This window comes from Paenibacillus xanthanilyticus, assembly GCF_042682185.1.
Lineage (GTDB): Bacteria > Bacillota > Bacilli > Paenibacillales > Paenibacillaceae > Paenibacillus_Z > Paenibacillus_Z xanthanilyticus.
The window spans coordinates 1849044-1906714 of record NZ_JBHUHA010000001.1; the positions used below are offsets into that span (position 1 = coordinate 1849044).

Sequence of the window (57671 nt, forward strand, 5' to 3'; positions counted from 1 at the left end):
GTTCAGAATCGTCATTTTCGGAATGGAGCGGATGAATTCGTCATAAGGCAGCTGTTCGACCTGGACTACGCTAATCTGGACGAACGTCCGCAACTGCGCCGAGAAATAGGTTGTCAGGAACCTGGCGAAGTTCTCGTGAATCCGCGTCAAGCTGCGAATATGGTCTTTCGAAAAGCGTACAGCGCGCTTGAATTCATATGAGCGGATTTTGCGTTGGGTTTCTTCCTTCTTTAGCTCTTCCGCGTCCATTTCACCGGATGATAACGCTGCAAGCAGCGCGTCTATCTCGCTTTGCGATAATACATCAACCAATGTTCTCCCCCCTTTCAAGGATGCGTCAAAAGCCTGACTAGATCTGTGCCACCAATATATTCGTAATCGTAACGTTGACCAACTTGCCTTCGGACGATTCGGCTAACTTTTCGTTAATCAGGTTAAGCAATTTTGATTGTAACGCATCCTTACCTTGCGAACCACTGACTTCTTCTGGATTGCTATCGCCGAGCGTGCTGATAATGATCGGCTTAATCGCGAATTCCTTGATTAACTCGAACTCCGCCTTCGTGTCTGCCGTGTCCAGCTGGAATGCAAAGTCGATTTGCACAATATATGTGGGATCGGATAGGTTCGTCTTGATCCCTTTCAACTCGCTTGTCACCGCAACTAGCTCGTCGGCGGTTATCTTCTCCGCCTCTACGTTCTGAACGCTGTGTTCCGCTTCTTTGGCCGGGTCATTCGAGCCGCCGCCCAGTATGTTGTTGAACAGAACGATCGCCACCACCGCAATCAAGGTAATGGCAAGCAAAATTGTGATAAGCCAAGGCAGCATTTTTTTCATCTTTATGGCCCCTCCGATTGTATGCTCTTGATTGTCGCGGCGTTCACGCCAATCGCTTGCAAATAGGTCTGCATGGAGGAAATGACGTCCGTCGCTCTCTCCTGCACCATGAATTTCTTCCCGGTCGTCAAGGTGAGAAGCGTATCCGGCGTCTCTTCGATTACTTCAATCAGTAGCGCGTTCACGAATATCGTCGTGCCGTTCAAACGCGTTACAGCAATCATGTAAATCCCCCTCAAGGATAAGGGGAGGACTTGACCTCCCCTATCTTACTTCAGAACTGTTAGGAAAAAATTAACGATTTATTAGCGCTTCAGGTTAACGACTTCTTGCAGAATTTCATCGGAAGTCGTAATAATGCGGGAATTCGCTTGGAAACCGCGCTGCGCGACGATCATCTCCGTAAATTCCGCCGTCAGCTCGACGTTGGACATTTCGAGCTGGCCTGCCACGATCGAGCCGGTGCCGGCTTCGGCGTTGGCCGCTTCAGACAACTCGGCTGCTCCGTCAGGGTTGGCGTTAGCCGTAATTTGATACAGGTTGCCGCCGATTTTCTCAAGACCGCTCGGGTTGTTGACTTTCACGACGCCGATTTTGAAATCGGTCGCGGCCGTCGTGCCGTCGGCGTTAACGCCGATGATCGTGCCGTCACTGGAGATGGAGAACGATTTGATTTCGGCATCCAGTATGATCGGCGCGCCGTCGGAGCTCAGTACAAACATACCGTCCGCGTTGACAAGCTGGTTGTTCGCATCAAGCGTAAAGTTACCGGCGCGGGTCAAGAACGGCGTTTCTTGCGCGCCGTCGCCCGATGCGGTGACGGCGAAGAATCCATCGCCGTCGATCCGGACGTCCGTCGGAACGTTCGTCGTGACCGCACTGCCCGGCGTATGAACGGTATCGATCGAAGCTGCAGCCACGCCCAAGCCGATCTGCTTGGCGTTCACGCCGCCCGTCACGCCTTCTGTCGGAGCTGTCACGCCGGATACCGTTTGGCTCAGGATATCCTTGAACATAACGCGTCCTGCTTTGAAGCCGACCGTGTTTACGTTCGCGATGTTGTTACCGATGACGTCGAGCTTTGTTTGGAAACCGCGCATGCCTGAAACACCGGAGTACATAGATCTTAGCATTCGTAGAATACCTCCTGAATATTGGGTTTATGATGGACTTTTTTAATCATGATGGGCGCTTCAGTCGGTCAGCAGCCCTCGGCTTCCTTCAACAGAGGTCCAGCCGAATTGTTCAATCATGCCGATTACGAGATTACTACCGCGCTATCGATCTGCGTAAATACGTTGTTTTTCAAACTTTTTCCGTCCATCGCGGTTACGACGGTTCGACTAGGCACATTCACGATCATCGCCACGTCTTTGCAAATGACGAGCGAATCCTTTGCCCCTTTGGCAGCTGCTTGGTCGATCGCCCCTTCAATCTTGCTCAAGATGTCCACCCCGAGAGTAATCCCACGTTGGCGCATCCTCGTCTCCGCATGCTGGCTAAACTTGAGCACTTGGCTTTCCAGCATGTCTTTAAAAGCGGTGTTAGGCATCGGACTAGCCGACGGTTTGCCGAGCGGTCTTGCCCCTTGCGTGCCAATCTGCAGCTGACCAATCGTTAGACGGTTATTCACCTTCTCCTTCACCGCCCTGTCCGATCGAAACAATCTTATCCAGCGGGATCGATAAGCCGTCTACAACCGCATATTGCACCCTGTCCCGGACTACGATCGATTCCACCACGCCGGACTCCACCGATGTACCGTTCTCGTCGCTTTGGTACCACTCTACGCTTTTACCGATCATGCTCGAAGCCAGCCCTAAATTCTGGCTTAACTTCCCCATATTTTCGGACATGTTCATCAACTGTTCGACCGATGAGAATTGAGCCATCTGCGCTATGAAATCCGTGTCCTGCAAAGGCTGCATGGGGTCTTGGTTTTTCAACTGCGTCACGAGAATTTTGAGAAACTCGTCTTTCCCGAGCGTATTCGTTTTGTTCGTCACGCCCGATGTTTGCGCGCTGCCTGCCGAAGATGTTCCGGAAATCGTATTTGCCATCGCTCTTTCACCTCCGTTCCGACCAAGGGCTTATTCGTTATACTGTCGTGTTGATCTCTCTGCCAAAGCCCAAAGTTCGGGTAACTGCTTGTTCTACGGCCGCTTGCTCCGCTTCGGGGTTGAAGCCGTTTATTTCATTGATCGCATCCCGGTTAGAACTACCCTGTTTGGTGGAATGCTGATTACGAGCACCTTTACCTTGTCCGCTATGGAACATGTTCGACTCGAAGGCGTTCGAGCTTTGCGTCACTTCCAGACGTTCGACTTGCAGTCCTTGCGTCTGCAGCTGGCTGCGCAGCTGGGCTATTTGATTCTCCAGCATATCTTTCGCGGCTGCCGATTCGGCTACGAACACCGCCGTTAACTGTCCGTTTTGCACCGCGATCCGAATATCTACCTGACCCAAATGGGCTGGAGCCAAGGAAATGGTCGCTTCGGATAGGCCATCTTTCGTCTTTACGTTAAACTGATTTACCAACATGTCTTTCATTGTCTCCGCAAACTTCTCAGCTGGAACCGGCTGTGGCATGATGAGCTTACCTGTCGGGTCTAGTCGCGGCTGATTGTCCTGCGGCGTTACCGCGATTGGCACGATCGTACCCTCTGCGCTTGTCGTCTCCTGCGTTTGAGCGGTAACAGCCGTTTCGGTCGACGCCGCCTCTTCTGTCGGCACGACCGTCGTCAATACGCTAGCATGAAGAAGCTGCGCTCCCATGCGATTCAAGTGGGAAGACGGTGCCGAAGCACTCGCGTACGTTGCCGCGTCTGCGTTTCCGCTCTGGATGGCTGGCGCTGCATTGCTGCCGTTTACCGCTTGATCTACTGCTTTAACTTGCTTTGTGATCGCCGCCATTTGCTCTTTGCTAATGATGCCTGTCTTGTCTTGTTGAATAACGGCCTGAAGCTCCTTCAACATGCCTTGCAGCGTACCGATTGCCGTCTCTTCGCCGGTCGCTCCGACCGCCACGTCAACAGCCTGAGTCTGCTGTGATTGGATGATCGCTTGCTGAAGTTGTGGAATCGATTCGAGCATGGCCAGCAAGTTGTCCATGTCACCGAGTATACGGGTCATATCTTCGGGTGTCACTGGTTCATCTTGGTCAGCAGCATTCCTTTCGCCAAGCTGTGCCAGCAAGCTTTCGACGAATGCGGCAAGCTCTTCGGCGGTCGGATTTTCGCTTAACGTCTGTGTTCCCTTTGTTTCCGACGTGCTATCCGCGTTTTCTGCCCCTTGTGTTTTGGCCGCAGCTTCCGATTCGCTGGCTTGCGTTTCGGTATTATTTAACGGGTCGGCCTTGTTTTGATCGACGTCCGGTTTACCGTTTGCGTTCTTCATGGTTTGGTCGAGTTTCTTGCTAAAGTCGCCTGAGGCGCCTTTGTCCGACATGGAAGACTTATTGGTAGAAGAAGGCTGCGTATTGGCCGTAGGTGCTGGCTGCACCGCCGCCATCGGCATCATAGTTGTCATAGGCATTTTTGTTGTTCACCTCCTTTCAAATGAATTATTTACCGGTCATCAGCTTAGAAACAAGCTGCGCTGTAATTCCTTCATTTAACGAAGACATTTCCGACAAAATCGACGAACGTGCTGAGCTGTCAACCGCATTTAGGATCCGTAACACTTTGCTTGGGCTCACCTCCGACATTTTGATCAGAAGCTCGGCGGCGCTGGCCGCGGGCATATTCGTAAACGTATCTTTCAACTGCGTCGTGCTGAGCGAGGAAGACGGTTCTTCCGTCGTCGTCGTTTTCTTATTAATGCGGGCTTGAAGCGCCGCGATTTGCTGGTCTTTCGCGCTCTTGATGTCCTTCAGCTTCACGGTCGCTTCCGCGGCCGTCTTCGGCGTCATCTTCTCGAGCACCTTCGCTTGGTCGTCCGTCCGCATCGAGTTCAAGACGAGCACCGCTTCGTCAAGCTCCATCGCTTCCATAATAGGAGCCGCTTTACTAGGCGACATCTTGGCGTACGTATCGGCCAGCGCTTTGATTTTCGCCGCATATTCTTCGTCGCTCAGTTTCGACGTATCGTTCTCTTCCTTCTGCGCGCTGAGCTGCTGCACTTGACTCTGAAGGTCACTGATTTGCTTGTCCTTGGCGGTCTGCTGGCCCGTCGCCTCTTGCAGCGCCTTCTCCTTGGCTGACAACTGCTGCTTGAGCTGAGTGATCACCGCGTTTTGTTCCTCAACCGCTTTAGCTGCCGCAGCCGCATCCCCGTTCTCGCCATCCCCCGCCGAAACTACGTTTTCCGTAACCGGATCTGGCAGCACTTCATTCAGAAACGGGATGGAGTCGCCAACGGTCAGCACCTTGTTCCTCAGGTCGAAGTTAAACAACGTGAGCAGCACGCCGAGCAGTACGATGGTAAACAGGATCGGGGTAACGAAAAACATGAACCGCTCGAACCCGCTGTATCCCTTCTCCGCTTCCAATTCTGGCACGAAATACCCCTCCTCCGGTCTTTAAGCGCTCTGTTGTTATCTGGGTTAAGCCGGCGCAACGTAGCGAACCGTTGCGATCTCGTCCAGCTCGTTCTGTTCCTGCAGCATCATGACCGCGCGATATTGATGCAGGGCTTTATCCTTGGCCTTAAGCCATACTTTCTCGTCTTGCATCTTCTCCGTCAGCTTCGAACGGCTCAGCTCGACTTCGCGCTGCGCTTTGCGAATGTCGGCTTGCTTGTGCATGATGCGGGAATCAATATACTCGACGTACCGTTGCATGTCGAGCAGCTCGGAGAGCGACGTGCCTCCGCTTGCGGCCTCCTGCAGCCTGTCCATCCAAGAGCTACGCTCTGCAATCAATTCGCTTAGCGAGGCTTCTTCGGCCTGCAGCTTGCCGATTGCGGCGGACAATACCGACTCGGCTTGCGATTTCTCGCTCGCCTTCAAGTCGACGATTTTTTGATAGGCATACTTAAACTTGGCCATCCCTTACGATCAGCTCCGTTCGAATTCACTTAACAGCGCATGCACGGCTTCTTCGTAGCTTACTTTCTCCGTCGTTTTTTGACGGGTGAAAGCGTTGATTGTGGCGATCCGATCGATCGCGCGATCAATTTCTGTATTTGAACCTCGTTGGTACGCCCCGATATTAATGAGGTCTTCCGAATCTTTATAAGTAGCGAGTAGTCGCTTCAGCTCATTAGCCGCATCCTGCTGCTCTTCCGGCACGATTTCTTTCATGACACGGCTGATGGATTGGAGCACGTCAATCGCCGGGTAATGCCCCTTATGGGCGATTGCCCGGCTTAGTACGATGTGACCGTCCAAAATGCCCCGCACCGCGTCGGCAATCGGTTCGTTCATATCGTCACCGTCTACAAGCACAGTGTAGAACGCCGTAATCGAACCTCTCGGACCTGTCCCGGCGCGCTCGAGCAGCTTCGGCAAATTCGCGAATACGGATGGCGTGTAACCGCGCGTCGCCGGCGGCTCGCCGATCGCAAGACCAACTTCTCGAAGCGCTTGGGCATAACGGGTAACCGAGTCCATCATAAGCATCACGTTCAAACCGCGATCTCGGAAATATTCTGCGATGCTTGTCGCAATCAAGGCGCCTTTCATCCGAATCAGCGCCGGCTGATCCGATGTCGCGACGATCACGACCGAGCGAGCCAGACCTTCAGGGCCTAAATCCTTCTCGACGAACTCGAGTACCTCGCGTCCGCGTTCGCCTACAAGAGCTATAACGTTCACATCGGCTGAAGTGTTTCTAGCAATCATGCCCAAGAGCGTACTCTTGCCGACGCCAGAACCTGCGAAGATACCGATACGCTGTCCTTGGCCGACGGTAAGCAGGCCGTCGATGGCTCTCACGCCGACCGTTAACGGCGTTTTGACTCGTGGGCGAGCCAACGGGTTGCTTGGCTCGTTATGTGTCGAATAATGCGGCATTCTGCCCGGGAGCATCGAACCATCCAGCGGCTGTCCCAAGCCGTCAAGCACTTTGCCCAACAGTTCGGAGCCGACCTGCACGGTAAGCGGTTTGCCGGTGCCGACGACGTCGCACCCCGGTCCGATGGAGGCCAGCTCGCCGAGCGGCATTAGAATCAATTTATTATCACGGAAGCCGACGACTTCCGCTTTAAGCGGCTTGGATGTTTTCGTCGGGTAGATATAGCACACATCGCCAATGCTTGCATCCGGACCTTCCGACTCAACCGTCAAACCGATAACCTGCGTAACTTTGCCGTTCACCCGTACGGGATCAATCGGACGCATGTGTTCGATATATTTCATCGGATCCAGCTTTAGCGTGGCCATGTTATGCCCCCTCTTCGCCTGGCTGAAGCGCTAGCTGCATCAGCTCGCGTTTGATCTCGGACAACTGTGTATCTATCCGGGCATCAATACTACCAAAGGCGGAGCGAATCACGCAACCACCGTCTTTTACCGTTACGTCCGGCACAATTTGGAGCTCGGCTTGCGAATCGATCGCCAAGTGAAGCTCTTCGCGGGCGGCTTGGATAAAATTAAGCTGCGTAGGCGATACGCATAACGTGATGACGCCTTGTTCACGTCTTCTGGCAAGAGCCTTCGTGACTTGCTCGATCGTCCATTCCGGCGACATGGCCAACTGCTTGCCGATGATTTTCTCGGCAATGGAGGTGCTAAGTTCCACTAGAAACGGCTCTGCTTCTTGGATGATTTCTTCCTTCATCCGGTAGGCGCCTTCAAGGATCGTCTTCGCTTCGGCGAGGGACGCTTCCCACTGCTGACGAATCTCTTGTTCGGCTTCCGCACGTCCCTCGTTATAGCCGGTCTGGTACCCTTCGCTGCGCATTTGTTCGAAGTGCTGCAGATCGAGTTCTCGGCGCTCCTGCCACCATTGTTCGATGGCGGCATTCGCTTCGTCCATCATCGCCTGAATTTCGGCTGTCGTTTCTTCCATTCGCTGCTTTGCAAAGTTCTCGGCATCCTGGATAATCTGGTCACGCAGCGAAATAGTTTCCGGATCCGGTCCAGCCGGGGTGTTTCGATCTTCCCCGGACTGGGTATTAGCATAATAGTTGCGGAAAACTTCCAGTCGTTTCAGATCGTCTATAGATACGACATGGGTAGATTTATGAAGGCTAGACAATGATATCATCTCCTCCGCCACGTGCGATAATGATCTCACCCGACTCTTCAAGTCGACGGATTGTCGCTACGATGCGAGTTTGAGCTTCTTCAACGTCACGCAGCCGCACTGGACCCATGAACTCCATTTCTTCCTTGAATGTTTCGGCCATCCGTTTGGACATGTTACGGAAGATGGCCTCGCGCACTTCTTCGCTCGCCACTTTAAGCGCAAGCTGAAGGTCGGCGTTCTCGATATCCCGAATGATGCGCTGAATCGCACGGTTGTCGATGTTGACGATATCCTCGAACACGAACATGCGCTTCTTGATCTCCTCGGCCAGTTCTGGATCTTGAATCTCGAGCGCGTCGAGAATCGTGCGCTCCGTACCGCGGTCGACGCCGTTGAGGATCTGAACGATCGACTCGATACCGCCGGCGCTCGTGTAGTCCTGCGTCACCGTCGAAGACAGCTTCTGCTCCAGGATGCGTTCAACGTGCGCAATTACTTCAGGCGACGTGCTGTCCATCAGCGCGATACGCCTTGCGACTTCCGCCTGCTTCTCCTGCGGCAAGGAAGATAAGATCGCGGCCGATTGGTCGGCGCCCAAATACGAGAGCACCAAAGCGATCGTCTGCGCGTTCTCGTTCTGAATAAAGTTGAGGATTTGGCTCGCGTCGGCTTTGCGCGCAAAGTCGAACGGGCGCACTTGCAGCGTTGCCGTCAAACGATTGATCACTTCGAGCGCCTTCGACTCGCCGAGCGCTTTCTCGAGAATTTCTTTCGCATACGTGATACCGCCTTGCGAAATATATTCTTGCGCCATGCAGATCTGATGGAACTCGCTCAAGATCGTGTCTTTATCTTCGCTATCGACTTTGCGTACATTCGCAATTTCCAGCGTAAGCTGTTCGATCTCTTCTTCGCGCAGATGTTTGAACACCTGTGCGGACACTTCCGGGCCTAATGAGATAAGAAGGATGGCCGCCTTCTGGCGACCACTGTAACCTTGCGCGACTTTAGCCATTTGCATTCCTCCTATTCGTCAGCAAGCCATGTACGGAGAAGGTTAACAAACTCTTCAGGTTTGTTTTTAGCCAAGGTCTCAAGCTGCTTGCGCATCTGATTGTCGTTGCCCGCCAACTCCAAATCCATCGTAGCATAGTCGATTTTGTGCGGCGTAAGGACTTCTTCCGCGAGCATTTGCTGCTCCGCTGCCTGCTTGCGACGGCGTTTCACGAGCATGAGTCCGAGCGCGCCAATAATCACAAGCGCTGCTGCGCCGATGCCGATTGCCATCGTCATCGAGATCCCGGATGTCTCGGAAGCATCGTCCGATGCCAGGAACGTTAGACCGCTGATCGAAATTTTCTTCGCGATAATCGCGTCGTCGTCTACATTCTGCCCCGATTCGCGCAATTGAGCACGAACAAGGGAGGATAAGAAGTCATTCACGTACGTTTTTGCGTCTTCGCCAAGCTTAGACTTGTCCACCGCTACGCTGATGGAGAGGTCTTTAATCACATATGGAGCAGATTCGATCTGGTTATTGATCCGGTTGAACTCATAGTTCGTCGTACGGCTGTTCTCTTCCGAACTGCTGGAGTCGCCGCCCGTCGTCGCTTGATACCCCGGGACATCTGTCGAGCCTGTGCCGGCTACGCCGCCGGATCCGCTCGTGCCCGTCGAAGACGACGAGTTCGTTGCTTCGCTTACGATAATGCCGTTGTTATTATTATTCTCAAGCGGCTGAACCAGCTGCTCGTCCGTTTTCTTTTTGTCGAAGTTAAAGGAGCTCGAAACGTTCACGACCATATTATCCAGCCCGACGATCGGGCCAAGCGTTTGCTGAATGCTGCGTTTAACTTCGCCTTCGTACTTTTTCTGGATTTGGAAGTGGCTCTCGACCGTTGTCGAGCTATCTGCGCCGCTAGTATTAGAAGCGGTCAACTCGCCTTCCGCGCTGGAAATCGTAATGTTCTCAATCGCAAGCTTTGGGACCGAAGTTTTAACGAGATTATAATAGCCGTCTACTTCTTTTTGCGTCGGGCGGTAACCCGGTTTGAACGTAATCATGATCGAAGCGGATGCGGGTTCCGCATCTTCCGTCGAAAGAAACGCGCTCTCTTCCGGCAGCGTGATCAGCACGTTGGACTTTTGTACGCCGTTCATGCCGTTTAGGAGACGCTGAATTTCGCCGTTAAGTGCGCTGCGGTATTTGACATCGAACTCTCGGTCTGTCGAACCAAATGGCGTCGATCCTGAGGCGAAGGACTCAAAGCCGATCGAACCATTCTGAACAAGACCTTGCGAACCCGCTTCAACCTTTACCTTCTCGGCGTTCGCCGCAGGAACGAGGATGTTCTGACCGCTGTTGGCCAGTTCGTATGGAATGCTATTCGAATCCAAATAGCTCATGACCGCCGCAGCGTCCGTCGAATCCAAATCCTGAAATGCGAGCTCGTATTCGGTCTTGGAGAACACCATCGTAAGAAGCACGACGGTGATGATCATAACACCTGCAGTCGCGCCGAGCATCACCTTTTGTTTTTTGCCCATCCCCGTCCACAACTGCGCGACTTTAGACCTATACTGGTTGATAGTTTCGTTCACGACTTCACCTCACTTATTCGTAGTTGTCGAAACGTCGTAAGACGATCTATTACAACTGCATCCGCATGATCTCTTGGTAAGCTTCAACAACCTTATTACGGACTTGTGAAGTTAGCTGCAAACTCAGTTCCGCTTGGGACGATGCAATCATAACTTGCGAGATATCCGCTTGTCCAACCATATATTTATCCGTTAATACCTGAACGTTCTTCTCTTGGCTCTGAACGCTATTTAAGGCGTTTTGCAGGAAATCGCCGAACGACTGCGTCATTTCTGCCGGCGTTTTGTCCTTCATGGCCGTATTCTGTGCGGATTGGATCGTCGTCAAAGGATTAAACGTCGTTTTCTGAATCAATGTGATCCCTCCATTTGATAGTCGATTGTTCCTTTATCGATTAAGCCCGGCCGATTTCCAGCGCTTTCGAAAACATCGCTTTCGTCGTGTTGAGCGCGGTAACGTTCGCCTCATAAGAACGGGAAGCCGTGATCATGTCGACCATTTCCTTGGCGATGTCGACGTTCGGCATTTGCACGTAGCCGTTAGGGTCGGCATCCGGGTTCGTTGGATCGTAGACTTGCTTGAATGGCGTTTGGTCTTCGATAATCTTCGTGACTTTAACGCCCGCCGATTTCGAAGATGCCGTTCCGTTCATCTTGCCGCTTAGCACATCCGCGAACGATGGCGTCGTGGGCTCGAGTACAACCATCTTACGTGCATACGGAACATACTGTCCATTCACAAATTTAGCGCGCGTTGTCTCAGCATTGGCAATATTGGATGAAATAACATCCATCCGCAGCCGCTGCGCGGTCAAGGCGGAAGCACTTACATCGAAGCCATTCGTGATTCTCATCTATTAAGCCCTCCCATCGATGCCGGTCCGCATCATTTTCACGTCATGGTTCAATTGCTGAATATAAAAGTTGTAGTTCAACTGATTCTTGGCAAGCAATGTCATCTCGCGATCGATATCGACGTTGTTCTCGTTGTTGTTCATAATCGTCGATTCGTCGGTCATGACTTTCGCTTGAGGTTTCGCTCCGCCGCTGCCGATCGGAATATGCTTCTTATTCGTAAGGCGCCCTGCCAGTTCGGCCGAAGCTCCCATGGATTGTTGTAGTGTCTCTTCAAAAAGGACATCCGAACGCTTGAATTTCGGCGTATCCGCATTGGCCACGTTGTTCGAAATGACGCGTTGACGCAATTCCGAGGCGCTAATGGCGCCTTCCAGCCGGTTGAAGTGCGCTCCATTTAAGAGGCTCATTCTGATATACCCCCTCGTTTTCATCCTGTTTTCACGATGTCTTCTGTAGATATTCAACAGATTGTCCGACATTCCTTCTTTGTTCGACAAAAGAATGTATGGATATCCTGCTTGTCGTGTCGATTAAGATCGACAAACTAATATTCTATTTTTCGGACCTAGAATACAATAAGAAAAAAGCCCTATCTTTTAGTCAGATAGGACTTTAGGTGTTTGAAAATGCTGTTAGTATTCTGTTAAGAAACTGTTATTCCTTATTCTTCTTGAGTTCGAGTATGAGCTGCGGGTTAAGGATTTTGATATAGGTTCCTTTCATCCCAAGGGAGCGCGTCTCAATTACGCCGGCACTTTCCAGCTTGCGAAGCGCGTTCACGATAACCGACCGGGTAATGCCGACGCGGTCGGCGATTTTGGAAGCGACGAGCAGACCTTCCTTCCCGTCCAATTCGTCGAAAATATGTTCGACCGCTTCCTGCTCGCTGAATGACAACGAACCGACCGCAACCGCCACGACGGCACGACTTCTGGCTTCTTGCTCGATTTCTTCCGCGCGCTCGCGCAAAATTTCCATCCCGACGATGGTTGATCCGTATTCCGCCAAAATGAGATCATCATCCCCGAAAGGCTCGGCATTGCGGAGCAGGACGAGCGTGCCTAAACGGTCGCGTCCGCCAACGATCGGCACGACGGTCATTTTCTCCGCTCCTGCCATTGCCGGGAACGAGTCGCGAATTCCTTCATCCGGCGTAACATTCGTCACCGTCTCCTGCATGAGCATAAACCGATCGTTGCTCTCGACTGGGAAACGAAGCTCATCGGCCGGGATGGCTCTCAGCTGTTCGTGCTGAAACGGACCTACAGCCGCGCAGCCCAGCACCTTTCCTCTCCGGCTGACCACAAAGACGTCTGCTTGTATCGTTGTGCACAGCACCTCCGCCATCTCCCGGAAATTGAGCGCTCCTCCGGCCGCCCGCTGCAGCAGCCGGTTTAGCGTTCTTGTTTTTGCAAGTAAAATCATTTGTAAGCCTCCTACGATCCTGTCCGTACCTCTTATAAAATATATTGACTCAAATCGCGATTTTTCGCAATATTCCCTAACTTTTCCCTCACATATTCCGGTGTAATTGTTAGGCGTTCAAGCGATAGTTCCGGTGCTTCGAACGATAAATCTTCGAGCAGTTTCTCCAAAATGGTATGCAGCCTACGCGCGCCGATATTCTCGGTATTCGTGTTCACGTCGGAAGCAATCGTCGCCAATTCCTTGATCGCGTCTTCCGAAAAGTCGATCTCGATCCCCTCGGTCTCGAGAAGCGCCGTATATTGCTTCGTCAGCGCGTTCTTCGGTTCCGTTAAAATCCGGATAAAATCCTCCATGCTAAGACTCGTCAGTTCCACCCGGATCGGGAATCGTCCCTGCAGTTCCGGTATCAAATCCGACGGTTTCGCAACATGGAACGCTCCTGCCGCAATGAATAAAATATAATCCGTTTTGACCGAACCGTATTTCGTCACGACAGTTGAGCCTTCCACGATCGGCAAAATGTCACGCTGCACGCCTTCGCGCGAAACGTCAGGACCGGAGCCCCGGGAGGGACTTGCGATTTTGTCGATTTCGTCTATAAAAATAATGCCGCTTTGCTCGGCCCGAACGATCGATTCCGAAATCACGTCGTCCATATTGATTAGTTTGTTCGCTTCGTCTTGCGTCAATACTTTGCGCGCTTCCTTAATTGGCAGCTTGCGCTTCTTGGTCCGCTTGGGCATTAGCTGGCCGAACAGTTCCTGCATGTTCATGCCGCCCATGCCACCGGCATCGCCCATGCCGCCTTGACCGGACAGCATGTCAAGCATCGACGGCGTCGTATCTTCGACGTCGATCTCGATGGTCTGATTCTCGAGTTTGCCCGCCTCGAGCTGTTCCTTGACCGATCTGCGCCGATCCAGAATGGAAGGATCGTTCTCCTGCGAATTGAAATCGTCCGCTTCCTCTTTGCCGGATTGTCCGCCAAACAGCATTTCGAGCGGGTTTTTCCCGCTCTTCGGCTTCACGGCCGATGGCACGAGCAGGTTGACGATCCGCTCATTGGCTTGTTTCTCGGCACGGTCGCGTACCTGTTCGGTTTTCTCGGCTTTCACCATGCGAATTGCCGTTTCCACCAAGTCGCGAACCATTGACTCCACGTCGCGGCCCACATAACCGACCTCGGTAAACTTCGTCGCCTCCACTTTGACGAACGGCGCATTCACGAGCTTAGCGAGTCTGCGCGCGATTTCAGTTTTCCCTACGCCGGTCGGTCCGATCATCAAAATATTTTTCGGCACGATCTCGTCCCGCAAAGCCTCATCTAGTCGGCTGCGGCGATAGCGGTTGCGCAGCGCGACCGCCACCGAACGTTTGGCCGATTTTTGACCAATGATATATTTATCCAACTCTGCGACGATTTGACGCGGCGTTAATGCTTCATTTCCCATTCGATTATCCCTCCGCCCGAGTAGTGTCCGACCGATTACTCCAGCTCTTCCACGACGATGTTCCGGTTGGTAAATACGCAAATGTCCGCCGCGATCTCCAGTGCGGCCCGTGCCATATCCTTCGCTTCCATATTCGTCGCATGACCCTTGAGCGCGCGCGCCGCGGCCAATGCAAAGCTGCCGCCAGATCCGATCGCAAGCACGCCGTCATCCGGCTCGATAATTTCGCCGCCACCGGAGATCAGAAGCATGCCGCTCTTATCCATGACGATCATCATTGCTTCCAATTTGCGGAGAATCCGATCCGAGCGCCAATCTTTCGCAAGCTCGACAGCGGCTCGCTGCAAGTTGCCGTGATGCTCCTCCAGCTTGCCTTCGAATTTCTCGAACAACGAAATGGCATCCGCAACCGAGCCCGCAAAGCCTGCGACAACTTGGCCGCGATACAAACGGCGCACCTTTTTGGCTTGATGTTTCATGACCATGCTGTTGCCGAACGTAACCTGACCGTCCCCGGCGATCGCGCCTTGCCCATTGTGCCTTATCGCGCAGATCGTCGTTGCATGAAACTGCATTTCCATTGGCTTTGCCCCCATCCCGGCTTATAGAATCCATTCATCTATGAAGACGATGTCAATATGACATGCTAATGTTCGATTGTCAAAAAAGGAAACAGCGGCCGGCATACCGGTTCCCGCTGCGATTAATCGTATAAACTACCGCTGCCCACGCCTAGATCGAATCATTCGGATAATCCAATGTCTAACGACTATCTTGTAACTTCGGCTTTATACCCGATTGCCTTCCAATTCCGCTGCCTGGAAATGCGCCAGCCGGTCTAATGCACGTCCTGCAATGGCTTCGTTCTTTTCTTTCTTTCCTTTAATGCGCTTCTCCAGCGGCGGGAACAAACCAAAATTCGCGTTCATCGGCTGGAAGTGTTTAAAATCTGCCGTTGTTATATAGTGGGCCATGCTGCCGAGTGTCGTGTCTTCCGGCAGGACGATCGGATCAAGCCCACGCGCCAGACGTCCCGCATTCAATCCGGCAATCAGGCCGGATGCCGCGGATTCGACATAGCCTTCCACGCCCGTCATTTGACCGGCAAAGAACAAGTTTTCCCGGCGAGCGAATTGATACGTCGGCTTGAGCAATTTTGGCGAATTGATGAACGTATTGCGGTGCATAACGCCGAAACGGACAAATTCGGCCTGCTCTAATCCCGGTATCAGCGAGAAGACGCGTTTTTGCTCGCCCCACTTTAGATGAGTTTGGAACCCGACGAGATTATAGAGCGTGCCGGCTGCGTTATCTTGGCGAAGTTGAACGACCGCGTAAGGCAATTTGCCGGTGTGCGGATTAATCAGGCCAACCGGTTTCATCGGACCGAACAGCGCAGTTTGTTTGCCCCGGCGCATCATGACCTCGATCGGCATGCAGCCCTCGAAATACTGCTCCTTCTCAAACTCCTTGAGCGCGGCTGTCTCGGCCGTAATGATCGCATCGTAAAAGACGTTGAATTCCTCTTCCGTCATCGGGCAATTCAAGTATGCCGCCTCGCCCTTGTCGTATCTGGATGCCAGATACACCTTGGACATATCGATCGAATCCTTCTCGACGATTGGCGCGGCTGCATCATAGAAATAGAAGTATTCCTCGCCTAGCAAAGCTTGAATTTCCTTCGAGAGGCTATCCGCCGTGAGCGGCCCCGTCGCGATGACGACGATTCCGTCTTCCGGAATCCGCTTCACTTCTTCGGTGCGCACGTCGACAAGCGGATGTTCCTTCAACAATCGCGTGACATCTCCGGAGAAACCATCCCGATCCACGGCCAGCGCACCGCCCGCCGGCACCGCGTTACGGTCCGCGCAATCCATGATAAGCGACTGCATGCGGCGCATTTCTTCTTTCAGTACGCCTACCGCGTTCTGCAGCCCGTTCGCACGAAGACTGTTGCTGCATACCAATTCGGCGAAATTATTCGTATGATGCGCAGGAGTTTTGGTCTCCGGGCGCATTTCATATAACGTCACGGGAACGCCTTGGGAAGCAATTTGCCATGCCGCTTCGCTTCCCGCCAAACCCGCGCCAATTACGGTTACTCGTTGCTGCTGTTCTGACAAAACATGTACCTACCTTTCTTCTAGGCAAAACCAGGCATCCGTCATCCTTCTGCCTGATCTGCCTCTTCCATCAATTCCTCGGAGAAATCACATTGCGTACATACGTGTTTAGCACCGCTGCGATTGCGCTTCTCCACCATCGGTCCTCCGCAGGATGGGCACGGTTTGCTAACCGGTTTATCCCAGGAGACGTAATCGCAGCCCGGATATTGATCGCATCCGTAGAAAATGCGCCCCTTCTTGCTGCGACGCTCGATGATCTTGCCCTCGTGGCACTTCGGACATTCGACGCCGATATCCTTTACGATCGGCTTCGTGTTCCGGCAGTCCGGAAATCCCGAACAGGCAAGGAACTTCCCAAATCGACCCATCTTGTACACCATATGTTTGCCGCACTTCTCGCATGTCTCGTCGGAAATTTCGTCTTGGATCTCAATTTCTTTCATCTCGTCCTCGGCCACTTCCAGGCGCTTCTCGAACGATTCGTAAAATTGGCCGAGCACGCGAACCCAATTCTCGGTTCCCTCCTCGACATGGTCGAGATCGCCTTCCATATGAGCCGTAAATTCGGCGTCCAGAATCTCGGGGAAAAACTCCTCCATCAGCTGGATGACCAGCTCGCCGAGCTCCGTCGGCACGAATTTCTTCTCCTCGATCGCGACGTAGCCGCGTTTCTGAATCGTCTCCAGCGTTGGGGCGTATGTACTCGGACGTCCGATACCCACCTCTTCCATCGTGCGAACCAACCTGGCTTCCGTGTAACGCGGAGGTGGTTGGGTAAAATGCTGCTTCGGATCGATCGCCTCTGAGGTCGCTTCATTACCGACGGCGAGCGGCGGCAGGAATTTCTCCTCCTCGGTCGTGCCGTCATCGTTGCCTTCCACGTAGATCTTCATGAAGCCGTGGAATTTGACTTTCGACCCTGCGGCGCGGAACGTAGCGGAGCCTACCGCTAGATCGACCGTCATCGTATCCAGAACGGCCGAAGCCATCTGGCTGGCGACGAACCGTTCCCACACCAATTTGTATAACCGGAACTGATCACGGCTCAAAAATTCCTTCACCGATTCCGGATCGCGAAGCACCGACGTCGGACGAATGGCTTCGTGCGCATCCTGCGCATTGCTGTTCTTCTTCGTGTAGACTCTAGGCTGCTCGGGAACGAACGAAGCGCCGTATTTCTCTTCGATGTACCCCTTTGCTTCCTCCTGCGCGACCGGCGAGATTCGGGTCGAGTCTGTACGCATATACGTGATCAGACCGACCGTGCCTTCCTTGCCGAGATCCACGCCCTCATAAAGCTGCTGCGCGACCGACATCGTCTTGGATGCCCGGAAGCCCAGCTTCCTAGCTGCCTCTTGCTGCAATGAGCTTGTAATGAACGGCGGAGCCGGATTACGAAGGCGTTCCTTCTCCCGTACGTCGGTGACTTGGAATGTGCCTGTCCCCATCGCGGCGAGCACTTCCTGCACATCTTGTTCGCTGCCGAGCTCCCGCTTCTCGCCATTCATGCCATAAAATTTCGCTTCGAACGAGGAGTTACCGTGCTTGAGCTGCGCCGTAATGGTCCAATACTCCTCGGGGACGAACGCGTCGATCTCGTTCTCTCGATCAATAATCAACTTGACCGCAACCGACTGCACGCGGCCGGCAGACAGGCCCTTCTTCACTTTCTTCCACAAAAGCGGGCTGATCTTATAACCGACAAGGCGGTCAAGAATGCGCCGCGCCTGCTGCGCGTTCACCAAATCCATATTGATCGGACGCGGGGTCTTGAAAGCGTCTTTGACGGCCTGCTTCGTAATTTCGTTGAATACGACGCGGCATTGATCTTTCTCGTTCAGCTCCAAATAGTGGGCTAAGTGCCATGCGATCGCCTCGCCTTCGCGATCGGGGTCAGCTGCGAGATAGACTTTTTTCACTTTCTTGCTTGCATCCTTCAATTCCTTGAGAACGCTGCCTTTACCGCGAATGGTGATATATTTAGGGTTGAAATCGTTCTCGATTTCAACGCCGATCTGACTCTTGGGCAAATCGCGAATATGACCCATGGAAGCCTTGACGATGAACTTGCTCCCAAGGTATTTGCCGATCGTCTTGGCTTTAGCCGGCGACTCGACAATGACGAGCGAATCTGCTGCCATAATGCGCCCTCCTCTCCGTTAATCGCTATGTAACGCTGTATAATGAACCGGGATGCTGTTCAATCTTCCGTTTTATAGTTAAATTTATCAGAATCGCGTGCAAAAGTCCAAAAGGATAGCCCGAAGCCTCATGAAGCTCGTCCGTCGTCCTGGCTTGATCCTGCAGCAGCCGGTAAATATTCGCTTCCTCGACGCTCATGTCCGCCTGCGGCGACGATTCGGCTTGCCTATCTGGACGGTGCTTGGCCGATTGCGCATGCAGGATATCCATCCATGGAAATTCTTCGATAATATGTGCCGCTTCGGTGACAAGCTTGGCCCCGCATTCACGAATAAGCCGGTTCGTGCCGGCGCTCTTGGGTGATGAAATCGGCCCCGGAACCGCAAATACATCTCGGGACATGTCGAGCGCCTGTGTAGCTGTAATGAGTGAACCGCTGCGTTCGGCCGCCTCGATGACCAACGTCCCTACGGACATGCCTGCGATTATCCGGTTGCGAAGCGGAAAATGGCCAGGATGAAAGGGTGTGCCGGGCGGTACTTCGGACAATACAAGCCCGCGCTCCGTCAATTCAGCATATAAACCTCGATTTTGCGGCGGATAAACCACGTCCACCGGTGTTCCGAGAACGGCAATTGTCGATCCCGCCTCGCCGATCGCTCCCTCATGCGCATAAGCGTCGATCCCTCGGGCCATTCCGCTAACGACTGTCAGTCCTCTCGATGCCAACGCTTTCGATAAATCCAGCGCTGTTCTTCGCCCATAAGCAGTCGGTCCGCGCGTGCCTACGATCGCAATGCCGGGTCCTTCCAAGAGATCGGTTCTTCCCATCGCGTACAGCACCCACGGCGGCTGAGGAATATGCCGCAGCAGCTTCGGATACGCCTCCTGGAATGGAGTGAGAAGCGCGATGCCTCGCCTTCGGGCAGCCTCCTTTGGATTCTCCTCTGCTACCCGACGCAAGGCGGCGACAGCCGCGCTAGCCTGCTCGGGCTTCATCCCGAATTGGTGCTGCCAATCAGTTGGGCCGTACTCGGCGTATTGGTTCCAAGCGCCGTGCTGGACCACCTTCCGAATCGTCTGCCAGCCAATGCCTGTCGTTTCATGGAGGACAATGACGATAGCCTCCATAAGCGATTGATTATTTTGCTTCATTAATACATCCGTCCCTTCTCCGAAGGGCGGACCCGCATCCTTACCCTATTGTGCTTGACCAGGAAACAGATTGCAAGCCGCAACCTTCGATAAGATCGTTATTTTCTGAAAAAAATAAAAAAAGCAACCTTTCATTTCCGAAAATACGGAAATTCGAAAGGTTGCTTACCTTTAGCTAAGCTATAATTAGTGAGTTTTACATTTTTCGAGCAGGCCTTGCTCTTCGAGAACGGAAACGAGCGTCGATCCCATATCCGATGGCGTAGGCGCTACTTTGATGCCGCATGCTTCCAGCGTCGCGATTTTCTCGGCCGCCGTCCCTTTGCCGCCGGAGATGATCGCGCCGGCGTGACCCATGCGTTTGCCCGGAGGCGCCGTCGCGCCGCCGATGAAGCCGACAACCGGCTTCTTCATATTTGCTTTGACCCACTCTGCCGCTTCTTCTTCCGCCGATCCGCCGATTTCGCCGATCATGATGACCGCGTACGTGTTCGGATCGTCGTTGAACATGCTCAGAATGTCGATGAACTCGGAGCCTTTAACCGGGTCGCCGCCGATACCGACCGCGGACGACTGGCCGATGCCGCGGGTTGTCAGCTGATGAACCGCTTCGTACGTAAGCGTTCCGCTGCGGGATACGACGCCGACATGGCCTTTCGTGTGGATGTATCCCGGCATAATGCCGATTTTGCACTCGCCTGGCGTGATGACGCCTGGGCAGTTAGGACCGATCAGACGGGTTTTCTTGCCTTCCATGTAACGGGAGACTTTCACCATGTCCAGAACCGGAATGCCTTCCGTGATGCAGATCACGAGGTCCAGCTGCGCGTCTACCGCTTCCAAAATTGCATCTGCCGCGAACGCCGGCGGTACGTAGATAACCGACGCGGTTGCGCCAGTAGCAGCTACGGCTTCAACAACCGTGTTGAATACTGGCAGCGATTTCGTCTCGCCGTTCTCCAGCTTGATATCGACGGTAGTACCGCCTTTGCCCGGCGAAGTGCCGCCAACCATTTGCGTGCCGTAATCGAGCGCGCCTTTGGCGTGGAACAACGCTGTTTTGCCCGTAATGCCTTGCGTGATGACTTTTGTATTTTTGTCAACCAAGATACTCATTTCGAGACTCACATCCCCTATATGAATTCATATGCCGCGGCGCAAGCGGCTCGCGGCTGCAAGTAAGGTATTACTTCACGAGCTCGACGATCTTCTGCGCACCGTCGGACATGGATTCAGCCGCGACGATATTCAGTCCGGATTCGTTCAGCAGCTTCTTGCCGAGTTCCACGTTCGTGCCTTCGAGGCGAACGACGAGCGGACGGTCAAGACCGAGCTCTCTGGCAGCGGCGATAACGCCTTCCGCGATAATATCGCACTGCATGATGCCGCCGAAGATGTTGACGAAGATCCCTTTGACTTTATCGTCGGAGAGAATGATTTTGAATGCTTCGGTAACTTTCTCTTTGGTAGCGCCGCCCCCTACGTCGAGGAAGTTGGCAGGGTCGCCGCCATAGTATTTGATGATATCCATCGTCGCCATTGCAAGACCGGCGCCGTTAACCATACAGCCGATGTTGCCGTCGAGCGCGATGTAGCTCAGATCATATTTGGACGCTTCGATTTCCTTCGCATCCTCTTCATCCAGGTCGCGCAGCGCTTGGATGTCCTTGTGACGGTACAGCGCGTTGGAGTCGAAGTTCAATTTGGCGTCAAGCGCCATAACGTTGCCGTCGCCAGTCACGACGAGCGGGTTGATTTCCGCGATCGAGCAGTCCTTCTCCACGAACGCCGTGTACAGCGCAATCATGAAGTTCGCCGCTTTGTTGACGAGCTCGTTCGGGATATTGATGGCGAACGCCAGCTTCTTCGCTTGGAACGGCTGGAGGCCGACAGCTGGGTCGATTACTTCTTTGAAAATTTTCTCCGGCGTGTGCGCGGCAACTTCTTCGATCTCCGTGCCGCCCTCTTCGGACGCCATCATAACGACGCGGCCGGTACCGCGGTCCACGACTACGCCCACGTAGTATTCTTTCTTAATGTCACAGCCTTGCTCGATAAGCAAGCGCTTAACTTCTTTGCCTTCAGGTCCCGTTTGGTGCGTAACAAGCGTCTTGCCGAGAATTTCGGATGCGTATGCGCGTACCTCGTCCAAGTTTTTCGCAACTTTAACGCCGCCCGCTTTACCGCGGCCGCCTGCATGGATTTGTGCTTTCACGACAACGACTTGGGTGCCCAGCGCTTCCGCCGCCGCCACCGCTTCGTCCACCGTGAACGCGACTTTGCCTTCAGGTACGACTACACCATACTGCTTAAGCACTTCTTTGCCTTGATACTCATGGATATTCATTGACGAAAATCCTCCTATCCGCAGTCAAAATACTACGTATGTACACACAAAAAACCTTCACTATTGTAACATACATCCGTCAGCTATTACCTTATTTTCTGTGTAGAAAAACCGCGTTATTTTGATATGGATTTCATCTCAAAATGAGATGATAGAAGCATCCTGCTCAAGATAGGCGCATGATGATGAATCCATTGGTTGCTCAGCCTTAGATGTGAGCCAGCCACAGCGTAGTATGGCCGTTCGTTTGTTAGTTTATGAGCGGTTTGCCAAGTCGGCACATTCGCCTGCCTGTCGAAGTACCCCTCCACGACAAACGGGAATCGACGCCGATTGACACGTGGTGAAATGCCCTCTATGATGAGGGTAGCAAATGTGGAACGGATTAGTGAGGAAGCACCTTCATCCGAATCGATGGAGGTGCTTTTTGTGTTTGTCGCGATTAGTGGCGCGAGCGTATACGGAATTGAGGGCAAAATTATCGCGGTAGAAGCGGATATCGCCAGCGGCCTACCGCAAGTCAACGTCTTGTGTTACAAAATCCCGACACTAAACCTCATATATCTTGCCCGCCACATGCCGATCGAGCCAATTGAACTTCTCAAACTGATGCGCCCGTAGATGCTTCCTAATTAGCTCGGTAAAGCTTAAAGTAACGAGCACCTTTCGTTTCCCTTGAACGTTCAATGTCTGAATGAAATCAGCCGCATTCCCTTGAGCTGTCTCCATCCGTATTCGCGCAGCCAGTTCCGTATACTCGGATATTTCCATTAGTATGTCTTCGTTCGTACGTGACAGTTCCCGGATCTCATCCTGTAGTGCACTTATTATGAGGTCTACCTCTTCTGTCATGGTTAAAAGCTGGCCTGAATCAAAGTTGCCTAGAACATAAAGCTCCGCTATCCTTTTCTTGCGCTCCTCGGCTTTCGCCAACTCCAAGCGTTTATCATCAATTAATTCCTGTGACTGCTTGTCCAATCTGCGTGTTAACGGGTCGATCATTCCTAGTTGTATCATTCCGGCGGCTTCATCAGCGTACCCCTTCATCCAACCAGAGATATCTGCGGCGCATACTTGCTCAACGATTAGATCAAGCGTCTTTTCATCAATGTTTTCGGAATCGCAAAACCCGATACCTTCCCGCTTTTTTTTGACGCAGACAAAATAAGTTCGGCCACCGCGACTACTTACCTCGCGATTTCTAATGTAAGAGCTACCGCATTTTCCACAAATAATCGTACCGGCGTATTTTGACCTCGTTGGTTTTAATCCGACCCTACTAGTATAGTTAACCTTCGCCGCTCTCGCTTCCTGTGCCCGTTCAAAAACTTCAGGGCTGACGATAGCAGGAATTCGCCCTGGATGGAGAATCCACTCCGACGGGTCTCTGAGGGTAGCAGATTTCTTACCGCTAAAAATTCGAGGTGCGTCAAACTTATTTCGCACCAGTGTTCCCATGTAAGCATGATTACTCAACATTCGCGATAAGGTGCTTTGTCCAAAAGGCTTACCAGATCGAGTAAACTTTCCTTCCTCGGTAAGTGTTTTCGTAATGTTTCTATAGCCTTCTCCGTTACTGTACAATTCAAAAATCCTTCTTACTATCTCCGCTTCCTCTGGCACTATCTCTAGATCATTTGTTTCTTTGATGTATCGATATCCAAAGAACTTGTCCGCTGTTTGAATGCGCCCCCGTCTAGCTCCTTCTGCTAATCCAAATATCGTTTTTACTGACTTATCTTTCGAATCTGACTCCGCAAGCAACATCATTAGCCCAACTAAAATGTCATCTGACATTGACTCTGTTGATAAGTTTGCCGTAATAAAGTCCACAAAAACGCCACGCTGTTTTAAACGTTTCAATACATCTAATGCACCTACGTCGCGTGCCCATCTACTTACGTCTTTCACTAGAATGCGTGTGAATTTTGCCTTTCGATCAGAGTCCCGGAGTGTCAATTCGCCGCGGTACTCCGAAATATCTAGCCCAGCATCGTATAACATAGCTTGAAATTCGACGCGCTTTGACCATGCCGTGCCCGAAAGCCCCTCGTCCGCGTAAACCTTAAAAAGATCATATGACACACTCTTATGGCAGAAATCCTTAAAGTAAGATGATTGATAATCTAATGAATTAAGCTGGTCATCACTGTCAGTTGAAACACGACAGTATGCAGCAACGGGTATCCTTTCCATATATAATAAGCGCTCCTTCTAACGTTATTAATAAAGCATGTCTAATTTTCGGGAAATTCGTTGGATTAATTATACCTTCGGAAGTCCGCGATAGTCAAACATACGTTCGGACGAAAGAAGAGCCCTCCGTAATTACGAGGGCTAGATAATCAACCGAAGCGCGTTATACCGGCGCAGGAAGCTTCGTAATGAACCGCGCATACCCTCCCGCACTCTTCACGAGGTTAAGCGAATGGAAACGCGGCAACCGCAATAAATCCTCCTCGGTATACGGACTCAGCTCGCTCTTCAACTCGTCGTAATTCTTCTTGTCGCAGCCGCTAATCAACATGTATGATGCGTTCGCCGATCGGAGCTCATCGCGTATGTGGCGGATCTGATTCAGATAGTGCGCGCTTATAATCGGCTTCAGTCCGAACTTGGCGTACTGACTGAGTTTCGACCGCATGAACTGTTCCGTATGCGCGACCTGGTACAGTTCGTCGACAACGAGGTTCACCTTCGTAAATTTGCTCCGGTCGCCACCGTATTTCTTGCTCCGCATCTGCAGCGCGAGCCATATCTTCGTCGACCAATACGTCGTGTACACGTCGCGCTCCGCATCGGTTCCGAACATGTCGGACGGCATTCGTATGCAAATGAGTTGGTTACGCTGCATCTCCGCGACCAAATCGATGTTGCCGCGCGTATCCTTATCGAGCATCTTTTCCATGTACGCGTTCTGCTCAAGCTGATTCAACCGGTCGATAATGCCGACTACGTACGTATCTTTCGTACCTACAACCGCGCCGCTCTTATCGCAATCGTCGATCTCGCCAAGCCAACGCACATATTTCCGCAAATTCTCCGCCTGTGCTTTCGGGACCAGTCGGATCAGACGTGCGCGTACTTCGTGATCCTGCAGGCAATTGAACACGTTGCGAATGCTTCCGCCGGATATGAACGTAACCAGCGCCGCGCTCACGAGATACCGTTGCATTTTCGCTGACAACTTCGTTTCCTCCGCGTTAATCGAATTGACCAGCGTGAGTAGCTGCGTCGTCTGCTTCTTCGCGTTATCGTACCCTTCAAACGGATCAGTTGACGTCCCGACTTCGTTGTAGCCGAGTCCTTGCATCGTTCGGAAATCGCTGCAATCAACGTTTAGCACTTTATCTGACGGCAGGACCGCGGCCACTTCGCGACTGAGTTCGCATTGACCGACGTAATCGAAAAGAATCGCGCATTCTCCCGCGCTAATGGCGTCGCGGCACAGGTTCGCGATCAACGTCGACTTGCCGGCGCGTGTCGGACCGATGAGCACGAGCGTAAGGTTCTGAAACTCGCGGTCGGACGAAAGGAACGCTCGCTGCACGTTTCCGCGATACACGTTCTCGCCGATACACATGACCCCGCGCGTCAAATCTTCGGGAACCTCCGTCTCCTGCGTCTCTACCCGTTCAATAAAGTTGTAGCGTTCGAGCACATCGCGGCCCGCCAACGCGATAAAATTCTGCGCCTCTTGATCGCCGACCTTATTCCGCTCAGTCCGTATGTCGCGGTCGGTAAAGCGAAAGGTGCGACGGTGCGGACGGAATGATAGCCGGTTATCTTCCGTTACTGTATCAAACGATTGCGCCAGGCTACGCGCCGCATTACGTTGCCGTATAGTATCAACGCTCTCCGCGAGCACGACGATTTGCGTATCGATAATCACGGACGTCGCCTTCTTCGCGGTCGATTCGCTGATCCGGCGCGCTCCGTTGAGGCGCTCGATCAAGTTCTCGAGGATACCGTTATCGTCGCGCTTCTTTTCCCCGCCAAGTGCCTCCGCAATCTCGCGGAACAATATGTCGAGCGATGATACCGCGAATTTCAATACGTAAGCAAATCCGAGTTTATTCCGCTCAACCGGTAGCCTGCGATTAACCTTCGCGATTGTTGCACGGTACAGATGCCGCCACGACATTTGCGAAGTCGGAACGAAGTTGTAGTAGATGCCGAGTTTATCGCCGTCCTCTAACAGTTCGACCGCGTTCAAATTGCTATGAAGGAGCTCGTTACTTCTGCGGTCAACAGCGAGACTTAGCGCGTCTTCCTTTTCGTACGCGAGCTGATACTTCGATGCGCGATCGGAGAACTCCGGAAGCACGTCGACCTCCTCGAGCGTAACCGCGCCCCACACATCGGATAGTTTCTCGGCAATATACGAATGATATTGGCGCGGCACGACGAAGTAAAACTCGACCTTCTTCCGCTCCATATAAATGTAGTAGCCGACCTTGGCCGGAAGCGTGTATTTGTATCGCGTTCCGATGACGAATTCACGTCCGAAAGCGCTGACTATCCGGTGCTCCTCGATGTTGATGTTCGCGAGAATACTTCGGTAAAGTGCGCCGATTGCTCGAGCGATTTTGTGCGTCGATTGATTGCGGACGGAGTTGTTCGGTTTGATTCGGAGAAAGACGTACTCAGGGCGCACAACCTCGAGAACTTTCGAAAATTTCATCGGGTTATCCCTCCGAGCACTAGCCGGATGAGTGCGTAAATACCGAAAGTAAGGCCGGACCACCGGTAGCCATCGCGTAGCCCGAGCGCGCCGAGTATGATAAGGACCGCGCAGGTGAGGAGTCCTACTCCGTAACTCAGATCGACGATTATGCCGGCAGCATCGTGCAGGAAATCAAGCACGTGCGCTTTCATTCCGGAGACAACATGACTCTGCGCGTGATCGACCGCCTTTTCGGCGAACCAAGTCGCTGGACCCTTTATCGCAAGAAACGAAGGGCCAGTTATCTCACCGCTATAATGTTGAAGCGCGCCGACTAGCGGCGAAGGGTCCGCATATTGACCGTCGTGCATCAGCGCAAAATGGAGATGCGGCCCAGTTGAGTGTCCGCTGTTTCCGCTGAATCCGATAAGCGCGCCGGTGTCAATCCGCTCGCCTGACGTAACCGCGATTCGATCAAGATGGCCGTAGATATGAACATCGCCATCCTCCGTGCGGATGAACAAGCCTTTACCTAACCGTTCATCTCCGTAGTCAACTACGCGCTCCACCGTACCAGCCGCGATCGAGTGAAGTTCGGTGCCGCGCGGCATGGCGAGATCGATTCCGTTGTGAGTGCGGCCGTCGCGTATTTCTTCGAGCACACCGTATTCGGAAGAGATGCGGAATTTCATCGGTGCCATAAGCGCTCACATCCCGTCAAATAATACTTCGATCTGACCGAACGCCCACGGGAGTCCGAGCAGAATCACATAAACGAGGAGATACGCGAGGAACGATTTACGCGCCTGAATGAAGTCGCCCTGCACCGTCGAACTGATCGCGTCGAACGCGCCTTTTATGATAATGACCCATTTGCCGACGTTGACGAGTTTTTTGTACGCCTTTCTCGCGCCCTCGTCGATCCCACCGGATTTAATGACCTCGTCGAGACCGGCTGCAAACGTATGAACCTCCAATCCCGTCAATACTACGAACGTAATCGCGCCTACCTTATAGATGAGTTTGTTACGTTCGATGTGTTCGGCGATAGCTTTCGCGACACTCTTAAGACGGTCGACTAGCGATATCGTACCGTCAGCTACCGGAAAAAATACGGTCGCCACTTCCGCCATTCCATCGGCAGTTAAACGAAATTTCACACGAAACCCTCCCGTACAGGCATTTTCCCGCGACTCCGCGCATATGCTGAGGGTAACCCGCCCGCAGCGCCTTAGCCTACGTATGCCCACGTAGTAATCGCGCATAATAAGACCGAAAGGTGGGTGCGCGATGCAGGCGATACTTGGCGCAGTTGTTGGTGCGTTGTATTTCGGAGCCATCAGCGGCATCGAATACTTCTTTGAGCACGTGGTTTATAGTTAACGTAAGTCCTCCCCTTCATTGACCGTCAGGATTCTACCGTCCTGGCGGTTATTTGCGTTCCTCGCGTTGATCATCTCCGCGTAAAACAACGCCTTGGCGTACCCGCTGAAGTTATCTCCGCACATTGACGTCACCCACTCGAATAGCTCGCGCTGATGATTGTTGTCAACGTTAAAGCAAACGGCTTTCCTTACGTAACTCATTCGCCGGCACCTCCGTTACCGATGAATGTACGCGGAGTTTCCGGTTGCGGTTCTTCCGCTTTCTTCCGCGATCGCCGCTCTGGCTTTGGAGCCGTGCGGCTGCGTAATTCGGCTACGATCGTTTCAATCGCGTTGAGTGTCTCCGAAATGTCTGCGTCCTCTTCGGTCATTGTCTCCGCATAGTCAACGAGCAGGCCCGCCAGTGTTGGAACGGATACTTCGCGAACCATCTGTTTTAATAACGTTTTGTTCATCGCGCCATCTCCTAACGTTTTACGTATGTTTGAGGTTATGTGGGGCTGCGCGTCCAAAATTACGCTTTATATCAAAAAGGCTAGTATCAATTTACGATTTCTCGTCCAAACTTTAATATAAAGCGTAAGAGTGGACGAGGTGAGTGACGTGAGTGGATTGGGGAAAGCGCGAAGTAAATTCGGTGCGTTTTTGGATGACAACGGTATTTCACAATCTGAAATATGCGCCGAGTCAGGACTTAATAAGGCAACAGTATCGAGGATTTGCAATGAGGAAGGAATTGAAACAAGGTTAATTACAAAGCGAGCACTAGTCGCAGCAGTTCGAAAGATATCGGGAAAGGTTTTTGAGGTTGAGGACTTTTGGCCGCCTACTAAATAGAAACTTGTTCCCATAATATCCCGTATATATTACAATCGTAGTAATAACGACTTAGGGGATGGAAACATTATGAACAATCCAGTATCTACTTGGCTAAAAGGTTTGGGTTGGCTGATAATAATCGGCGGTGTTGCTTTAGCTTTCTACTTCGGCCGTGAGGATGTTTTCGTACCTGGAGGGTCTTTTGATAGTGAATTACTCGAGGGTTTAACAAAAAGCGCTGGTGTCGAGACTCGATTCGATCTCCAAACCTTTGCTGTTTATAGCTTCTCTTCATTAGTCGCCGGTCTGTTCTTCATCGGCCTATCTGAAATTATAAAACTTCTCCAGTCAATCAAAGACCGGTCTGAACGTGCGTAAGCAGCAACGTAAATAAAAAAATCGGCCCACCTGCGGAATTATCTCCGTAAGTGGGCCTTCGTTTTTACTTCTTCTGTCCGCTCGCTTTACGCAGCGCCTCCGCCAGCCTATGCGCTTCATCTTTCTCCGCTTTCGTCTTCGCGCTTGCATACGCCGGCTGCAGATATTTCGCGATAATCGCGTTCGCATCTTCCGCTTTCACCGTAATCGCTCCTTCGTCTAACTTCGCTTGAACCGCGTCCTTGAACGCTGCCCATCCGGTCCATTCGCCGCCATCGTACATGAGTCGCGGACAGATTTTACCGGACCAATCGTAATGACGGCGCAGTCTATCCACGCCCCATCCGCGCTCCTTCAGCAGTTTGGCGACGAGTGTAGCCGCGTTATCGAGCGTTTTCCCGTAATCGCCGCTCTCGCAAATCTCAACGCCGATCGACGTATTGTTACCGGTCGCGTCGCCGGCATGAAGAGCGCGCTCGTTAAGTGGGACGGCTTCGATCGCGACATTTTCGTCAACTACGATATGCCACGAAGCCTTACGTTTATTGCTCGGATTCGTCAGCCAATCGCGCTCATTTGCCGCAGTCGACGTCGGATTTCCCGTATTATGAATCGTAATTGTTGTCGCGGTAATCCGTCTTCCCGTACGGCGTTCGAGCGGCGTTGAAGTCGGAATGTGATTAACGAGGTAGTTCACCGTCATCGTTCGCGCCTCCCTTATTCTTGAGGACCGCGATCACCCGTTTTACCGCGTCAGGCAGCGGCAGGCCGAGGCGTCCGTAATTTTCCGTGATGGAAATGAGTTCGTTCGCGATATAGAAATAGACCGCGCCGACCATAACGACGTCTGTTCCGAGCAGAATATCCATACGGTGCGCGAGTAAGATGACGACGAGCGTGAGTCCCTTTTTCGCCAGGCCAGCGCTCATAACCGCGGAACTCAGGCCAGCGCCCTCCTTCAACGACGCGCTTACGCCGGTGATAACGTCAATCCCGATTACGAGAAGCAAGAACGCCAGCGCCTCGCTCCAACCGCCGAATGCGTACGACAAAAAAGCGCCGAGTAGCCCCGCGCCTGTGCTCAATTCTGCTTGTGTCATTGTTTATTATTCCTCCTTATAGTGCGTGCCAATTTAATTTAAGCGCAAAGCTTTCCGAGCTCCCGCCGTAATTTCTAAACGTTAACTTCAACGCAATCACGCTCGCGTCCGTCGGATTCGGCATCAAGTCCGCGTCATATAGCATCGTATACGACCGGTTCCACACGCGCGGACTCAGAATGTGAATACCGTACGGCGACGTATTCCTCTGGCCGCTTACGTGTCCGCGATTGCCATCCGCGTCTGTATACGATGCCCAAACGGACTTACCGAGACCGTCCGCGTTGTTTGCCGCCTTCCTTCCGATCGTCATTTGCGCTCCGTACGAATAGTTGTCGTAACCGCTGCCGTCATCGAGCGAGATTGACAGATTCACGCTGCGGCGTCCGGTCCCGACCGAAATGTAATACGTTTGATACGAATTCGCCGCGACGCTAACGTTCAACGTCTGCGCACCGTATGGCGTACCACCGAACGCGACGTCACCGCCTTCTACGCGGACAGACCGTTCATCACGATAACGCGTATCGTGATAAACACGCTCCTTGAACGCCGGGTAGCCGTCAGATTCGTAGCTTTTAACCATCGATAAGTTGCCATCCGGATCTTCTGCGCCTATTCCGACAAGCATGTAGCCGATGCGGATGCTTCCTTCGGGCGGGTCCGGTGGATATGCGAGTTGGCCGCCGCCTGTACCCGCGGACGTGTAGACGACAGTGCCGACCGCGCTCACATAGAGATACCGGAACTCCCATCCGTCAAAGTCAGCGGCACTGACGCCAAGTGTCTGCGCGTTGAACCGCGTTTCCGGAACGATCTTGTAATCACCGTTCGGCATAATGACTTCCATCGCGGTCACAACGATATCTGCTACCGGCTGAGTCCACATGTAAACGGCCGCGCCCGAGATGTACGTATCGCCGGCGAACAGACCAGTAACGCCCGTTAAGGTGGTCGCGGTCTTTCCGGTATACGAAAAGCTCCGGTACTTATTACCGAACGTAGCATTCGCGTCGTAAACGTAGCCGCTGCCGCTCGCTGGAAAAGCCGCGGTGCTCACTACATTAAGTGCCGTAGCTGTCCCCGCGTGGCTACTCGTAAGTGTCGTCCGGATTTGTGTATGCGTCCGATTCTCAAGACGGATGATGCCGCCGGATTGAATGCCGCGCCCAACCGCTTTGTCGATCGTGTTCTGGCCGATATACGACGCGCAGTCTTGTAACGCTTGCCGCAACGTGGACAACTTCGCGGTCAGGTCCGCGAACTTTCCGTCAACATTCGTACGTTCGGCCGCCGTAACCGCGTTATCGGCAATTACCGAATCAATCGCGGATATTAGCGCGGTGTACGACGTATCGTACTGCGTCTTCGCCGTCTGCAGCGCGGTCTTGAGCGTCGCGTTCGTCAGGTACAGATTCGCGTAAACTTTCGTGTACTCCGCGTCGACGTCCGCCTTCTCTTTCGCCAACTGCGCCTTATTCTGCGCGATCGCCTTCGCTTCGGCTTCGCTAATCACCGCGTCCCTAAACGCATCGTCAACGTAGGACTCGAACGTATCCTGCGCGCCGGCGAGCTCATCGACTTGTTGCTGCGTTTGCGCGTACAGTTCGTCGGCATACGTCTTCGCGTTAGTTTCCGCGGTAACTGTAATCGCCCGAATCGCGTCCTCTAGCGCTTGGCGGAGCGCGCCTTGTTTCGTGGAGAGATCGGTAAACGCGCTATCGACTGCCGTACGTTCGGATGCCGTTGTTTGGCCGTCGGAGATTGCGGCATTGATCGCGCCGACACATGCGGAATAGCTAGTGTCATACGCAGTCTTCGCGGATTGGAGCGCGGCCTTTACCGCCGTATCCGTCAGGTACGAACTGCCGTAAATCTTCACATATTCCGCGTCGGTATCCGCCTTTTCCTTCGCGAGCGTGCGCAGATGTTCCGCAATTGCCTGCGCTTCGGCCGCGGAAATGATGCCGTCGGTGAATGCGCCGTCTACATACGTCGAGAGCTCCGATTGGGCTTGCGCGAGTTGCGACTGTTCCGTGCGGAGTTCCGTGTTCCAACGCGAAGCAAGACGTTGGAAGCTACGTTGGTTCTTGCGCAACGTAAGAAGGTAGTCCGGAATCGAACGCTCGCGGAAGTTTCCGAGAACCAGGCGCGGCCTCACCGTTTTATCGAACGGGTAACGCTCGTATTCGAAGAGTCGCGTATCAACGTCGTAGCCGAGTTTGTCGTCGTAAACGCGAATCGTATCGCCTACGGATACCGGACCGAGGCCGACCGTTTCCACCTCGTAATAAACGTGCGGCAATTCGTTTGCGGCGAGGTACGCTTGCATCGCGGTTAGGAGAGCGGCCTGATCTTCGATATCGCCCCATTGCATCGCGGCTTCGAACGGCCGCGTCGGATCGTGATACGTGGAATCGATATACTTAACGGAGCGTCCGCCCAACCCTTCGATCGTCAATCCGTCCTTGCCGTAGCCGAATAGCCGTGTAACGCGCTCTGACTCGTCTACATTGCGGCGGATGATCTTACGGTTCTTTCGCCGGCGAATCTCTACGCCGTTATCCGCGCCCTTACGTTTCGCGAATGTCAGCGTAAGATTATCGAAGGATAATTCCGCGCCATACAGTTCGCGCAGCTCGTGAAGTAACGCCAACCGCGATTTCTCGCCCCAATCGAATATGTCCGTTGCCACAAACGTTCCGCTTACGGAGAAGATGACGGAGGTGCCCGCGAATAGTTGGGACAACATAGCCTCTACCGTTTGGGCCGCGGCAAAATCTACGTACGCGTCGTAGAAAGAGCGGCCGGCCTCGAAGAATACGTGATGCGCTTCGATCGACTTGCGCGCGCCGTTCTCGTCATCGGATTCTTCCACACCGCGGATCACGAAGCGCTGTCCGTTCTCGATATCGGACGGGAATCGGATCTCGTTGCCCGGAATCAAATACGAATAGCGTTCGTCGTCGCCCGCGAGCTTTGCGTAATCGAACGTGACGTAGTACTCTCCGTTAAGAACTTCGCGCACACGAACAGAAAGAGCGGCCGGCAAATACGCCAACCGCCCTGTTCTGTCCCATATTTCTAACCGCGATGTCATCGTTATCCCTCCGTTGGTACTTCCGCGTCAGCGTCCGTGTAGCCCATATTCCGTAGTTGCGATTGGTACGGATTAGGCACGTCGGCCAGCGCCATCATGCCTTTATCGACCTTGTAGCGGTAATACGTCAGCATCATGCGCCCTCTCCTTTCAACGCGGAAATTTCGTCTCTTAACGCGGCGATCTGCGCGTCCTGTTCGTCCATACGCATCAGCATCGCGACCAACATCTGACCGATATCATCGTCGTTCTGCAGCGATAAGGTCAGCGCCTCGCCTACGTCGCGGATTACCGGAAGCTCCTCGAAATGATCGAGTTCTTCCGGGGAGATACCGTTCTGAATCAGCCATTCGCGGATATCCATACGTTACCCTCCTAGCGCTTTCATCCGTTTATAGAGATCGGCGACGCTGCGCACGAGCGCGGATACGTTCGTTTGCGTGTCGGCCTGATCGCGTACGAGTGCGTCAATTACCGTTTTCGGATTCGCGTTATACTCCGCTTTCGCTTCGATCGCGCTCGCGGTGCTTGCGTACTTGTCGAGCATGACGTAAGTTACCGTGTATTCGGCGGTCGAATCATAGTCAGCAGTCGAGATATACGCGCGCTGGTTCCCGAAGCCGAGCGCGTCGGTCACAATCACCCAACGTTTATCCAAGACACCGTTCCGGTATAACGCGTTGATCTGTTGAACACGGTTGGCAAACCTCGAGCCCGTCGATGTCGCAAGGTTAACGTCATAGTAGCCGGGGGTAGACGAAACAACGGGATTTACCTTTTCGCGTACGATCACGCCATCGCCCAGTTCGACCGCGTTCCCGCCCGCATGCAATCCGACTGCCCCTTCCGCGCCAACGATAACCTCTTCGATCGGAGTCGCAAGTTGATACGAAAGAGAATACGGTGTGTACCCGGACGCTATAGTCGTAGGCGTGACCGTAACTGATCCTGTATTACTCGTCGCATCCCACCGCACCCACGTCTTCGTTCCGGTTCCGTTATATGGCGTGCCGAAAGTTCCGTTGTTCATGCGCCAACCGTAGAAATATGCGGAAATTTCAGCAGCAGACGGCGTATAAGTTTCGCCCCATCCGGACTCGGCGTCCGATACAGAAATATAGATAAAGCCATCGCCGTCAACTGTAACACTATCAGAAGTGACCAACGGCCAGTTGACTACTCCTAGTTTTTTACCGTCGTATTTCGCGAATATGTCACTGGACATCCAGGACTGTTGATTCGGTAACTTAGCCGTCCGAACTACCTTATAACTAGTGTAATCGTTTGAAAACGACCAAGTGCGAGACCCGTCTATTGCAACATTCGTATTCCAGCGCTTCAACTTTCTCCACGCACCGTCACGCCAATATACCGAATCACGTACCGATCCGTCTACGTTGGATGCGAGCATCGTCGGAAGGAACACGTAGTCGTCATTGCGTGGTTCGAACGGGACTAAAGCGGTGCCCAACGTGAGCATAGGTTTAGAGAACGTGAAATTACCTGCGTTTGCGGTAACGGCAATTAAATCGATGTACGAAGTGGTTGCCTTTGTGGTGAATCCCTGCTGCGCAGCGCAGTTAAATTGCCCAAGCCAACCGCCGCCGGCATCGTATTCCGCAATCACGTAGTAGTTCCCCGCCGTGATTGGCGCAGCGAACACATACTGCGCGAGGGGTAAAACGGAGATTCTCGCAATACTGTTTTGGTTGTCGCTAGTCGCGTTGATAGTAAACTCGTATTCGTCCGTGATTTTTACGTTGGGGTGTATGGAATACCACTCCGTTATTGGCGGCACTTGGTTTTTCCCGTGCTTTCTCAGCGTTGCACCGTTCAGATGTTTAACGCCGTCCACATACGGAAATTTATCCGCCAGCTTATCGCCTGTGTATTCGGGGTCAACGTCGATCTTGGCGTATGTTGCTGCATCGATTTCGTAGAGTCGCATACCGTCAGCAAAAGCGTACTGCCCCGTGGCCGTACCTACAACAACGATATCGAGATGGACGGAAGAGCTCGAACTATAGTCAGCCGGTGCGAACTTACTATATACCGTTTTGTATGTTGTGCTCGTGTGGTAGCTGCTGTTGATCATTTTCGTATCAGTCTCAATTAAACAGCGGATACTTTGCGAATTTCCGTTTTTAACATCGACCAGGTATACATAATACTTTCCGGCTGCAATGTTTGAACTTATGCTTCGGTAAGAGTTTCCGCTTGTGGAACTTGTGAGGGTCAACTTAAGGGACTTCCCTCCGTATCTTGGGCTTGTCGCGTCGAGTTCAAGAGTTACTCCCGATGTATTTCCAGCGGCCTCAACGCTGTTTTCGAAATTACCATCGCTACCGAGAAGATTCGCAAGCGTACGCCCGTACACACTCACATTCAACGGAGACGCCTGATCGGTCACAACGTTATTCAATCCGCGCTTAATTGTCGCTGTTTGCGCGGCCGCCGTCAGTTGCTTCGCGTGGATTTCGCGGATCAGCGTACCGACATTCGCTCTCGCGACGTTATCCGCGCCGAGTCTCGCATCCTGCACTTCCGCCGCGTTTGGTGCCGCGCCCCCTCCGGTCAAGTTGTTAATTTGCGCTTGCTGTGCGTCGATCTTCTGCTTAACGTTTGACGCGCCGTCATACGCAATCTGCGTCGCTTGGTGCGCTGTCGCCGCGGAAGCGTGTGCCGAATCTACCGCGATGCGCGCTTGCTGTTCGGCCGTAATCTGCGTCTGCAGCGACGTTAAATCCGCGTCTGCGCGCTCGAAATTCGCCTGCCAATCCGCCTGCGCCTGCAGATCGAGGTTCTTACTTATCGGTTTAAAACGTGGCATAGCCGCGCCCCTTTCGTGTTAGTACAAATACGTATGCCGAAAAATAAAAGCGACCGTAAGATTCGCGCCGGCCGCCGTGATCGTTATGCTATTGTCGCCTTCGACCAGCTTCGGGAAGCGCCCGGTAAAGTTGTGCGCGGCGTTCGTCCCGTCCTTGCGGACACTCTGCGCGAGAGGCGCGCAATCAATCTCGAGCACGTCACCGCTCGCTAGCGCCGCGTTATATGCGAACGTCTGCCCCGTCGTATTGTTCGTCAGGCTAACGTTACTCGCCGCGCCGCTGATCCGAATGACCGGATACGCTTCGTGCGTTCCCGCGTGGTAGACGTTAACCGTCGTCGGCGATGACGTAACCGAAAACGAATACGCGTCGCCCAAACGCAGTCCCATTCCGAACGTATACCCTTGCCCGAACTCGAGCGGCGCGGTCGTATCGTTTACGCTCTCCGAAAACGGATTGAACGCTTTGAACGGGAGCGTGAACGTGCCGAACTGCGCAATCTTCTCGACCGAGATGCTCCCGTTATATTTGCATATCCAGCGTTTACCTGGCGCGCGATCGAGTACGAGCGGTTTAACGCCAGCGCGCGCGTTGAACACTTTCGCAATCTGCGCCAACCGCGCTTGATACTCGCCTTCGTCTGCGGCAACGAGCGCGACTTCGAGTTCGATCGTGCGCGGTCCGTACTCCGTTTCGATATCGAGCGCGCCGTCATATCCCGGTAGCTCCTCTTCTGCTTGCCGCGTATCGGGGAGCAGCGGTATATCCGCTTTGACTACGCGCAAACCAAGAGAAGCGAAAGAGACGCCGCCAAACGTTGCTCCTCCGTTATCCATTTAACCGCTCCCCTCTCGCGATAAGTTGACGCGCTACGTCGCTTTGTTCGCGATGATACGTTTTGATGTCCGCTTGATCCTCGAGTACGACGTCGCCGTTATTTTCGATTAGTGGCGCGTTAAAGTTATTCACTACGGACGCACCGCGCCCATTCCCGCCGACCAAACTCCGCACTTGATCCGGCGTAAACACGTACTCATCCTTGCGCAGAATCGCCGTAATCTCATCCGGCATCAAGCGGTCGCCGCTCGCAAACGTCAGACCGGTCGCGCCGTCACGCCCCGTATGGAATAACGGAACGCCCCGCATCGATTTCACGAGTTGGGCACGCGGAGCGGCCGGTTTAGACGTCGAAGATGGCGCCGTACTTGCGCCTGAACCGCTCATAGCCGCCGCATACGCCGCTTGTAACGAAGCGAGCTCGGCCCGGATCTTCGCATTCGTCGTCATAAACGCGGAGAAGCGCGCATCCTCTAACGCGTAGTAGAGCGGCACCATATTTCCGCTGAACGATTCGAAGATACTACGTAAACTGTCGTACCACGATTCGATATCGCGCCGCTGCTGGTCGAGCGCGTCGAGCTTATCTTCGCGTTCACGGTCGAGGCTGCGTTTCCGGTCGTCGACGTCCATTTTGCGAAGCTGCTCCGTCAGTTCTGCATACCGCTTCTTACCTTCGTCGGATGTCGCGTTACGATAGCGCTCGGCTTCGGCGGCCAGCGTTTGTCTTTCACGCGCCCTTTCCGTATCGTCAATCGCGTCAGTCTGATCGTCATAGAACGCGTCAATCTCGCGGCGTCGCGCGTCGATGGCGTCGAGCTCCGCGTCCTTAATCCGCGTGATTGAATCCAGCGCGCTATCAGTCGCTTCCTTCGTCCGGCGTTCGCGCTCATCGTCCGCTTCTTTCTGCACGCGCTCGGCCTCTTTAATCAGCGTGATCCGCGCGTCGTACATCTCTTTGTCCGCGGCCTTATAGTATTCGGAATCCGCCGCGTAACGGTTGCGTACACGCGTCCATGCTACGAGTTGCATATCCGCGATCTCGCGCTCAGATGCGCCTTTCTCCGTGAGTTTCCGCGTTTCGAGTTCGATCCACTCTTCGGACGATTCGAACCGTTTACGCGCGGCCTCTTCCGTTTTCTTGGCGGTCTCTTCTGCGCGTTTCTGTGCGTCCGCGGCCATTTGGTCCTGTACGGAGCGAATACGTTCCTCGAGGTCCATACGGATGTCGGCGTTCGACTTGTACGTTGTGAGCAGACGTTTGAGGGCCGCGACCTCTTCCGCTTCGGACATCCGGTTCATGGCGCGCTTGTGATCGATGTAACGGACCGCGGTGCTGTACGTTTCCTGCTGCAGTTGGGCGGCCGTTTTGCCGGCCTTCTCTTTCGGAGTCTTAGCGGCTTTAGGCGCGGATGGCGTAAAGAGCGGCTCCGAGCTGCCGCCGTCGTATCGGCTCAGGCTATCCCACGTAAGCTTCTCGATCTCACGTTTCGCCTTCATTAGCGCCTCTTGCTGGGCGTTCAGCTCCGTTGTTGTCGCTTGAAGACCGGACTTTAGTGCGCGATCTGCGGCTTGGCCGAGGAATCCGACGATTGGATCGCCACTTACTGGAGATGACGAAACGGCCGGTTTTTGCGCTTGCTCTAGCGCCTTCATCGCGTCTAGTTGCGGTTGGAGGAGCGCGATACGTGCTTCGGCTTCGCGTTTGAGGTTCTCGATTACCGCGCGCGATGTGGCCGCCGATGCTTCTACGCGGTCCTTCTCTTCGCTGATGAGTCCGCGGATTGCGTCACGGTTGGCGACATGGAGCTGACCTTCCTTATCGAGCTCGGCGCGCAGGTCCGGATAGTGCTCCGTGAGCTGCTGAACGACGCTATTGAGCTCTTGCTTCTGTGCCTCGGAGAGCTTTTCCTTACCGTTGAGCTCTTCGTATTTCTGCGCGAGCTTCTGCATCGTCTCGACCTGCTGTACCTGGCCGGCGATGACGCGGATATTCGCTTCCTCTAGCGATAACTGCGCCCCGACCGCACCCTTCGCCTGTTCTTTCATGCGCGCAAGGGCATCGGCCGCTTCGTCCGCGCTACTAAAATCCATGCCTTTGAGTTCTTTATCCAGTTCGCCGATTGCTCGAGCAATATCTTCAAGTTCCTTTTCCTTCATGTTCTGCTCGATCATGTCTTTAAATGGAGTGCTCAAGATCTGCTTCTTTAATCTATCGTATTGCTCCATCAAGTCATTGCGCTTCTCCATGATTGGATTCAGTTGCTCAATGCTCGCAGTAAGACTTTTATACTCCTCTGCTTGCATGCCGATCGGTGACTGCATGAGCTTCGCGTTCAGGATGTCCTGACTTTCCGCGAATTTAAGCGTAGATGTCGAAGCCGCATCCGACGCCGCCTTATACGCTACTGTTCCCGCCACAAGTCCGCCGATTCCGAGTAGGATAACGCCTAGACCGCCCATTGACGCGTGAAGCGCCGTAAACGCGACCGCCAAGCTCCCGACAACCGCGATTAGGCCCGTGAAGGCTACGCCTGCCGCTGCTACGCCAGCTATAACGTCCTGGTTCGCGCTCGCCCATTTTGCGAAGTTCGTAACAAGCGGAGTAAGTTCCTCCGTTACTTTCTGGATGAGCGGCATGAACGCTTCTCCGAGCTCTTGGCGCGCAACCGTGAGCGTTTGGTTGAACGCGTTCTGAGATCCGGTATAGCCTTCGAGCGAGGTCGCTGCATTTCCGGCGAAGATCGCAGACTCCGCTAGAACACCGTTATAGGCCGCTTGAATCTTACCGGCTTCCGTAAGCTTTGCCGCGCTGGTTCCGAGTGTTTGAGCATAGCGCTCCTGCAATACGGATAGGTTCGTCGTGATACCTGTGTTGTCGAGTAGTTCCGATTCGCCCATTTTGATAGCCTGGACGCCTTGAACGATAGCCTCTGATAACGACAAGTGAGAGGCGCGGCCGTATGCGGCACTATCACCAAGCGCGCGCATAAGTTTCTCCGTTTCTTCAAGTCCGAGACCCATCGTAAGGGACGTCTTAACCGCCGTTGCTGCATCTGCCATGCTCATGAGGCCCTCAGTTACGAACTTCTGCGCGACTGCGTTCGTCTGATCCACGCTGACTCCGAGCGCTTTAGATACTTCCGCGAGACCCTTCATGGAGTTCGCCAGGCCGTTCGCCTCGTCAGCTAACGACTTCATAACGCGCACCATGCCGATTAGGCCGGCCGAAGCGCCAATCGCGGTCAATGACGCTTGCAGCGCCTCGAATGATCCGCGCGTCTTATTCGCCTCGTCGCCCATTCCGCGCATATGCTGGCGCGCTTCATCCATCGACCGTTTAGCGCGCGAAATATCGAACTCCATCCGGCCGCGTATTGTTCCTACGTCTGTAGCCAAATCCTCACCACCTTTATCCTATCTTTCCGCGCAGTCTCTCGAACGCGCCGCGGTCAAACTCGTCATCTGCCTTCGCTTCATTCACACCGGCGCTCTCCGTCAACGCGCTCACAAAGCGCTCATACGCGTCCGCATCTCCGCATTGACTGACCGTTGCAATCTGCAGCGCCATCAAGTTCCGCTCGGCCTCCCGCTGTGACAACGCGACCAGTAACGCCGGCATATCGATCATGTAGTATTCGCGCTCAAGCACGGTCTGACTGACGCCGAGTTTAACGGCTGCCTGCAGTAACCATTCGTCTAGCGTTAGTTGCCGCTGCCGTCCGCCGCTTTCGCTGGTGCCGCTACGAGATCGAGGACGGCTTGGAAGTTTTTTGCCGCGTTCGCCAAATCGTTCTTCTTCGCGGTCGCAACGATGAATCCGATAAGCTCGTTGAGGTCCGCGTTCTCTTCGATATAGGCCGGTTCGAGATCGGTCAGCACGCCGACAACACGCACGGCTTCGTCGATAGCGAGGCTCGCGCCTACGACCGCAGTAGTAACGAAGTCATCGGATTGGCGCGTAGAGAGGACGCTGACGATTACTTGCGGCAGCCCTTCGATAACTTCGAACAGCGCTTTCCACTTCGCGATCGTAAGCTTCGGAATAGCGACGCGCTTCTCTCCGATAAAAACGTGGTCTTCCGATTGTCTATTGAATAAACGTGATTTCACGGTTATGTTCGCTCCTTAGAAAAGAAGATAGCGGAGACATCGCGCCTCCGCCGGATGAAAGGATGATTACGCAGTTTGGTCGCCGAAGCCGATGATGTTACCGTCTGCGTCCGGATAACCTTTGAACGTTACGTTCGTGATGAGCTCGCCTTCGTAGCTGTACGTGTAGTTGAGGTTTGGTCGTGGGGCCGCTTTGTAAAGCGTTACTGCGTCGTTCGCGGTTGCGGTCGTCGAAAGAGGCTCGATCTTCAGCTCCTTCGCGACAGAAAAGAGGTCGATTACGGTAGTCGCGTTAACGTCAACGCGTTTCTTTTCCGGTGTCGTTCCGTTAGTTGTCAGCGTCGCGCCCGGAATGATCTTCGCAAGCTTATCGAGGTCAAACTCGGCAAAAGGCACCTCGACCGTTGCGGAGTGGCCGAGAACGAGCTCCTTGACCGCGGTATTGCCGAACTGGTCGACCGTTACTTCGCGCGTTGTCTGCTCGTAGTTGAGAACGACGCCGCCCTTCGTTGTTTCGAATACGACCGGAGACGTGCCTCCAACATCGAACGTCACCTTGCACGGACCGAGCTTAATCTTCGTCAGGTCACTTGCCATCCTGTGATTCCTCCTTTAATTTTTCCACGTAAATAGAAAGACCGGCAGCAACGAGTTTATCCGCGACTTTCTTATCGCAGGCCACTTCGTCTCCGTCGGTCTTATATTCGGGCTCGGCGGCCGTACCGAAGTTAATCCGGTGTTCGTCGCCAAGCGTTAATTTAATTCGCGTCTTCATTCGTTCACCTCAGTCTAAAAGCGTCAACGTAAAGTTAACGGAGTACATCGGCCGCCGGTTCTCATCGCGTCCAATATAGAGCGGCACGGACTGATCCGCAGCGCAGAACGCAATCCGCGTAGTTCCGATCGTAAAGTCCGCGCGCCGGTGTAGGTATGTGTAAATCTCGTTCGCTACCGTCTCTGCCGCCGGACCGTTACGTTCAGCACCGCGCACAAGAACCTGCAGCGACGGACGCTTCATGTTCGTCCACTCGCTCGGCTTGAATCCGCCAGTTAACCGCACATATGCCGAATCATCAGCGGACGTGGCCGCGAATTCGTTGGCGTAGTAGGTGTACGGTACAGCGGCGGCCATATACGATTTTAGTTCCGCTACGGTAAACATCTACGTCAACTCCCTCCGGATTTCTTCCGCGATCATCTTCATATAGCGGTCACTGTACATTTTCAGCGGTTGTTCTAAATACTTCGGCTGCGTGCCCGGCGTTGTCGGATTCGCGTATTGCATGTGACCGCCGAACTCGTGCATATACAGCGCGTAGTTGAATCGGTTGCCGGCGCGATCCTTTTCGACCGCGGAATAGTAAACGTCACCGATTACGGAACCGTCCGCTTCCTCGATTTCTTTCCACGAGCCGCGCCGCAATGTCGCTTTATCGAGCGGTGCTAGGTCGCGTGATTCGCGTAGGAGATCGTCGGTCGCATCGTGCATGCCGCGTTCGGCACCGCGAGCAATTGCCCGTTCAGCAGCCGCCAAGCCGCGCTCGAAATCCGTATCGTCAAAATCGAACTTCACACGTACACCTCCGTCAACAACGGTTTGGACGCGATGTTCTTGACGATTCGGACCGATATCGGACGTTTCGTGTGCGTCTTGCCCGCGTAATCCGTGAACGTGATTTCGTCATCGTACGCGACCGCCACGAGCTTATCGAATCGTATCTGCGTGCTACTGACAACTTCCTCACCGTTTTGATTGCGAACTAAGCGCGCGCCCTCATCGATGCGGCATTTATACGTAACAGGCGCGCCGCCACTTCCGCCATCCCACGGATCGCCTCCGCCGGCCTTCGTAACCGTGACCGTATCTTTCATCGGAATCAGCGGCATTATAGCACCGTCCATCCGACGTTACGCCGCGAAAGTTTAACGCCGCCATTAGCGGCGGAGATAAGATCGAGCGCCGTCTGCGGAATGAACTTCGTAAGGTCAGCGGCCGGCCCCGTCACCGATTCCGTTTTGAACGTAAAGGATGCCGCGCCCTGCAGCGAGAATCCGGAGACTCCCTGTTGCTGAAGCCGGTTCGTATCGTTAAAGACCGTTGCCAGCACGTTCGCAAATTCGTAGACCGCGTTATCGGGAATCGTATAGCTCGCGTACCTGGTCGTCAGCGTACGTTGCGCGACGTTAACTATTCGTTGTTTTTTCGCGTCGTCTGCGTCCGCCCAGTCTTCGATATCAATACAATTCAACGCGATATATGCGGTCGCGTCTTCGATCGTTAGAGCCATACGCGCTCACCTCCGTTAATTATTCGGCGGAGGATTTAGCGGATGCTTTGCGCGGTGCTGGCGCTTTTGCGGCCGGTTTCTCCTCCGTTACTTCTTCGTCCTCAACGCGAACAACGTCCGAAACCAGTGCGTCTAGCACAGCAATCTCGTCCGCGTCTTCCGTTGCGTATCGGTGCCCGCTGAACTGGCGATACTCGCCATTAACGTAGAAACCGAGTTCGACGTAGCGTGATTCGTATTTCAAAGCGTATTCACCTCGTTAAGAGCCCGCAACAATTACGCCGCGAGCCCGTTAGTTTGCGTATTAAACGAGACCTTTCAGGCGGCCGTGCGCCTTCTCTTGCTTGAACTCGAGCGTGTACTCGCCGACGATCATGCCGGTGTCATAGTCGCCTTTAACGCCGAGGTAGGTGTGGCCGAATTCGCGCGTCGCCAGTGGCTTGATCGCAATACGGTTAACGTCGACCAGTAGCAACTCGTCAGATGCGAGGTTTTGGTTGAGCGCGATCTCGAATACGCCAAAGTCCGTAATGATGTGGTCAACGACTTGACCGCGCGCATTTTCTGCACGAGTCAGCGTGATTTTGTTCGCGTCAGTACCGGAGAGAGCGATCTTTTGCTTCGCGCCAACCATGATCTTGTAGTCGCCACCACCTGCGAAACCGCCCGCGTCGTAGATCTTCTGAGCCAGCGTGTTGATCGAGCTCAGTGTAACCGCGCCGCCAACATTGGTTACGTTTGTATTGATCCATTGACGGACGCCCTTCATTTGGCGAACTTGACCGTTTTCGTACGCGACACCGTTGATAGCGGCCTTTTCGAGTTGCAGCGCGAGTTCGAGTTGTTTCTTTTGCTTCTCGTACTCGTACAGGTCGTCGATGCCGTATTGCGTGACCGCTTTAGACGTACCGGAAATCTCGATCGAGTCGTCGAAGATTTGCGTCAGGTTCGACTTTCGAACGCGTGCTTTGTAACGAGCACCGCGAGCATCCGCACCCTCTGCGCCTTCTTGGAACAGGAACTCGATACGCGCCCCGTCAGCGATTGCGGCGGCCGTCGTGCTTGCGTATCCACGAGTAACCGTCAACGTTTTCGTGCCGGTGTTCACGGCGGAAACGTAGAGCAGCTCGTCGCCGACTTTAACAACGGAGCCAACGCGGAAAGGTTCAGCGTCAGCAACAACGATCGACGTGCCGCCTACGAGTACCGCGCCTACAACCGTCGAGTCGTCCGCGATCATTTCATCCTCATACCATACGTGCTCGACCTGAGACACTGGTTTACCAAATCCAATCATATTCAGCAGCGGAGTTTGATGCGGATTGAGAAGCAGAATTTCGTCAACGACGGACTCGCGTTTGCCGATTAGTTGAGAGTTATAGATTTTTGCCATTGTTGTAAATCCCCCTGTATTGTTTTTAGGGCAAACAAAAAGAGCTCCGAATAATCGGGGCTCTTCGCGTTACTTATTCAGTTGCTCTTTGAGTGCCGAGTACGCCATGCGGTCTTCGATGCGTCCTGTTCGGCGCGCTTTCTCGGCGGCCGCGGCAAGCAGTTGCTCTTTCGTCTTATCCGGCTTATCCTCCGGACCTTTGTTGTCGCCGATCTCGCGCGGCTTTGTCTGCCCGGCGAGGAACGGTTTATTTTTCAACAACGCCTCGACGACGTCCTTAACGCCTTCAATCGCGCCCTCATCGTCAACCTTTACCGCGGAAAGGTCTGCGAGTGTGAACGCGTCATCAAGCGCATCGGCCCGTACGCCAAGTTCGCGAGCAAGCGCTCGGAACTCCGCTTTAATCAGGCGTTGATTAGCGGCAGTTAACGCTTTGTCACGTTCGGTTGCGGCATCTTCTGCGCGTTTAAGCGCGTCAGCTTTCTCCGCTTCCAGACGTTCTTTCTCGGACATGTCCGCTTTCTTACGCTCCTCTTCCGCCTCTTTGAATGCGGCAAGTTGCGTCTTTACGTCGTCGTAGTCCGCGTACTTACTTTTTACGCGACCTTTCTCACGAGCAATTAGCGCGTCGAGTTCCGCTTGTGTCATCTCGACTTTCTTAACGGGTGGCTCCGGATCTGGCTTCGTGTCGTCGCCGCCATCATCGTCTCCCTCCGCGAAAAGTTGCATATCGAGGACGAGCGGAAATTTGCGTTTAATTTCGTTTATCATCGCGTATACCTCACCGGTTAAAGTCCGTCGACTATCGTTTTTAAATCGTCAACCGTAGCAGTTTAACGTCATGTACGTTCGGACGCGCTATTAAGCGATCAGATATACCGTTTCAATCAGCGTTTGTGCTTCGATCGGGTACGACGCGTCATCGACCGGATACAGCGGCAGTCCCCAACCGTCCATCGGCCGGTCGAGATGGCCCGACGGCTTAATGCGCGACAACACGTGCTCAAGCAGGTCAATCGCGTGTTGGTAATCGGACGCGTTACCACCGAATTGCGCGAGGAGTGCCGCCGCGTAAAACGATGTCAGCGCTCCGCCACGTCTATTCGGCTGGTGGTTCGTGTCCATCTCGCGGATCTGACCGGACGCTGTCGACATCTCGTACGCGTATTGCCGAACGGACGGCAGCGTAATGCTCGCCGGAATCAACCGGTTAGCGCGGAACAACTCCCACAAGTTATACAGGTGGTAATGGTTCGTCGCCTGGAATATCGAGTTGTAGATCGACGCGGTACTCGGCATATACGGCGTCTTGTTGACGTGCTCGTAAGCGCTCGGATACGCTGCTGCTAACCGATCATACGTCGCTTGGCGCGTAGCATTTGCCGCGATTTTCAGGCTGACCGCGAGCGCCATCATAGCGGACGAACGAGCGTTGTAGTTATCGCCGGTTCCGCCGGCGAAGTTGTGCAGCTTCATCTTGCCCGCGCCGCTTGTCACTTCCATGCTTACCGCCGCGTCCGCCAATTGATGAATCCAGTTGGTGACCTCGGTGACTACCGCCGTGTTTCCGACCTCAAGTGCAGCCTCGCGCAAGTCATGGAGAACAGCCGTATCCCGACCGATAAACTCCCAACCTGCATTCGTTGACCAAGACTTGATGTATCCGGAGGTTGCCCCCGGCGGATTCACGCCGTCTTTATATCGCGTATTCATGATGTTAAATAGTTTGTCTCTGGCTTCCGTCACGCACGTTGCGAGGTCTTTTCCGTACAACTTGTGCATAGCTAGAAGCATATAAGCTTGCAATCCGCCGAACTCGTTGTCGTGCTCCGGCTGGAGGGATACGCGGTACGCCATTTTCACGTACTTCTTTGCTAGCTCCACGAACTGTTCTTGGAGGTTCTCGACTGTATCCCACGCAGCGCGAGTATATACCGGGTTCATGCGGCGACTCGTCTCCGAGACGTGATCCGAATCGTAGAATGACATGTACATAGACGCACTAAAAAACGCTCCTTTTGGGATCGCTTTTGTGTTAGGGCTCGAGATTCGACAGCCGATGAAAATGTTGTCCGTAGTAGACGCGGTATTTCCGTAGTACAAGTTCCATCCAGACTCGGCGCCCGCAAACTCGGACTCGAATTGATTGTGTCGTACTCCCGCGATCAGTTGGTTGTTGTACAGATAACCTTTTAGCGTATCCTTGTTATGGCCGCCGCCAAGCGCAGACGGGCTCCATTCAAGGCGCATTATCACGCCACTCACAGCGCCCGATGCAATATCGTCGCCCGCAACGGCCTCGTGACGGAAATCCAGCTTGCCGTTCGCCCACATACGCACCTTAAAGTTCACCGGAAGAGCCGGATACGCGTTAAATACGATCGTGACGTCCCACTCACGGAATACAACGCCACTACCGTTAACCTTGCGCTTTATCACCGTCGAATTGGCGGAAGTAGGCACCGTGTTTGTGTACGTTCCTCCGTCGATAATCGCCGGGTAACCGAACGCGCCGCCCGCTAAACTAATCAACGTGCTGTTCCGGTAAACCGCGTTTACACACCACGCCGCGTCCGCTGTGAACTCCGCGGTGATCCCGTTTGCTACGAAACGTTCGGCCTTTGCGCTAACCATCGTATGTGCGACGTTGGATGTGTACGCCGCCCGTGTGACAGGAAACTCCCATATCTTGATCGTATAGAGCTTCGTCTCTCCCGCGGCAAGGTCCGCGTTAATCCAGATCGTACCGTGGCGGAGACTACCGTCGGAATATTCACCGTAGTTAAGCTCCGTACGTGTGTCGAGACAATCCTCCCACTGGTAAGATATCTCTGTGCCGCTCGGATCGAGAACGCTAATATAGTCCACCGATGGGCATTCGCCTTTATCGAACGAGACGAAAATTCCGACCGGAGAGTTAGTATAGGCGACCGCGCTGAGCGGATTCTTTACGTATGCGGACATAAACCAGTAGCCTTTTTGTTGCCTCCGCTGGACGCCGGGCTTTGCGTGCACCGCTAAAGCGGCAGCTCTACGGGCGGTACTACGCGCTAGTGTATCTTTGTTCATCTAACACGTCTCCTCCTATCAAGCCCGGATTCGGCAATAACCGCGATAAGAACCGCTTGCTGCCGTAATCTCTAATTTTGTAAATGGGTCGATTCGTTCATCAAACGCATCATTTGCCGCCACGGTGAACTCAAAAACACCGGCTTTGAATGTTACTTCCGAATTCGAATCATTAAACAGCGTGAGTGAGACCATTTCTTGTCCGTCCAGCGGTATCTCTTTAGCTGACGACCCTTTGAATGGTTTTCTAGCAATGAAGACCTCAGACACTTTTACGTTCCTCCTTCGATAAATTCCGGCTTCCTGACTGGACTGACTACATGTCTGCAGTTCGGGTGGAATATATCTCGCCGCGGCAAATCCCCGATAAACGGATAGTCACCGGGCGCGTCCGGCGTTAATTTCACAATCTTACCTTCGTACTTCGCGCACGCATCACGCGCACCATGACGCGAGATAACGCCAAATAACGCATCACGCGCGACAGCCTCGTTGATTGTCGCTTCCGTGTGCGTTCGCATCATTTTCGTTCTGACCGCCATATCGACGTAAACTTCCGGCTTCCAACGTCGCCCCGCCGCGTCAATAATTCCGGTGTTGACGGAGTCGCCGAGCTGCGCCCGCATCCTCGTCAGAATATCGCGGCTGATTGTGCGCCTGCCGTTAATGCCGGCGGCCATGTTCGCGCGCATCGATTCCATAGTCGCGGTACGAACTGCGTCGCGCGTTTTGCGGTCGATGTTCTGCGTAACCGCGAGGAGATCCGCCTGCGTATCGGCGATCGCGGTCTTAATGAGATCCGCGTTCATCCGGTTAAACTTGACGATCTTCTCCGCCGCTTCAACGGTATCGGCCGCGCCGAGAGCAACGATTGTAGAAGTTATCCCGTCCGTAACAGCGCGTGGTATGTTCGTGGCTGCCCATGCGGCCGACTCCGCGTTGAGCTCCTTCAGTATCCGCGCGATTTCCGCTAGCGTTGCGCGTGCATTTGCCTGCGAAATAGCCGTCGTATCCATTGCGTATAGTTCGCGTAGGATGTCGGCGACGGCGCGCTTATACGCCGCGACTAACTGCGCGATATCGTAGTCGTAGTTTGGCGCGACCATTACGCTTCACCGCCGGCGCCCTCGTTAAAGACCGTGCCGTCGACCACGCCGTTTACGCGCTCCTCATCGTCCTTCATCGCGTCGAGAATGCGGTCGGCCTGCTCGTCGTTAATGCCGTCCATACGTTTGAGCGCGGACTTAACGTCGAGCGTCGGTTTGTTACCGGTGCGGAGCGCGTATACTTCCGCCTCGCCTTTTTCGTCCCGCGGAATTCCGTCGCGCCAATTAATCTTCGGATAGACCGGCTTATATGGTTCGAAGCCCTTAACGCCTTCGTTCGCGACGTTTTCGAGTTTCATCGCGATCCACAACGCATCTCTCACCGCGCGGTCAACGTGGTTACGAATCCGCTTGACCTTCGATAAGATCGGCATGAAGCGCGCTTTGATGGCGGCGCCGTCCGTGTGTGACGTGCCCGATCCGCCTTTATCCTCCGCGAGCGTCGTACCGAACAGCCATTGCGGCGTTTCCGACATTTGATACACAATGCCGAGCAGAATATCGAGCTCCTTAAACGCGCCCTCTAGTTGCGAATTCCACGTCATATAGCCCGGCGTCGCCTCGTCCTTGCCGACGGGAATATAGCGGCCGGTCGCGCGAACTCCTCCGCTCTCGTCCGTCGGAAGTTCGGGGCCGTACGCTGTCGGATCGGAATGTTTCCATAAAATGTAGTCGATCTGTACAATACGGTCGTTAATCGCGGCCAAAACGGATTCGATCTTCTCAATGCCGCCGATACCGCGCCAATCGTCATCGACCGTCTTGTACGGGATGTGCTGGACGAGCAGTTCAGGTATCCCCGTTTCGATTACGTCTACCTCGCGTCCCGTCGCGACCTTTTCCTCGATGCGGAATAGCGAAACCGGATAATCGAAGCGCGTATCCACCCCGTTCTCGGACAAGCGGTAACGCTCATACACGATGTAGCCCGGAATATGCCGCTCTACGACGAGGAACGGAATCTCCGCGTATCGATCGTTCTTCTTCGTAAGATACTTCTCGAGCCCCGGCTGCATCGAAACCATCATCCACTCGACGTACGCGATATTAACGGCCTTGAACCGTTTGCGAGATCCGCGCGACAGCTCCGGAAACACAATCGCCGCGTCAACCGCTTCGATAATCGGTTCGGGCGCGGTATCTGGCGGTGTAAGGTCGGCCGCAACGGTCTCACTCACGTCCTGGCGCGTCGCGAAATACGTTTTCAGCCACGAGTCGCCGCGTATGCCGCCACCCGTTACCGATTCGTGGATTAGCGTGTTCAAATCGTTCTCTTCGACGATCGAGTTAAGGCGCTGCTGCTCGACCGTATCGTCTTTGCCGCCGCTTTCGTACGTTGGCGGCTCGCCGACCATCAAGTCCGCCGGCTTCGTAACCAGGACGTCGACGATATTGACCGCTATGAAGAGTTTGTTGAGCTGCGCGGCGTGTGGCGTATCCTTCAAGAGTGCCGAAGCGCGTTCGTATATCTCCGCTTGCTTACCGTCAAATATCGTGCGAAAGCGTTTATACTTCGCTATCCGTTCGATGTCCGCGAGCGGTGGGTACGAAGCGCCAACTTCGAATAGCCTACTCATATTACTCCTCCTTTCTGCTAGATCAAATCTACTTATTCTGGTAAAATAATACTGTACTAATAGAACTATAGGGAGGGTCCCAAGATGTCGACTTTTAACGAGCAGCTTCAATCCGTCTTACAACGAATCCAGCAAAAACAAGCCCAGGAGCGGCGCGAAGAACAACTAAGAAAAATGATTATTGAACAGATCCATCAGGATTTTCAAAATGTGCTATACCCTCTGCAGCGTACGTACAACTTGAGCGACTACGTTAACCGAGGCGATAGATTTTCTTTCACTCTTAACGGTATCAAACTGACTATAACTCGAGACGATATCGTGAGCAGAGCTTTAGGCGACGAATCAGAAGAACTACACCTGGAGCAACTGTCAGTTCTCGACTATAAGTCCACTATCCAAAACGCTATTCTCGACGAGCTTTCAAAGCAGTTATAGTCAAAGTAGCCGCGCGTAATTACAACCACGCCGGCTTATCTATTACACGCTTACTTCCGGATTTCGCCGCGTCCAACGCCATTGCGAGCGCGTCCGGAAGGTCGTCGTGCGAGTTCGTTCCATACATCTCGAATTGCTCGAGCAGCAACGCATGTCTCCGCGAAAACTGTAGCGTACCGTTCTCGATATCCGGCAACATCGCTTCAATACGCAGCTCCTTACGCGCGCGCTGGTGAATCTCCTTAACGCGGTTATTCGCCGGATAGCCTGCGCGTCTCAACGCTTCCTTCAGTTTCATAACGAAAAACTCTTGCGCCGCCTGCGCTTCGGCCGCTATCTTCGTCGGCTGCAGCCTCATAACGCGATCGACGATTACTTTAAGAAACACGTCAGGGTGAACGCGCTCGCCGTATGCATCGATTACGAAAAGAGCACCGCTGCGCTTGTGCTTCGCCACCGTCACGATCGCGGAATAGTCGCCGCGGGTTTTCCCCATCGCGAAGTCAACGCCCATGTAGACGTCGTATTCCGAGTTGTTACGTGGATACTCATAGAAGCCAGCGTCGAGCCTTCCGTCCCAATACGTGAACTTCTCCGGATTGAAGACCATCGATTCCTCATCGACCGGATTGTTCATGTACTCCGTATTGAACGCTTTCGAACCGTTATCCCATTTCCACGTCATCAGCTTCCATAACGGCTGTACGTCCGGCCACAACACGATCGCACCGCGTTCCATTTCCGCCTGATTCAACCGGTAGAGCTCTTCGGCATCCGCGGCCCTGTTCGGATTGTCGCGGTCAATGTAAACGAGCCGGCACGCTTCCCACAAGTCCATCCGCTCAGGCCATTCGATGACAGCACGAAATAAGCGCGTCTTAAAGTCCGAGCGCTTTTCCATAACGTATCGGAGCAAACTGTCGTGATGGACCATCGTTCCCATGTAGACGAAAGCGGTCTTCTTGCCAGCCGGATCGCCTAGCGGTACGACGACTTGCGTGAACCAATCGCGCATTTCCGACCGCAGCAGATCCGTATTCGTGTTCTTTTTGCCCTCGAGATCGTCGCATATAATCAAGTCCGGCCGCACACCGTTCCAGTTACGTCCACGGAGAGCCTGACCGGTCGATGCGGCTTCAACGCGCGCAAGTAGCCGTTGCGAGCCGTCCGGGCGCGCTTCCCACGCGATGAACTCCGAGCCGTTATCCTTCGGGTTCTCCGATTGCTTCGCGGAGAGCAACGGACCGAAGTCGCGCCGCAGCTTTTCGTTCGATTTGAGCTGCAGACCGAGCCATTCCATGTTACCGGTCGATACTTGCGGCGTCTCCGATATGATAATTACGTATTTGCGCTTGCGGAATACGATTTCGTGTATCGGGAACGCCTTTGACAAGAACGATGATTTTGCGTGCGAACGCGGCGCGGCAACGGATACCTTAGCGTTTATCGTCCTGGTGGACACATCGTCCATAATGCCGCAAATTTCACGGTGAAATGACGGTGCTTCTTCGATCGCGACCGGTATCCAGTTGCCGGAGTTGTCTTCGTTGTAAAGTTCGCCAAAGTATTCATACGCGAAGTAGAGGAGATCGACTTCCGCGCGGTGGATACGCTCTAACCGCTCAAGCTCCGCCACCGTCTCGAATAGTTCGCGTTGCAATTCATCCGGAAGCAGCGGTACTTCGTCCGGATCAACCGCGTTCACGACCGAAGATAGGCGCTGGATCTGCGCTTCCCGCTCCGGACGTTTCATCCAACGACCGTTAATCCATGCGATAGTACCGCCCTCCTTTCGATTTGCGTTGTTTTTACGTGGAAATAGCCGTTGGTTAACGTAGAAGGACCGAATACCCTTCCGCGCCATCCGAACGGCTAAATTGACGTGATTTTGACGGTTATCTGCAGCGCCTCTTCAACGGCAAATGTCCGCCATTGTCCGTTTTCGGGATCGCGTGCTGTAAGTAATGATGAGTCCGTTGAAATGTCCGGTGCAATTACGGTCCAGCCCGCCTGAATAAGCGCCAGTCGGACTGACGTCAATGTCGCGCTTATACGATCTCCTCCGATTTCAAACGTTATTTTTGTGGCGCGGATTTTTCCGGCACCTAAAGCGGCCATATTGGCTACCCGCCTGGGGGTACGCGATAAAACGCTCGATCCCGCCAGACTACCGCGCAAAACCTGAGTTTTGAACTAAAGTACTTTACCTTGACACCCGATAGAAACCGCGTAACTACGGGCTTTCTCTCGTTCGTCAATCTACGTCTGCCCTCCGGTTTGCACTATTACGCATAAAATCCGCCCGCGGATTATTTGAATCCGAAAAATTTCCGGACGGCGCGCGCCAGACGCTCCGTGCTGGTAATTCGGTAGGAAGTCGGGTATAGTCGCGCACTCTCTCCACGTTCCTTCATCTAATGCCGCAGCTCATCCGTTTCCGACTGGCGCGCCCTAAACGCCTCAATACGCTTCTGCAACGCGTCAACATCGGTTGTACCGGTTTCCTTCGCTTCAACTTCGATCTTATCCGTTAACATACCGTTGATCTGCAGCGCTAGCTTCGCCATTGCCGCGTTCCCGTCCCGTATCGCAATCTTCGGTAGTGATTCGATTAGCTCCGGTAAGTCGTCTTGACTATTGCGGATCATCTGACGTTTCAACTCCGCCTCGAACAGCGGTTCTTTCCGCCACGCGAATATCGTAGCGCGATGTACTCCGCATTCCTTTGCGATCTCATCTACCGTAGGCCGCTGCGGCTTAGGTAGCGCGAGAAATCCGATAGCCTTGTAATGTTCCGTATTCAACGTCTTTAACGCCATACTTAGCGTCTCCCCTCCGTTCGCTATACGCTCACTTTACGCGCACCAACCGACCCTATTACGTATTATCCCGTTGAAACGGTAACGTTTCCCGTTGATATATCCGCGATAAGATACGATGTAATAAACCCATCTCTTGGCGCGCTCAATGTATTAGCCTTTCTGGTTGTCCGCAAGGAACGAAGTTCCGAAGCGAATCCTTTGACTTCGTCCCTTGTCTTTCAGACTGCGGAATAAATAAGTCTTTTTCTTTTAAGTCTTGTTCTTTAAGTCTTATTTACCGGCAATATTTACCGTAACGTACCCGAAGAATTTTCCGGTACGTACCCGAAGAATTTTCCGGTACTATTCCGTTACCACTCGCCGTCTGCGTGCCATGTTGTCCGCTGACCTTTTGCGCTCGACCTCTCGTACTGTCTCGCGCCTCTTCCGCTCAGCCTCTGCAGCCGGGTACTGACGATAGAACTCCGCCTCATCCTCGATCGGTGCGAGCGGTCGGAACAGCTTCTTATTTCCGTCGTAACACGCGCTCAGAAGTCCGTACTCCTCCAGGATCGCGAGGTGTTCACTCGTTGTCCTGACGCTCTTTCCGTAGCTCAGAGCGAGGGTATCGACGTTAGGCCACGCGTAACCTGTTTCAACGTTAAAATAGTGAATCAGGAGCGCGTAAAGTGTGCTCATCTCCGCTTTGTACTTTGGCAGCAACGTGTACCGGAACAGTAGCTCATACGGCACTTTTACGAATCTGCTCGGATTTAGATTTGTATGTGTCATCGCTTAGATTACCGCCTTTGTGTGGGCTAGACGTTCGCGCATCGCTCGGATGACATCCAAGACGTGATGCTGCGCAAAGTAATAGCTGATCTTGCGTTCCTCTGCGTAGTTGGATTGGCGAAACTGGTACGATATCTTCTTCGCCAGCCCGTCGATTTTATCGCGTCTGATACGTGTAAGCGCGACCTTGTCGACCGTTCTATCAGCGAACCGCTCGATAGCCGGTAAAATGTCCTCGCCGTTCCAGTACGTCGTGAACGCAGTAATCATCGCTTTCTGCCGGTTACAGAATAGGCCGACTACGCTGTCCGCGCTGTCCCTCGTCTCGCTTACCGGGTGCTCTTCGTTACAGAATCGGCAATACACGATTTTTTCCATTTCGATTTCTCCTTTAAATGTGATTTAGTCCGCGCTTTGTTCCTCCGCAGGTAGCTCCGTTAGCGAAGTATCGATCGCCGTCTCGTTAATGATCGTGACAATTCCGTGTGCGTCTACTGTGTACTTCAATGCGCGCGATCCTCTCGGTTTTGGATATCAGAAAAGGTGCCGTTTGACACGACACCGTTTTTGTGGTAAAAATATATTGGGTATCTATAAGTGTTTTCGGAATTTAAAAGGAAGGACACCTCTCTCAGTGTGGTTATATAGGCAATACTCCTCCCCTTTACACACTTAAGCCCAAAACCGAGAAAACCGCGCCACACAAGGGTTTGCGGCTTTTTTGCATTCGCCCAATTGCACACAAGTCCGCAAATGCCCATTTTATGCGGGTTTTTCTAAAAACTCGTGGCGACATCAACTCTCCGCTCTCTCCGTTTCTGCTGCCTCTTTTTCTCTCGCCGGTGCTGTTCGTCGCAACTCTGGCAACGCGTCTGGCGCTGTTTAATGATCTGAGCTCTACCGCCGCAGTCCGCGCACAAAAGAAAGCCGTCCTCCAACTTCTCCTCTATGTTGTTTCTCAGATTCTCGACGACCACGTCCCCAAAACTAGACCACAAAGTCGTTTTGAAGCTGCTCTGTTTTTCCACGTACAGGTATTTGATCAGTATGTCGACCACATAGTTCAAGTTGTCGTTCACCTCGAGCAACTGGTTTCGGATATTGACGTACATGAACGCACCGTCCTTGCCTTCGATTAACTCGTTCGACATTATGTGCTTACGCGTATCCAACTCCGTATACTTAGCGATTATTTCGCGTGCCTCGTCTGTATTTATTGTGACACGCTTATTTCGCATCAACATCAGATAGTTGAATCGCCCAAGATTCGCTGCGACGAAGTTTGTCCGCGGATTCGGCACGATCGTAGCCAGGCGGTTAACGACCGCGCCATTTGCCGGCTCTACTTGACGTGCCGTCTTCCCCTTCGCGTACCTAAAGAAATTCGGCACCTTCGCGCGCGTGTAATCGCGAATCAACGCCTTCACATCGCCAGGAAGCGCCGGCTTGTACAGCGTTTTGGCGTAGTCTATTACGAAGTTGTTGACGCAGCAAAGGATCTTGATCGCGTCTAGGCTGACGTTGCTGCTGTTCCACACCTTGGAAATATTGTTGCTGACCTCGCCGATATTCCCGCCGGTATAAGCGGCCCGCAGTCCGTTGAAGATGCTCTCTCCGTCGATTGTTTCCGTCGTAGCCGACCTCATCTCGTAATGCAACGGGACGATACCTTGCATATTGCGTTCGGCCGCGGCAACTAGCGTTTCATCCCGTATGACCAGCGCCTTGTCGCCGTCGCAATCGAACATGAGCAGCTTACTAATAGGGTCGTGACAACTCGTATACAGCCCCTTAGACTTGAACCACCTCTTTGTCTCGTCTGTGACTACGTTTTCGCGCACGGCGTGTTCACGGTACAAATGCGGGCTTCGCAGGCAGTCAAGCTTTGTCTCTGTCGCGTACAGGCTGCAGGAAACCTGCCCGTCAGCTAGCAAGCCCTTCGGATTCCGGTCACCCAAGAATAGCCACTCGCAGAAGGCGTAAAGATCCGGAGTAATGTACGTGAATACTCCGTCTACTTTAAACTTGCCAGCGCGCGCGCGTCTGACTGCAGCCTTCTTTACGGCCTTGAGCTGCTGGCGGCTGTATTCGTCCACCAATAACTCCGGATAAAGCGCCAATGCCTGCTGATAGTAGTTTTTCCGCCTATTTGCCGGTCCGGCGCCCAGCACCTCGAGCATTGTTTCACGATCTCGCCCGATGCTGACGATCTCTGTGACCGCGGCCTGCGTTAATTGGCGGAGCTCACCATCCGTAAGGTCCGGCAGCGTTTGGAGCATCTGATAATTCAGCCTAGCTTGCGGGAACATATCGGGCTCATCCGCGCATTTGGCCGCCTCGCAGCCGTTGTCCTTGAATTTGGTGACGTAATCGTTCCAGTTGGCGTAAAACTTCCACATTTTGAACTGACTTTTCGTGAAAATGACCTCGATATCGTCCTTCACGATGTCCCATTCTCTACCGTAGATGTCGGTTACTACGCGATTGCCGTGTTCCTTGGCGAACCGGTCGAACGCAAATGGTACGAGCAATCCCTTTATCCAGGGAAGCCGCACCATGAAGCTCTTCCGGCTCTTACGCGGTAGGATCATCCCGCATCCGTCCGTATGCTTAATGTCGATCGGCATAACCTGGCGCGTTATCTCGAACGTTCGGCTATCGATGTAATCAACGGTCGTCTCAACCGGAAACTCCATATCGTCGACTACGATCGCTTTGTCGATGTTAAAGCCCCGCCATACTTCGGTAGCCGAGTTCGAGAGCGCAAGATAAGCGAGGTATTTGTTCGTATTCGTCCCGCCCTTTGCGTTAATAGCCTCTACGCTCAAGCCCGCCGTTAGCGCGCCTTTGTGTGCATTCCAAACTGATTCGCGGATGAACACCGTCTTTTTCTCTCGGATCT

The 57671-nt window shown here is 53.4% G+C and carries 61 protein-coding genes (2 of these 61 cut by a window edge); 2 read left to right on the forward strand and 59 right to left on the reverse strand.

Annotation, left to right across the window (positions count from 1 at the left end):
- The 30 genes from fliM to ACFSKT_RS07650 all read right to left on the reverse strand — a co-directional run.
- On the reverse strand, positions 1–312 hold the start of the coding sequence (gene fliM / locus ACFSKT_RS07505; RefSeq protein ID WP_377722142.1) for a flagellar motor switch protein FliM. The gene continues 696 nt to the left of window position 1, outside the view; only the first 312 of its 1008 coding nucleotides appear in the window; it begins with the start codon at positions 310–312; the stop codon falls past the left edge of the window.
- Positions 313–349: 37 nt separating this feature from the next.
- Positions 350–838, reverse strand: coding sequence for a flagellar basal body-associated FliL family protein (locus ACFSKT_RS07510; RefSeq protein ID WP_377722143.1), 489 nt, complete (start codon positions 836–838; stop codon positions 350–352).
- Positions 839–840: 2 nt separating this feature from the next.
- Positions 841–1062, reverse strand: coding sequence for a flagellar FlbD family protein (locus ACFSKT_RS07515; protein ID WP_377722144.1), 222 nt, complete (start codon positions 1060–1062; stop codon positions 841–843).
- 81 nt (positions 1063–1143) lie between these two features.
- Positions 1144–1971 (reverse strand): flagellar basal body rod protein FlgG, encoded by an 828-nt coding sequence (flgG, locus tag ACFSKT_RS07520; RefSeq protein ID WP_377722145.1) that lies wholly within the window; start codon positions 1969–1971, stop codon positions 1144–1146.
- A gap of 125 nt (positions 1972–2096) precedes the next feature.
- Positions 2097–2471: a TIGR02530 family flagellar biosynthesis protein gene (locus ACFSKT_RS07525; RefSeq protein ID WP_377722146.1), complete on the reverse strand. Its 375-nt coding sequence runs from the start codon at positions 2469–2471 to the stop codon at positions 2097–2099.
- The gene (locus ACFSKT_RS07530) at positions 2464–2898 is read right to left on the reverse strand and encodes a flagellar hook capping FlgD N-terminal domain-containing protein (protein ID WP_377722147.1); all 435 of its coding nucleotides are present in this window, start codon (positions 2896–2898) and stop codon (positions 2464–2466) included. Before ACFSKT_RS07530 ends, ACFSKT_RS07525 begins: the two co-directional genes overlap by 8 nt.
- Positions 2899–2935: 37 nt before the next feature.
- Positions 2936–4372 (reverse strand): flagellar hook-length control protein FliK, encoded by a 1437-nt coding sequence (locus ACFSKT_RS07535; RefSeq protein WP_377722148.1) that lies wholly within the window; start codon positions 4370–4372, stop codon positions 2936–2938.
- Between the two features lie 28 nt (positions 4373–4400).
- A complete protein-coding gene (locus tag ACFSKT_RS07540) occupies positions 4401–5336 on the reverse strand; it encodes a magnesium transporter MgtE N-terminal domain-containing protein (RefSeq protein WP_377722149.1) in 936 nt (311 codons plus the stop codon).
- Between the two features lie 45 nt (positions 5337–5381).
- Positions 5382–5825 (reverse strand): flagellar export protein FliJ, encoded by a 444-nt coding sequence (gene fliJ / locus ACFSKT_RS07545; protein WP_377722150.1) that lies wholly within the window; start codon positions 5823–5825, stop codon positions 5382–5384.
- A gap of 9 nt (positions 5826–5834) precedes the next feature.
- On the reverse strand, positions 5835–7160 hold the full coding sequence (gene fliI / locus ACFSKT_RS07550) for a flagellar protein export ATPase FliI (protein ID WP_377722151.1): 1326 nt from the start codon (positions 7158–7160) through the stop codon (positions 5835–5837).
- A 1-nt stretch (position 7161) separates the two neighbouring features.
- Complete coding sequence (locus tag ACFSKT_RS07555) at positions 7162–7977, reverse strand: FliH/SctL family protein (RefSeq protein WP_377722856.1); 816 nt, start codon at positions 7975–7977, stop codon at positions 7162–7164.
- The gene (gene fliG / locus ACFSKT_RS07560) at positions 7970–8983 is read right to left on the reverse strand and encodes a flagellar motor switch protein FliG (RefSeq protein WP_377722152.1); all 1014 of its coding nucleotides are present in this window, start codon (positions 8981–8983) and stop codon (positions 7970–7972) included. Before fliG ends, ACFSKT_RS07555 begins: the two co-directional genes overlap by 8 nt.
- A gap of 11 nt (positions 8984–8994) precedes the next feature.
- Positions 8995–10569: a flagellar basal-body MS-ring/collar protein FliF gene (gene fliF / locus ACFSKT_RS07565; RefSeq protein WP_377722153.1), complete on the reverse strand. Its 1575-nt coding sequence runs from the start codon at positions 10567–10569 to the stop codon at positions 8995–8997.
- A gap of 49 nt (positions 10570–10618) precedes the next feature.
- Positions 10619–10924, reverse strand: coding sequence for a flagellar hook-basal body complex protein FliE (gene fliE / locus ACFSKT_RS07570; RefSeq protein WP_377722154.1), 306 nt, complete (start codon positions 10922–10924; stop codon positions 10619–10621).
- A 40-nt stretch (positions 10925–10964) separates the two neighbouring features.
- Positions 10965–11423: a flagellar basal body rod protein FlgC gene (gene flgC, locus ACFSKT_RS07575; protein ID WP_377722155.1), complete on the reverse strand. Its 459-nt coding sequence runs from the start codon at positions 11421–11423 to the stop codon at positions 10965–10967.
- Between the two features lie 3 nt (positions 11424–11426).
- Positions 11427–11834 carry a flagellar basal body rod protein FlgB gene (gene flgB, locus ACFSKT_RS07580; protein ID WP_377722156.1) on the reverse strand — a complete coding sequence of 136 codons (408 nt, stop codon included), beginning with the start codon at positions 11832–11834 and terminating at the stop codon, positions 11427–11429.
- 247 nt (positions 11835–12081) lie between these two features.
- On the reverse strand, positions 12082–12852 hold the full coding sequence (gene codY, locus ACFSKT_RS07585) for a GTP-sensing pleiotropic transcriptional regulator CodY (protein ID WP_377722157.1): 771 nt from the start codon (positions 12850–12852) through the stop codon (positions 12082–12084).
- A 32-nt stretch (positions 12853–12884) separates the two neighbouring features.
- Positions 12885–14306 (reverse strand): ATP-dependent protease ATPase subunit HslU, encoded by a 1422-nt coding sequence (hslU, locus tag ACFSKT_RS07590; protein ID WP_377722158.1) that lies wholly within the window; start codon positions 14304–14306, stop codon positions 12885–12887.
- A 35-nt stretch (positions 14307–14341) separates the two neighbouring features.
- Complete coding sequence (hslV, locus tag ACFSKT_RS07595; RefSeq protein ID WP_377722159.1) at positions 14342–14887, reverse strand: ATP-dependent protease subunit HslV; 546 nt, start codon at positions 14885–14887, stop codon at positions 14342–14344.
- A 207-nt stretch (positions 14888–15094) separates the two neighbouring features.
- A complete protein-coding gene (gene trmFO / locus ACFSKT_RS07600) occupies positions 15095–16429 on the reverse strand; it encodes an FADH(2)-oxidizing methylenetetrahydrofolate--tRNA-(uracil(54)-C(5))-methyltransferase TrmFO (protein WP_377722160.1) in 1335 nt (444 codons plus the stop codon).
- A 41-nt stretch (positions 16430–16470) separates the two neighbouring features.
- A complete protein-coding gene (topA, locus tag ACFSKT_RS07605; RefSeq protein ID WP_377722161.1) occupies positions 16471–18573 on the reverse strand; it encodes a type I DNA topoisomerase in 2103 nt (700 codons plus the stop codon).
- 25 nt (positions 18574–18598) lie between these two features.
- On the reverse strand, positions 18599–19729 hold the full coding sequence (gene dprA, locus ACFSKT_RS07610; protein WP_377722162.1) for a DNA-processing protein DprA: 1131 nt from the start codon (positions 19727–19729) through the stop codon (positions 18599–18601).
- Between the two features lie 186 nt (positions 19730–19915).
- Complete coding sequence (gene sucD, locus ACFSKT_RS07615; RefSeq protein ID WP_148928165.1) at positions 19916–20845, reverse strand: succinate--CoA ligase subunit alpha; 930 nt, start codon at positions 20843–20845, stop codon at positions 19916–19918.
- 70 nt (positions 20846–20915) lie between these two features.
- On the reverse strand, positions 20916–22076 hold the full coding sequence (sucC, locus tag ACFSKT_RS07620) for an ADP-forming succinate--CoA ligase subunit beta (protein ID WP_377722163.1): 1161 nt from the start codon (positions 22074–22076) through the stop codon (positions 20916–20918).
- A 549-nt stretch (positions 22077–22625) separates the two neighbouring features.
- Positions 22626–24272: a recombinase family protein gene (locus tag ACFSKT_RS07625; RefSeq protein ID WP_377722164.1), complete on the reverse strand. Its 1647-nt coding sequence runs from the start codon at positions 24270–24272 to the stop codon at positions 22626–22628.
- A gap of 163 nt (positions 24273–24435) precedes the next feature.
- Positions 24436–26760, reverse strand: a complete 2325-nt coding sequence (locus ACFSKT_RS07630) for a type IV secretory system conjugative DNA transfer family protein (protein WP_377722165.1) — start codon at positions 26758–26760, stop codon at positions 24436–24438.
- A complete protein-coding gene (locus ACFSKT_RS07635) occupies positions 26757–27443 on the reverse strand; it encodes a M23 family metallopeptidase (RefSeq protein WP_377722166.1) in 687 nt (228 codons plus the stop codon). Before ACFSKT_RS07635 ends, ACFSKT_RS07630 begins: the two co-directional genes overlap by 4 nt.
- A 6-nt stretch (positions 27444–27449) precedes the next feature.
- Positions 27450–27902: a hypothetical protein gene (locus tag ACFSKT_RS07640; protein WP_377722167.1), complete on the reverse strand. Its 453-nt coding sequence runs from the start codon at positions 27900–27902 to the stop codon at positions 27450–27452.
- Positions 27903–28121: 219 nt separating this feature from the next.
- Positions 28122–28328, reverse strand: a complete 207-nt coding sequence (locus tag ACFSKT_RS07645; RefSeq protein ID WP_377722168.1) for a hypothetical protein — start codon at positions 28326–28328, stop codon at positions 28122–28124.
- On the reverse strand, positions 28325–28582 hold the full coding sequence (locus tag ACFSKT_RS07650; protein ID WP_377722169.1) for a hypothetical protein: 258 nt from the start codon (positions 28580–28582) through the stop codon (positions 28325–28327). The genes ACFSKT_RS07645 and ACFSKT_RS07650 overlap by 4 nt, the downstream gene beginning before the upstream one ends.
- A gap of 451 nt (positions 28583–29033) precedes the next feature.
- On the opposite strand from ACFSKT_RS07650, the gene ACFSKT_RS07655 reads away from it, so the two are divergent.
- Positions 29034–29324, forward strand: a complete 291-nt coding sequence (locus ACFSKT_RS07655) for a hypothetical protein (protein ID WP_377722170.1) — start codon at positions 29034–29036, stop codon at positions 29322–29324.
- Between the two features lie 64 nt (positions 29325–29388).
- Here ACFSKT_RS07655 and ACFSKT_RS07660 read toward each other — a convergent pair whose 3' ends face one another.
- The 23 genes from ACFSKT_RS07660 to ACFSKT_RS07770 form a co-directional block, all read right to left on the reverse strand.
- Positions 29389–30027: a peptidoglycan recognition protein family protein gene (locus ACFSKT_RS07660; protein ID WP_377722171.1), complete on the reverse strand. Its 639-nt coding sequence runs from the start codon at positions 30025–30027 to the stop codon at positions 29389–29391.
- Positions 30005–30424, reverse strand: coding sequence for a phage holin family protein (locus ACFSKT_RS07665; protein WP_377722172.1), 420 nt, complete (start codon positions 30422–30424; stop codon positions 30005–30007). Before ACFSKT_RS07665 ends, ACFSKT_RS07660 begins: the two co-directional genes overlap by 23 nt.
- 16 nt (positions 30425–30440) lie before the next feature.
- Complete coding sequence (locus ACFSKT_RS07670; protein WP_377722173.1) at positions 30441–33524, reverse strand: phage tail spike protein; 3084 nt, start codon at positions 33522–33524, stop codon at positions 30441–30443.
- 2 nt (positions 33525–33526) lie between these two features.
- On the reverse strand, positions 33527–33661 hold the full coding sequence (locus ACFSKT_RS07675; protein WP_377722174.1) for a hypothetical protein: 135 nt from the start codon (positions 33659–33661) through the stop codon (positions 33527–33529).
- On the reverse strand, positions 33658–33888 hold the full coding sequence (locus tag ACFSKT_RS07680) for a hypothetical protein (protein ID WP_377722175.1): 231 nt from the start codon (positions 33886–33888) through the stop codon (positions 33658–33660). Before ACFSKT_RS07680 ends, ACFSKT_RS07675 begins: the two co-directional genes overlap by 4 nt.
- Positions 33889–33891: 3 nt before the next feature.
- The gene (locus ACFSKT_RS07685; protein ID WP_377722176.1) at positions 33892–36354 is read right to left on the reverse strand and encodes a hypothetical protein; all 2463 of its coding nucleotides are present in this window, start codon (positions 36352–36354) and stop codon (positions 33892–33894) included.
- An 18-nt stretch (positions 36355–36372) separates the two neighbouring features.
- Complete coding sequence (locus tag ACFSKT_RS07690) at positions 36373–37191, reverse strand: phage tail family protein (RefSeq protein WP_377722177.1); 819 nt, start codon at positions 37189–37191, stop codon at positions 36373–36375.
- On the reverse strand, positions 37184–40591 hold the full coding sequence (locus tag ACFSKT_RS07695) for a hypothetical protein (protein ID WP_377722178.1): 3408 nt from the start codon (positions 40589–40591) through the stop codon (positions 37184–37186). Before ACFSKT_RS07695 ends, ACFSKT_RS07690 begins: the two co-directional genes overlap by 8 nt.
- A 13-nt stretch (positions 40592–40604) precedes the next feature.
- Positions 40605–40844, reverse strand: coding sequence for a hypothetical protein (locus ACFSKT_RS07700; RefSeq protein ID WP_377722179.1), 240 nt, complete (start codon positions 40842–40844; stop codon positions 40605–40607).
- A 53-nt stretch (positions 40845–40897) separates the two neighbouring features.
- Positions 40898–41305: a hypothetical protein gene (locus ACFSKT_RS07705; RefSeq protein ID WP_377722180.1), complete on the reverse strand. Its 408-nt coding sequence runs from the start codon at positions 41303–41305 to the stop codon at positions 40898–40900.
- A gap of 66 nt (positions 41306–41371) precedes the next feature.
- Positions 41372–41902 (reverse strand): hypothetical protein, encoded by a 531-nt coding sequence (locus tag ACFSKT_RS07710; protein ID WP_377722181.1) that lies wholly within the window; start codon positions 41900–41902, stop codon positions 41372–41374.
- Positions 41892–42080, reverse strand: a complete 189-nt coding sequence (locus ACFSKT_RS07715) for a hypothetical protein (RefSeq protein ID WP_377722182.1) — start codon at positions 42078–42080, stop codon at positions 41892–41894. Before ACFSKT_RS07715 ends, ACFSKT_RS07710 begins: the two co-directional genes overlap by 11 nt.
- A 9-nt stretch (positions 42081–42089) precedes the next feature.
- Positions 42090–42467: a minor capsid protein gene (locus ACFSKT_RS07720; protein ID WP_377722183.1), complete on the reverse strand. Its 378-nt coding sequence runs from the start codon at positions 42465–42467 to the stop codon at positions 42090–42092.
- A complete protein-coding gene (locus ACFSKT_RS07725; RefSeq protein WP_377722184.1) occupies positions 42468–42878 on the reverse strand; it encodes an HK97 gp10 family phage protein in 411 nt (136 codons plus the stop codon).
- Positions 42875–43207, reverse strand: coding sequence for a hypothetical protein (locus ACFSKT_RS07730; RefSeq protein WP_377722185.1), 333 nt, complete (start codon positions 43205–43207; stop codon positions 42875–42877). The genes ACFSKT_RS07725 and ACFSKT_RS07730 overlap by 4 nt, the downstream gene beginning before the upstream one ends.
- Positions 43192–43593 (reverse strand): hypothetical protein, encoded by a 402-nt coding sequence (locus tag ACFSKT_RS07735; protein WP_377722186.1) that lies wholly within the window; start codon positions 43591–43593, stop codon positions 43192–43194. Before ACFSKT_RS07735 ends, ACFSKT_RS07730 begins: the two co-directional genes overlap by 16 nt.
- Positions 43594–43612: 19 nt before the next feature.
- On the reverse strand, positions 43613–43837 hold the full coding sequence (locus tag ACFSKT_RS07740) for a hypothetical protein (protein ID WP_377722187.1): 225 nt from the start codon (positions 43835–43837) through the stop codon (positions 43613–43615).
- Positions 43838–43897: 60 nt separating this feature from the next.
- Positions 43898–44986 (reverse strand): SU10 major capsid protein, encoded by a 1089-nt coding sequence (locus ACFSKT_RS07745; protein ID WP_377722188.1) that lies wholly within the window; start codon positions 44984–44986, stop codon positions 43898–43900.
- Positions 44987–45055: 69 nt separating this feature from the next.
- Positions 45056–45757, reverse strand: coding sequence for a phage scaffolding protein (locus tag ACFSKT_RS07750; protein ID WP_377722189.1), 702 nt, complete (start codon positions 45755–45757; stop codon positions 45056–45058).
- Between the two features lie 90 nt (positions 45758–45847).
- Entirely contained in the window at positions 45848–48055 is a 2208-nt protein-coding gene (locus tag ACFSKT_RS07755) for a hypothetical protein (protein ID WP_377722190.1), read from the reverse strand.
- An 18-nt stretch (positions 48056–48073) separates the two neighbouring features.
- Positions 48074–48325, reverse strand: coding sequence for a hypothetical protein (locus ACFSKT_RS07760; RefSeq protein ID WP_377722191.1), 252 nt, complete (start codon positions 48323–48325; stop codon positions 48074–48076).
- A gap of 2 nt (positions 48326–48327) precedes the next feature.
- Complete coding sequence (locus ACFSKT_RS07765; protein ID WP_377722192.1) at positions 48328–49161, reverse strand: phage minor capsid protein; 834 nt, start codon at positions 49159–49161, stop codon at positions 48328–48330.
- A complete protein-coding gene (locus ACFSKT_RS07770; RefSeq protein ID WP_377722193.1) occupies positions 49161–50738 on the reverse strand; it encodes a phage portal protein in 1578 nt (525 codons plus the stop codon). The genes ACFSKT_RS07765 and ACFSKT_RS07770 overlap by 1 nt, the downstream gene beginning before the upstream one ends.
- Before the next feature lie 84 nt (positions 50739–50822).
- Here ACFSKT_RS07770 and ACFSKT_RS07775 point away from each other — a divergent pair, with 84 nt between their 5' ends.
- Complete coding sequence (locus ACFSKT_RS07775; RefSeq protein ID WP_377722194.1) at positions 50823–51176, forward strand: hypothetical protein; 354 nt, start codon at positions 50823–50825, stop codon at positions 51174–51176.
- 19 nt (positions 51177–51195) lie between these two features.
- On the opposite strand, the gene terL is transcribed toward ACFSKT_RS07775, so the two are convergent.
- The 6 genes from terL to ACFSKT_RS07805 form a co-directional block, all read right to left on the reverse strand.
- Complete coding sequence (gene terL, locus ACFSKT_RS07780) at positions 51196–52929, reverse strand: phage terminase large subunit (protein WP_377722195.1); 1734 nt, start codon at positions 52927–52929, stop codon at positions 51196–51198.
- A 119-nt stretch (positions 52930–53048) separates the two neighbouring features.
- A complete protein-coding gene (locus tag ACFSKT_RS07785; RefSeq protein WP_377722196.1) occupies positions 53049–53294 on the reverse strand; it encodes a hypothetical protein in 246 nt (81 codons plus the stop codon).
- A 296-nt stretch (positions 53295–53590) separates the two neighbouring features.
- A complete protein-coding gene (locus ACFSKT_RS07790; RefSeq protein ID WP_377722197.1) occupies positions 53591–53995 on the reverse strand; it encodes a phBC6A51 family helix-turn-helix protein in 405 nt (134 codons plus the stop codon).
- Between the two features lie 345 nt (positions 53996–54340).
- Complete coding sequence (locus ACFSKT_RS07795; protein WP_377722198.1) at positions 54341–54769, reverse strand: helix-turn-helix domain-containing protein; 429 nt, start codon at positions 54767–54769, stop codon at positions 54341–54343.
- Positions 54770–54772: 3 nt separating this feature from the next.
- Positions 54773–55147, reverse strand: a complete 375-nt coding sequence (locus tag ACFSKT_RS07800) for a hypothetical protein (protein ID WP_377722199.1) — start codon at positions 55145–55147, stop codon at positions 54773–54775.
- A 398-nt stretch (positions 55148–55545) separates the two neighbouring features.
- Positions 55546–57671, reverse strand: the 3' portion of a protein-coding gene (locus tag ACFSKT_RS07805) for an RNA dependent RNA polymerase (protein ID WP_377722200.1). Its footprint extends 400 nt past the window's final position; 2126 of the gene's 2526 nt are visible here — the last part of the coding sequence; its start codon lies beyond the right edge, outside the window; it ends in the stop codon at positions 55546–55548.

Bases quoted from the DNA above. Each gene is read 5' to 3' on its own strand.
- ACFSKT_RS07510 (WP_377722143.1), bottom strand. From the start codon at position 838: ATGAAAAAAATGCTGCCTTGGCTTATCACAATTTTGCTTGCCATTACC.
- ACFSKT_RS07515 (WP_377722144.1), bottom strand. From the start codon at position 1,062: ATGATTGCTGTAACGCGTTTGAACGGCACGACGATATTCGTGAACGCG.
- flgG (WP_377722145.1), bottom strand. From the start codon at position 1,971: ATGCTAAGATCTATGTACTCCGGTGTTTCAGGCATGCGCGGTTTCCAA.
- ACFSKT_RS07530 (WP_377722147.1), bottom strand. From the start codon at position 2,898: ATGGCAAATACGATTTCCGGAACATCTTCGGCAGGCAGCGCGCAAACA.
- ACFSKT_RS07535 (WP_377722148.1), bottom strand. From the start codon at position 4,372: ATGCCTATGACAACTATGATGCCGATGGCGGCGGTGCAGCCAGCACCT.
- fliJ (WP_377722150.1), bottom strand. From the start codon at position 5,825: ATGGCCAAGTTTAAGTATGCCTATCAAAAAATCGTCGACTTGAAGGCG.
- fliI (WP_377722151.1), bottom strand. From the start codon at position 7,160: ATGGCCACGCTAAAGCTGGATCCGATGAAATATATCGAACACATGCGT.
- fliG (WP_377722152.1), bottom strand. From the start codon at position 8,983: ATGGCTAAAGTCGCGCAAGGTTACAGTGGTCGCCAGAAGGCGGCCATC.
- flgC (WP_377722155.1), bottom strand. From the start codon at position 11,423: ATGAGAATCACGAATGGCTTCGATGTAAGTGCTTCCGCCTTGACCGCG.
- flgB (WP_377722156.1), bottom strand. From the start codon at position 11,834: ATGAGCCTCTTAAATGGAGCGCACTTCAACCGGCTGGAAGGCGCCATT.
- codY (WP_377722157.1), bottom strand. From the start codon at position 12,852: ATGATTTTACTTGCAAAAACAAGAACGCTAAACCGGCTGCTGCAGCGG.
- hslU (WP_377722158.1), bottom strand. From the start codon at position 14,306: ATGGGAAATGAAGCATTAACGCCGCGTCAAATCGTCGCAGAGTTGGAT.
- hslV (WP_377722159.1), bottom strand. From the start codon at position 14,887: ATGGAAATGCAGTTTCATGCAACGACGATCTGCGCGATAAGGCACAAT.
- topA (WP_377722161.1), bottom strand. From the start codon at position 18,573: ATGGCAGCAGATTCGCTCGTCATTGTCGAGTCGCCGGCTAAAGCCAAG.
- dprA (WP_377722162.1), bottom strand. From the start codon at position 19,729: ATGAAGCAAAATAATCAATCGCTTATGGAGGCTATCGTCATTGTCCTC.
- sucD (WP_148928165.1), bottom strand. From the start codon at position 20,845: ATGAGTATCTTGGTTGACAAAAATACAAAAGTCATCACGCAAGGCATT.
- sucC (WP_377722163.1), bottom strand. From the start codon at position 22,076: ATGAATATCCATGAGTATCAAGGCAAAGAAGTGCTTAAGCAGTATGGT.
- ACFSKT_RS07625 (WP_377722164.1), bottom strand. From the start codon at position 24,272: ATGGAAAGGATACCCGTTGCTGCATACTGTCGTGTTTCAACTGACAGT.
- ACFSKT_RS07630 (WP_377722165.1), bottom strand. From the start codon at position 26,760: ATGAAATTTTCGAAAGTTCTCGAGGTTGTGCGCCCTGAGTACGTCTTT.
- ACFSKT_RS07635 (WP_377722166.1), bottom strand. From the start codon at position 27,443: ATGGCACCGATGAAATTCCGCATCTCTTCCGAATACGGTGTGCTCGAA.
- ACFSKT_RS07645 (WP_377722168.1), bottom strand. From the start codon at position 28,328: ATGAGTTACGTAAGGAAAGCCGTTTGCTTTAACGTTGACAACAATCAT.
- ACFSKT_RS07650 (WP_377722169.1), bottom strand. From the start codon at position 28,582: ATGAACAAAACGTTATTAAAACAGATGGTTCGCGAAGTATCCGTTCCA.
- ACFSKT_RS07655 (WP_377722170.1), top strand. From the start codon at position 29,034: ATGAACAATCCAGTATCTACTTGGCTAAAAGGTTTGGGTTGGCTGATA.
- ACFSKT_RS07660 (WP_377722171.1), bottom strand. From the start codon at position 30,027: ATGACGGTGAACTACCTCGTTAATCACATTCCGACTTCAACGCCGCTC.
- ACFSKT_RS07665 (WP_377722172.1), bottom strand. From the start codon at position 30,424: ATGACACAAGCAGAATTGAGCACAGGCGCGGGGCTACTCGGCGCTTTT.
- ACFSKT_RS07670 (WP_377722173.1), bottom strand. From the start codon at position 33,524: ATGACATCGCGGTTAGAAATATGGGACAGAACAGGGCGGTTGGCGTAT.
- ACFSKT_RS07675 (WP_377722174.1), bottom strand. From the start codon at position 33,661: ATGATGCTGACGTATTACCGCTACAAGGTCGATAAAGGCATGATGGCG.
- ACFSKT_RS07680 (WP_377722175.1), bottom strand. From the start codon at position 33,888: ATGGATATCCGCGAATGGCTGATTCAGAACGGTATCTCCCCGGAAGAA.
- ACFSKT_RS07685 (WP_377722176.1), bottom strand. From the start codon at position 36,354: ATGCCACGTTTTAAACCGATAAGTAAGAACCTCGATCTGCAGGCGCAG.
- ACFSKT_RS07690 (WP_377722177.1), bottom strand. From the start codon at position 37,191: ATGGATAACGGAGGAGCAACGTTTGGCGGCGTCTCTTTCGCTTCTCTT.
- ACFSKT_RS07710 (WP_377722181.1), bottom strand. From the start codon at position 41,902: ATGGCAAGTGACCTGACGAAGATTAAGCTCGGTCCGTGCAAGGTGACG.
- ACFSKT_RS07715 (WP_377722182.1), bottom strand. From the start codon at position 42,080: ATGAAGACGCGAATTAAATTAACGCTTGGCGACGAACACCGGATTAAC.
- ACFSKT_RS07720 (WP_377722183.1), bottom strand. From the start codon at position 42,467: ATGTTTACCGTAGCGGAACTAAAATCGTATATGGCCGCCGCTGTACCG.
- ACFSKT_RS07730 (WP_377722185.1), bottom strand. From the start codon at position 43,207: ATGGACGGTGCTATAATGCCGCTGATTCCGATGAAAGATACGGTCACG.
- ACFSKT_RS07735 (WP_377722186.1), bottom strand. From the start codon at position 43,593: ATGGCTCTAACGATCGAAGACGCGACCGCATATATCGCGTTGAATTGT.
- ACFSKT_RS07745 (WP_377722188.1), bottom strand. From the start codon at position 44,986: ATGGCAAAAATCTATAACTCTCAACTAATCGGCAAACGCGAGTCCGTC.
- ACFSKT_RS07750 (WP_377722189.1), bottom strand. From the start codon at position 45,757: ATGATAAACGAAATTAAACGCAAATTTCCGCTCGTCCTCGATATGCAA.
- ACFSKT_RS07755 (WP_377722190.1), bottom strand. From the start codon at position 48,055: ATGAACAAAGATACACTAGCGCGTAGTACCGCCCGTAGAGCTGCCGCT.
- ACFSKT_RS07765 (WP_377722192.1), bottom strand. From the start codon at position 49,161: ATGGTCGCGCCAAACTACGACTACGATATCGCGCAGTTAGTCGCGGCG.
- ACFSKT_RS07770 (WP_377722193.1), bottom strand. From the start codon at position 50,738: ATGAGTAGGCTATTCGAAGTTGGCGCTTCGTACCCACCGCTCGCGGAC.
- ACFSKT_RS07775 (WP_377722194.1), top strand. From the start codon at position 50,823: ATGTCGACTTTTAACGAGCAGCTTCAATCCGTCTTACAACGAATCCAG.
- terL (WP_377722195.1), bottom strand. From the start codon at position 52,929: ATGAAACGTCCGGAGCGGGAAGCGCAGATCCAGCGCCTATCTTCGGTC.
- ACFSKT_RS07785 (WP_377722196.1), bottom strand. From the start codon at position 53,294: ATGGCCGCTTTAGGTGCCGGAAAAATCCGCGCCACAAAAATAACGTTT.
- ACFSKT_RS07790 (WP_377722197.1), bottom strand. From the start codon at position 53,995: ATGGCGTTAAAGACGTTGAATACGGAACATTACAAGGCTATCGGATTT.
- ACFSKT_RS07795 (WP_377722198.1), bottom strand. From the start codon at position 54,769: ATGACACATACAAATCTAAATCCGAGCAGATTCGTAAAAGTGCCGTAT.
- ACFSKT_RS07800 (WP_377722199.1), bottom strand. From the start codon at position 55,147: ATGGAAAAAATCGTGTATTGCCGATTCTGTAACGAAGAGCACCCGGTA.